49 protein-coding genes (2 of these 49 only partly in view) are annotated in these 56,901 nt (G+C 69.0%); 27 read left to right on the top strand and 22 right to left on the bottom strand.

The annotated features are described in order from the left end of the window. From ACH34W_RS28525 to purS, 5 genes are all read right to left on the bottom strand, one after another. Nucleotides 1-197: the 5' end (the start) of a hypothetical protein gene (locus ACH34W_RS28525; protein WP_395964172.1), read on the bottom strand. Its footprint begins 667 nt before the window's first position; 197 of the gene's 864 nt are visible here — the first part of the coding sequence; it begins with the start codon at nucleotides 195-197; the stop codon falls past the left edge of the window. 164 nt (nucleotides 198-361) lie between these two features. Further along, nucleotides 362-2,641 (bottom strand): phosphoribosylformylglycinamidine synthase subunit PurL, encoded by a 2,280-nt coding sequence (gene purL, locus ACH34W_RS28530; RefSeq protein WP_395964255.1) that lies wholly within the window; start codon nucleotides 2,639-2,641, stop codon nucleotides 362-364. A gap of 850 nt (nucleotides 2,642-3,491) precedes the next feature. Next, nucleotides 3,492-4,172: a phosphoribosylformylglycinamidine synthase subunit PurQ gene (purQ, locus tag ACH34W_RS28535; RefSeq protein ID WP_395964173.1), complete on the bottom strand. Its 681-nt coding sequence runs from the start codon at nucleotides 4,170-4,172 to the stop codon at nucleotides 3,492-3,494. 122 nt (nucleotides 4,173-4,294) lie between these two features. Continuing rightward, nucleotides 4,295-4,741, bottom strand: coding sequence for an ATP-binding protein (locus ACH34W_RS28540; RefSeq protein ID WP_395964174.1), 447 nt, complete (start codon nucleotides 4,739-4,741; stop codon nucleotides 4,295-4,297). Nucleotides 4,742-5,069: 328 nt separating this feature from the next. Continuing rightward, nucleotides 5,070-5,312 carry a phosphoribosylformylglycinamidine synthase subunit PurS gene (purS, locus tag ACH34W_RS28545; protein ID WP_151561117.1) on the bottom strand — a complete coding sequence of 81 codons (243 nt, stop codon included), beginning with the start codon at nucleotides 5,310-5,312 and terminating at the stop codon, nucleotides 5,070-5,072. 150 nt (nucleotides 5,313-5,462) lie between these two features. Here purS and ACH34W_RS28550 point away from each other — a divergent pair, with 150 nt between their 5' ends. The 5 genes from ACH34W_RS28550 to ACH34W_RS28570 all read left to right on the top strand — a co-directional run bounded on the left by ACH34W_RS28550 (nucleotide 5,463) and on the right by ACH34W_RS28570 (nucleotide 11,905). Next, entirely contained in the window at nucleotides 5,463-7,082 is a 1,620-nt protein-coding gene (locus ACH34W_RS28550; RefSeq protein ID WP_395964175.1) for a hypothetical protein, read from the top strand. Nucleotides 7,083-7,348: 266 nt separating this feature from the next. Next, the gene (pdhA, locus tag ACH34W_RS28555; protein WP_395964176.1) at nucleotides 7,349-8,494 is read left to right on the top strand and encodes a pyruvate dehydrogenase (acetyl-transferring) E1 component subunit alpha; all 1,146 of its coding nucleotides are present in this window, start codon (nucleotides 7,349-7,351) and stop codon (nucleotides 8,492-8,494) included. A gap of 38 nt (nucleotides 8,495-8,532) precedes the next feature. Then, nucleotides 8,533-9,501 carry an alpha-ketoacid dehydrogenase subunit beta gene (locus ACH34W_RS28560; protein ID WP_395964256.1) on the top strand — a complete coding sequence of 323 codons (969 nt, stop codon included), beginning with the start codon at nucleotides 8,533-8,535 and terminating at the stop codon, nucleotides 9,499-9,501. Between the two features lie 5 nt (nucleotides 9,502-9,506). Then, nucleotides 9,507-10,946, top strand: a complete 1,440-nt coding sequence (locus ACH34W_RS28565) for a dihydrolipoamide acetyltransferase family protein (protein ID WP_395964177.1) — start codon at nucleotides 9,507-9,509, stop codon at nucleotides 10,944-10,946. A gap of 158 nt (nucleotides 10,947-11,104) precedes the next feature. Next, nucleotides 11,105-11,905, top strand: coding sequence for a hypothetical protein (locus tag ACH34W_RS28570; RefSeq protein ID WP_395964178.1), 801 nt, complete (start codon nucleotides 11,105-11,107; stop codon nucleotides 11,903-11,905). Nucleotides 11,906-12,051: 146 nt separating this feature from the next. Here the strand turns inward: ACH34W_RS28570 and ACH34W_RS28575 are convergent, their stop codons facing one another. The 3 genes from ACH34W_RS28575 to ACH34W_RS28585 form a co-directional block, all read right to left on the bottom strand. Further along, nucleotides 12,052-12,294, bottom strand: a complete 243-nt coding sequence (locus ACH34W_RS28575; protein WP_395964179.1) for a DUF6458 family protein — start codon at nucleotides 12,292-12,294, stop codon at nucleotides 12,052-12,054. Between the two features lie 91 nt (nucleotides 12,295-12,385). Next, nucleotides 12,386-13,855: an OmpA family protein gene (locus ACH34W_RS28580; protein ID WP_395964180.1), complete on the bottom strand. Its 1,470-nt coding sequence runs from the start codon at nucleotides 13,853-13,855 to the stop codon at nucleotides 12,386-12,388. Between the two features lie 116 nt (nucleotides 13,856-13,971). After that, nucleotides 13,972-15,807: an acyl-CoA dehydrogenase gene (locus ACH34W_RS28585; RefSeq protein ID WP_395964181.1), complete on the bottom strand. Its 1,836-nt coding sequence runs from the start codon at nucleotides 15,805-15,807 to the stop codon at nucleotides 13,972-13,974. A gap of 543 nt (nucleotides 15,808-16,350) precedes the next feature. On the opposite strand from ACH34W_RS28585, the gene ACH34W_RS28590 reads away from it, so the two are divergent. The 8 genes from ACH34W_RS28590 to ACH34W_RS28625 all read left to right on the top strand — a co-directional run bounded on the left by ACH34W_RS28590 (nucleotide 16,351) and on the right by ACH34W_RS28625 (nucleotide 27,571). Beyond that, nucleotides 16,351-17,619, top strand: coding sequence for a glycosyltransferase family 2 protein (locus tag ACH34W_RS28590; RefSeq protein ID WP_395964182.1), 1,269 nt, complete (start codon nucleotides 16,351-16,353; stop codon nucleotides 17,617-17,619). Between the two features lies 1 nt (nucleotide 17,620). After that, nucleotides 17,621-19,756 (top strand): right-handed parallel beta-helix repeat-containing protein, encoded by a 2,136-nt coding sequence (locus ACH34W_RS28595; protein WP_395964183.1) that lies wholly within the window; start codon nucleotides 17,621-17,623, stop codon nucleotides 19,754-19,756. After that, on the top strand, nucleotides 19,756-21,723 hold the full coding sequence (locus ACH34W_RS28600) for a right-handed parallel beta-helix repeat-containing protein (protein WP_395964184.1): 1,968 nt from the start codon (nucleotides 19,756-19,758) through the stop codon (nucleotides 21,721-21,723). The genes ACH34W_RS28595 and ACH34W_RS28600 overlap by 1 nt, the downstream gene beginning before the upstream one ends. Next, on the top strand, nucleotides 21,720-22,895 hold the full coding sequence (locus ACH34W_RS28605) for a nitrous oxide reductase family maturation protein NosD (RefSeq protein WP_395964185.1): 1,176 nt from the start codon (nucleotides 21,720-21,722) through the stop codon (nucleotides 22,893-22,895). The genes ACH34W_RS28600 and ACH34W_RS28605 overlap by 4 nt, the downstream gene beginning before the upstream one ends. Beyond that, the gene (locus ACH34W_RS28610; RefSeq protein ID WP_395964186.1) at nucleotides 22,892-24,235 is read left to right on the top strand and encodes a UDP-glucose dehydrogenase family protein; all 1,344 of its coding nucleotides are present in this window, start codon (nucleotides 22,892-22,894) and stop codon (nucleotides 24,233-24,235) included. The genes ACH34W_RS28605 and ACH34W_RS28610 overlap by 4 nt, the downstream gene beginning before the upstream one ends. Before the next feature lie 186 nt (nucleotides 24,236-24,421). Continuing rightward, a complete protein-coding gene (locus ACH34W_RS28615; protein WP_395964187.1) occupies nucleotides 24,422-25,207 on the top strand; it encodes a sporulation protein in 786 nt (261 codons plus the stop codon). A gap of 102 nt (nucleotides 25,208-25,309) precedes the next feature. Then, complete coding sequence (locus ACH34W_RS28620; RefSeq protein WP_395964188.1) at nucleotides 25,310-26,767, top strand: hypothetical protein; 1,458 nt, start codon at nucleotides 25,310-25,312, stop codon at nucleotides 26,765-26,767. A 36-nt stretch (nucleotides 26,768-26,803) separates the two neighbouring features. Beyond that, complete coding sequence (locus ACH34W_RS28625) at nucleotides 26,804-27,571, top strand: SDR family oxidoreductase (RefSeq protein ID WP_395964189.1); 768 nt, start codon at nucleotides 26,804-26,806, stop codon at nucleotides 27,569-27,571. Nucleotides 27,572-27,588: 17 nt separating this feature from the next. Here the strand turns inward: ACH34W_RS28625 and ACH34W_RS28630 are convergent, their stop codons facing one another. After that, the gene (locus tag ACH34W_RS28630; protein WP_395964190.1) at nucleotides 27,589-28,197 is read right to left on the bottom strand and encodes a rhomboid family intramembrane serine protease; all 609 of its coding nucleotides are present in this window, start codon (nucleotides 28,195-28,197) and stop codon (nucleotides 27,589-27,591) included. Between the two features lie 133 nt (nucleotides 28,198-28,330). Here ACH34W_RS28630 and ACH34W_RS28635 point away from each other — a divergent pair, with 133 nt between their 5' ends. Both ACH34W_RS28635 and ACH34W_RS28640 read left to right on the top strand, forming a co-directional pair. Further along, nucleotides 28,331-29,293 carry an NADPH:quinone oxidoreductase family protein gene (locus tag ACH34W_RS28635; protein ID WP_395964191.1) on the top strand — a complete coding sequence of 321 codons (963 nt, stop codon included), beginning with the start codon at nucleotides 28,331-28,333 and terminating at the stop codon, nucleotides 29,291-29,293. An 80-nt stretch (nucleotides 29,294-29,373) separates the two neighbouring features. Next, complete coding sequence (locus ACH34W_RS28640) at nucleotides 29,374-30,513, top strand: hypothetical protein (protein WP_395964192.1); 1,140 nt, start codon at nucleotides 29,374-29,376, stop codon at nucleotides 30,511-30,513. A gap of 15 nt (nucleotides 30,514-30,528) precedes the next feature. Here the strand turns inward: ACH34W_RS28640 and ACH34W_RS28645 are convergent, their stop codons facing one another. Next, nucleotides 30,529-30,849 carry a WhiB family transcriptional regulator gene (locus ACH34W_RS28645; RefSeq protein ID WP_395964193.1) on the bottom strand — a complete coding sequence of 107 codons (321 nt, stop codon included), beginning with the start codon at nucleotides 30,847-30,849 and terminating at the stop codon, nucleotides 30,529-30,531. 123 nt (nucleotides 30,850-30,972) lie between these two features. Here ACH34W_RS28645 and ACH34W_RS28650 point away from each other — a divergent pair, with 123 nt between their 5' ends. From ACH34W_RS28650 to ACH34W_RS28660, 3 genes are all read left to right on the top strand, one after another. After that, a complete protein-coding gene (locus ACH34W_RS28650; protein ID WP_395964257.1) occupies nucleotides 30,973-31,428 on the top strand; it encodes a GNAT family N-acetyltransferase in 456 nt (151 codons plus the stop codon). A gap of 185 nt (nucleotides 31,429-31,613) precedes the next feature. Further along, nucleotides 31,614-32,102 carry a SigE family RNA polymerase sigma factor gene (locus ACH34W_RS28655; RefSeq protein ID WP_395964194.1) on the top strand — a complete coding sequence of 163 codons (489 nt, stop codon included), beginning with the start codon at nucleotides 31,614-31,616 and terminating at the stop codon, nucleotides 32,100-32,102. Beyond that, nucleotides 32,099-33,289, top strand: coding sequence for a hypothetical protein (locus ACH34W_RS28660; protein WP_395964195.1), 1,191 nt, complete (start codon nucleotides 32,099-32,101; stop codon nucleotides 33,287-33,289). The genes ACH34W_RS28655 and ACH34W_RS28660 overlap by 4 nt, the downstream gene beginning before the upstream one ends. Nucleotides 33,290-33,419: 130 nt before the next feature. Here the strand turns inward: ACH34W_RS28660 and ACH34W_RS28665 are convergent, their stop codons facing one another. From ACH34W_RS28665 to ACH34W_RS28675, 3 genes are all read right to left on the bottom strand, one after another. Then, on the bottom strand, nucleotides 33,420-34,550 hold the full coding sequence (locus ACH34W_RS28665) for an NAD(P)-dependent alcohol dehydrogenase (protein ID WP_395964196.1): 1,131 nt from the start codon (nucleotides 34,548-34,550) through the stop codon (nucleotides 33,420-33,422). Next, on the bottom strand, nucleotides 34,547-36,034 hold the full coding sequence (locus ACH34W_RS28670; protein ID WP_395964197.1) for an aldehyde dehydrogenase family protein: 1,488 nt from the start codon (nucleotides 36,032-36,034) through the stop codon (nucleotides 34,547-34,549). The genes ACH34W_RS28665 and ACH34W_RS28670 overlap by 4 nt, the downstream gene beginning before the upstream one ends. A gap of 172 nt (nucleotides 36,035-36,206) precedes the next feature. Next, nucleotides 36,207-38,555, bottom strand: a complete 2,349-nt coding sequence (locus tag ACH34W_RS28675; protein WP_395964198.1) for an ATP-binding protein — start codon at nucleotides 38,553-38,555, stop codon at nucleotides 36,207-36,209. A 232-nt stretch (nucleotides 38,556-38,787) separates the two neighbouring features. Between ACH34W_RS28675 and ACH34W_RS28680 the strand changes: the two genes are divergently transcribed. Both ACH34W_RS28680 and ACH34W_RS28685 read left to right on the top strand, forming a co-directional pair. Next, nucleotides 38,788-39,123 (top strand): hypothetical protein, encoded by a 336-nt coding sequence (locus ACH34W_RS28680; RefSeq protein ID WP_395964199.1) that lies wholly within the window; start codon nucleotides 38,788-38,790, stop codon nucleotides 39,121-39,123. A gap of 69 nt (nucleotides 39,124-39,192) precedes the next feature. Continuing rightward, entirely contained in the window at nucleotides 39,193-40,659 is a 1,467-nt protein-coding gene (locus ACH34W_RS28685; RefSeq protein WP_395964200.1) for a CHAD domain-containing protein, read from the top strand. A gap of 4 nt (nucleotides 40,660-40,663) precedes the next feature. Here ACH34W_RS28685 and ACH34W_RS28690 read toward each other — a convergent pair whose 3' ends face one another. Further along, a complete protein-coding gene (locus ACH34W_RS28690) occupies nucleotides 40,664-41,653 on the bottom strand; it encodes an NUDIX domain-containing protein (protein WP_395964201.1) in 990 nt (329 codons plus the stop codon). Further along, nucleotides 41,640-43,730, bottom strand: coding sequence for an RNA degradosome polyphosphate kinase (locus tag ACH34W_RS28695; protein ID WP_395964202.1), 2,091 nt, complete (start codon nucleotides 43,728-43,730; stop codon nucleotides 41,640-41,642). The genes ACH34W_RS28690 and ACH34W_RS28695 overlap by 14 nt, the downstream gene beginning before the upstream one ends. A gap of 338 nt (nucleotides 43,731-44,068) precedes the next feature. Here ACH34W_RS28695 and ACH34W_RS28700 point away from each other — a divergent pair, with 338 nt between their 5' ends. The 4 genes from ACH34W_RS28700 (at nucleotide 44,069) to ACH34W_RS28715 (ending at nucleotide 46,913) form a co-directional block, all read left to right on the top strand. Further along, nucleotides 44,069-44,479, top strand: coding sequence for a phage holin family protein (locus ACH34W_RS28700; protein WP_395964203.1), 411 nt, complete (start codon nucleotides 44,069-44,071; stop codon nucleotides 44,477-44,479). Further along, nucleotides 44,476-45,000 (top strand): DUF3618 domain-containing protein, encoded by a 525-nt coding sequence (locus ACH34W_RS28705; RefSeq protein ID WP_395964204.1) that lies wholly within the window; start codon nucleotides 44,476-44,478, stop codon nucleotides 44,998-45,000. The genes ACH34W_RS28700 and ACH34W_RS28705 overlap by 4 nt, the downstream gene beginning before the upstream one ends. 151 nt (nucleotides 45,001-45,151) lie before the next feature. After that, entirely contained in the window at nucleotides 45,152-45,556 is a 405-nt protein-coding gene (locus ACH34W_RS28710; RefSeq protein ID WP_395964205.1) for a gamma-glutamylcyclotransferase family protein, read from the top strand. 127 nt (nucleotides 45,557-45,683) lie between these two features. After that, complete coding sequence (locus tag ACH34W_RS28715; protein ID WP_395964206.1) at nucleotides 45,684-46,913, top strand: PucR family transcriptional regulator; 1,230 nt, start codon at nucleotides 45,684-45,686, stop codon at nucleotides 46,911-46,913. A gap of 67 nt (nucleotides 46,914-46,980) precedes the next feature. Here ACH34W_RS28715 and ACH34W_RS28720 read toward each other — a convergent pair whose 3' ends face one another. From ACH34W_RS28720 to ACH34W_RS28745, 6 genes are all read right to left on the bottom strand, one after another. Beyond that, a complete protein-coding gene (locus ACH34W_RS28720) occupies nucleotides 46,981-47,808 on the bottom strand; it encodes an NAD(P)H-binding protein (protein ID WP_395964207.1) in 828 nt (275 codons plus the stop codon). Nucleotides 47,809-48,344: 536 nt separating this feature from the next. After that, a complete protein-coding gene (locus ACH34W_RS28725) occupies nucleotides 48,345-49,775 on the bottom strand; it encodes a sensor histidine kinase (protein ID WP_395964208.1) in 1,431 nt (476 codons plus the stop codon). After that, on the bottom strand, nucleotides 49,772-50,476 hold the full coding sequence (locus ACH34W_RS28730) for a response regulator transcription factor (RefSeq protein ID WP_395964209.1): 705 nt from the start codon (nucleotides 50,474-50,476) through the stop codon (nucleotides 49,772-49,774). The genes ACH34W_RS28725 and ACH34W_RS28730 overlap by 4 nt, the downstream gene beginning before the upstream one ends. Before the next feature lie 102 nt (nucleotides 50,477-50,578). After that, nucleotides 50,579-51,067, bottom strand: coding sequence for a DUF5666 domain-containing protein (locus ACH34W_RS28735; RefSeq protein WP_395964210.1), 489 nt, complete (start codon nucleotides 51,065-51,067; stop codon nucleotides 50,579-50,581). A 76-nt stretch (nucleotides 51,068-51,143) separates the two neighbouring features. Then, the gene (locus ACH34W_RS28740) at nucleotides 51,144-51,653 is read right to left on the bottom strand and encodes a hypothetical protein (RefSeq protein WP_395964211.1); all 510 of its coding nucleotides are present in this window, start codon (nucleotides 51,651-51,653) and stop codon (nucleotides 51,144-51,146) included. A 153-nt stretch (nucleotides 51,654-51,806) separates the two neighbouring features. Then, nucleotides 51,807-52,859: an EamA family transporter gene (locus ACH34W_RS28745; RefSeq protein WP_395964212.1), complete on the bottom strand. Its 1,053-nt coding sequence runs from the start codon at nucleotides 52,857-52,859 to the stop codon at nucleotides 51,807-51,809. 107 nt (nucleotides 52,860-52,966) lie between these two features. On the opposite strand from ACH34W_RS28745, the gene ACH34W_RS28750 reads away from it, so the two are divergent. After that, nucleotides 52,967-53,467 carry a MarR family winged helix-turn-helix transcriptional regulator gene (locus ACH34W_RS28750; protein WP_395964213.1) on the top strand — a complete coding sequence of 167 codons (501 nt, stop codon included), beginning with the start codon at nucleotides 52,967-52,969 and terminating at the stop codon, nucleotides 53,465-53,467. Nucleotides 53,468-53,584: 117 nt separating this feature from the next. Here the strand turns inward: ACH34W_RS28750 and ACH34W_RS28755 are convergent, their stop codons facing one another. Then, a complete protein-coding gene (locus ACH34W_RS28755) occupies nucleotides 53,585-54,463 on the bottom strand; it encodes a DUF3455 domain-containing protein (RefSeq protein WP_395964214.1) in 879 nt (292 codons plus the stop codon). Between the two features lie 225 nt (nucleotides 54,464-54,688). Here ACH34W_RS28755 and ACH34W_RS28760 point away from each other — a divergent pair, with 225 nt between their 5' ends. Then, a complete protein-coding gene (locus tag ACH34W_RS28760) occupies nucleotides 54,689-55,099 on the top strand; it encodes a DUF4259 domain-containing protein (protein ID WP_395964215.1) in 411 nt (136 codons plus the stop codon). Nucleotides 55,100-55,724: 625 nt separating this feature from the next. Next, a protein-coding gene (locus ACH34W_RS28765) for a hypothetical protein (protein WP_395964216.1) crosses the window boundary here: on the top strand, nucleotides 55,725-56,901 show its 5' portion. The gene runs 173 nt beyond the window's last position; only the first 1,177 of its 1,350 coding nucleotides appear in the window; it begins with the start codon at nucleotides 55,725-55,727; the stop codon falls past the right edge of the window.

The following is a 56,901-nucleotide window of genomic DNA, read 5'->3' on the forward strand; positions in this document are numbered from 1 at the left end:
TGCCCCTGGTTCTCGTGCTTCTTGAAGATGGGGTCGCCGTTGTGGTAGCCGCCGTAGCAGACGTAGTCATCTCCGACAGACAGCAGCGAGCCGCCGGCCTGGACGCAGTGCCAGTCGGAGACACCGGTCCCGGCGCTGGCCGGTCCGGCGCCGGGCAGCATGGCGATTGCTACGGCAGCGCAGGTAGCCGTCAGCATGGGGAGACGCTTCACAAAACTCTCCAATTCACTTTCTGTAATCGCATCGCTACTAACCGCAACAATCATGCCCGGGTGCGGCCCCTAAAAACCCTCAGGAACCAGGCAGACGCAAAGAGCGCCCGGCACCTTGTGGTGCCGGGCGCTCGGTTCGTTTGGGCGGGTCAGTCGGCGTAGCTGGGGAGGGTGCGCTCGTGGGCCTCGCGGAGCTCCGCGAGGGGGATGGAGAACAGCTCCTTGGTGTCGCCCGGGGCGGAGAACGTCAGCGAGTCGCCGCCGATGACGCCGAGCTGGGTGACCGGGACGCCGGCCTGCTCGCAGAGGGCCGCGAGGCGGGCCTCGCCGCCGGGGCGGATCGCCACGACGGCGCGGGCCACGGACTCGCTGAACAGGGACACGAACGGGTCAACCGGCAGTGTGATCCGGGCGCCCAGGCCGCCGTGCAGGCAGGACTCGACGAGGGTCTGGGACAGGCCGCCGTCGGAGACGTCGTGCGAGGCTGTCAGGAGCCCCTCGCGGGCGGCGGTGACCAGGACCGAGGCCAGCGCGGCCTCCGCTGCCAGGTCGACCAGGGGCGGCAGGCCGCCCAGGTGGTCATAGACCACGTGCGCCCATTCGGAGCCGCCGAACTCCTCGCGGGTCTCGCCGAGGAGGGCGAGGGTGGCGCCTTCGGAGGTGAACGACATGTTCACGCGGCGACGGATGTCGTCGTGGACTCCGAGAACACCGATGACCGGGGTCGGGTTGATCGGCGTGGTGCCGGTCTGGTTGTAGAACGAGACGTTGCCGCCGGTGACCGGGACGCCGAGGTACTGGCAGGCGTCGGCCAGACCCTCGACCGCGCGGGCGAACTGCCACATGACGCCGGGGTCTTCGGGGGACCCGAAGTTAAGGCAGTTGGTGACCGCCAGCGGACGGGCACCGGTGGAGGCGACGTTGCGATAGGCCTCCGACAGCGCCAGCTGGGCGCCGGCATACGGGTCGAGGCGCGTGTAACGGCCGTTGCCGTCGAGGGAGAGGGCGATGCCCAGGCCGCTCTCGTCGTCGATGCGGACGACACCGGCGTTCTCGGGCATGGCCAGAACCGTGTTGCCGAGGACGTACCGGTCGTACTGCGAGGTCACCCAGGTCTTGCTGGCCAGGTTGGGTGAGCCCGCGAGCCAGAGGACGGTGTTGCGCAGGTCGTCGGCGTTGGCCGGACGGGTCAGGCGGCCGGGCGTGTCGGCCTGGAGGGAGCCGAGGTCGGCGGGCGGCGCGTAAGGCCGCTCGTAGACAGGGCCCTCGTCGGCGGCGGTGCCGGGCGGGATATCGACGATCGTCTCGCCGCGCCAGGTCATCACCAGGCGGCCGGTGTCGGTGACCGCGCCGATCACGGTGGCGGGGATCTCCCACCTGGCGCAGATCTCCATGAAGCGGTCGACCTTGTCTGGCGAGACGACCGCCATCATGCGTTCCTGCGACTCGCTCATGAGGATTTCCTCGGGGAGCAGCGTCGCGTCGCGCAGCGGGACGGTGTCGAGCTCGACGTGCATGCCGCCGGTGCCGGCCGCGGCCAGCTCGGTGGTGGCGCAGGAGACACCCGCGGCGCCGAGGTCCTGGATACCGACCACGAGGTCCTCGCGGAACAGCTCCAGGCAGCACTCGATGAGGAGCTTCTCCATGAACGGGTCGCCGACCTGCACGCTAGGGCGCTTGGCCTGAGACTCCTCATCGAACGTCGCGGAGGCGAGCACGGAGGCGCCGCCGATGCCGTCCGGGCCGGTGCCGGCGCCGAACAGGATCACCCGGTTGCCCGGGCCGGGGGCGACCGCGCGCTTGATCTCATCGTGCTTCAGCACGCCCACGCAAAGCGCGTTGACCAGCGGGTTTTGCGCGTAGCAGGCGTCGAAGACGGTCTCGCCGCCGATGTTGGGCAGGCCGAGCGAGTTGCCGTAGCCGCCCACGCCCGCGACGACGCCGGGCAGCACCCGCTGGGTGTCGGCCGCGTCGGCCGGGCCGAAGCGCAGCGAGTCCATGACGGCGACCGGCCGGGCGCCCATCGACATGATGTCGCGGACGATGCCGCCGACGCCGGTGGCCGCGCCCTGGTAGGGCTCGACGTAGGACGGGTGGTTGTGGGACTCGACCTTGAAGGTCACCGCCCAGCCGTGGCCGACGTCGACGACGCCGGCGTTCTCGCCCATGCCGACCAGCAGCGCGTCGGTCTTGGGCGCCTTGTCACCGAACTGGCGCAGGTGCACCTTGGAGCTCTTGTACGAGCAGTGCTCGCTCCACATGACCGAGTAGATCGCCAGCTCGGCCGAGGTGGGGCGGCGGCCCAGGATGTCACGGACCCGCTGGTATTCCTCATCTTTCATGCCGAGCTCGGCGAAGGGCTGCGGCCGGTCCGGCGTCGCCGCGGCGGTGGCGACGGTGTCGGTCTCGTGCACGACCGGCGGGGTCATCGCCGACGGCGCGCGGACCGCGGGCTGCTCGCCCGTGTCCGAGGCCGGAACGGCGGTCTCCTCGGTCGTCGCGGCGGCGATCAGGGCAGCGTCGGCCTCCGAGATCGCACCCGACTGTGAAGCGGCTGACTCTGAGGCGGCGGACTGCGACGTGGCGAACTCTGAAGCGGTGGACTGCTGCGAATCAGCGGTGGACTGTGAGGCGGCGGGCTTGGGCGGCTCGGCGTTGGCGAGGCCGGTCAGCGCCGCGAGCGCCTCGTCGGCCGCCTTGGGCTCGGCCGGGGCCTCCGGGGCCTGCGCTGCCTCCTCGACGGGCTCTCCTGGCTCCCGGACGACCTCCCCAGGCTCCTGAGCGGGCTCTGCGGGCTCCTGAGCGGCCCACGCGAGGTGTGGAGCGGGCTCTAGGGACTCGGGGGCGTCGTGTTCCTGCTGGGCCTGTGCGGGCTCTGCAGGGCCGGACACGTCACGGCTCTCGGCCTGGGACGCCGGGGTGGCATGGACGGCCTGGGTGGCTTGGGTGGCTTGGGAGAACACTGCGGCGGCCTCGGCGGTGAGCTCCACGGTTTGCCCGGCCGACGGGATCGGGATCCCCCCGGCGGCGGGTACGGCCGGGATCGGGCCGGTGCCGGTCGCGGCCTCCGCCTCGGCCTCGTCCGCGAGGGCCTCGAAGGCCTGGGTGACCGAGGGGTCGACGGGCTGCAACTCCGGATCGTCGGCGTCCGACTTGAGGTCGGCGAGCCACTCGAGGCTCGGCTCGTCCTCCCGCGAGCGGGGATGTCCCTGCGGGGCACCGGGCGTGCTTGGCGGCTGCTCGCTCATGCTCTGCTTTCCGTTCGCTTCCGCGGCTCGCTCATGCGTCGACCAGTTTCTTGACGATCGAAGTGAAGAAGCCGAGCCCGTCGGTGGACGGGCCGGTCAGGGACTCCACGGCGTGCTCGGGATGGGGCATGAGGCCGACGACGTTGCCGGCCTCGTTGCGGATGCCTGCGATGTCGTTGAGCGAGCCGTTGGGGTTGACGTCGAGGTAGCGGGCCACGATCCTGCCGCTCTCCTCCAGTTCGTGGATGGTGGAGGGGTCGGCGGTGAAGCGGCCGTCCCGGTTTTTGATGGGGATGACGAGCTCTTGGCCCTCACGGTATTCGGAGGTCCAGGAGGTCTCCGCGTCCTCCACCCGGAGTCGCTGGTCGCGGCAGACGAAGTGCAGTCCGGCGTTGGGCAGCAGCGCCCCCGGCAGCAGGTGCGACTCGCACAGCACCTGGAAGCCGTTGCAGATGCCGAGCACGGGCAGGCCGTCGCCCGCGGCGGCCACCAGCTCGGTCATGATCGGCGCGAACCGCGAGATCGCGCCCGCCCGCAGGTAGTCCCCATAGGAGAACCCGCCGGGCAGGACGACGGCGTCCACACCCTGCAGGTCGTGGTCGGCGTGCCAGAGTGCCACCGGCTCGGCGCCGGCAAGTCGTACGGCGCGTGCGGCGTCCCGGTCGTCAAGCGAACCAGGGAAGGTGATGACCCCTACCCGGGCAGCGTCCATCTCTTCTGTTCCTCCGAAAAGAGGGCGCCGGGACAGGCGGCATTGCCCGCCGGTTCCAGCCCCCTGGCGGGGTGCCGCCCCGCCTCGCGATGCGCGCCTGGATCCCCCGCGCGCGTACCAATCTACCCGGCGCTGTGCATGAGCTGGCGCTCGAGGCGGCGGATCAGTGCTTCATCGCGCCAGGTCAGGCGCTTCTGCAGGTGAACGACCGTGCCCGCGTCCGGAACGGACTCGATGTTGAGGTCGTCCACCAGCGCCCGCATGATCTTAATCCCGCGTCCGGATTCGCTCAATATCCCGCGATCCTCGTCGGACTCGGCCTTTCGGAGCCCCCGGCCCCAATCCATGATCTTCAGGACGCAGGCGTCGTCGTCGACACAGCCGATCACTTCGTAATTGCCGCTGGCGCGCGCGTGCTGGATCACATTCGTGCACGCTTCCGAAGTGGCGACGAGGATATCCGCGACACAGTCGTCGGAAACGCCGAGGCCGCGCAGCGCGTCACCGAGGACGCGCCGAATCACCGGGATGCTGAGCGCCTCGCGGGGTAGCGCGAGGGAGAACTTCATGTCCACCGGCCACCTCGTGTCATTTCCAGGCACTCCCCTGGCCGACCCCGTGTGCGGGTCGCTATGGACGACTCGACGCAGCTAACACTTCCCCGGCGATTACTTCCGTAATCGTTACAGTGACGGGTCTTTCCTATGAACCACGGATGTCCACACTGGCGAACGCCGTGATTGCGGGTTTTCTGCTTAGGGTCTAGACCTTTGGACCGCGCCAACTGTGTCAATCATCACACTCTTGCCGCTTCGCCAATTTCGCGGTCATTCGCGGATTGACTCCTGTCGCGTGCACGCGCGGTAACGCCTCTACCCGACTCTGTGAACGCCGGCCTCAGAGAACGCGCACTTCGTAACTCTCGATGACCGGATTGGCCAGGAGAGTTTCAGCGATCTTGTTCGCCTGCTCGAGCGCGGCCTCGTCCGCGGGCCCGTCGAGTTCGAGTTCGAACCGCTTGCCCTGCCGGACGCCCACGACCCCGTCGAACCCCATCTGCGGGAGCTTCCTGGCGATCGCCTGGCCCTGCGGATCGAGGATTTCCGGCTTGAGCATGACGTCGACGACGACACGCGCCACGACCGCCCCCTCACTGATCTGCTCTTTTCCGTACGGCTGAAGCGTACGGCACCATTACCTCTTGCAACCCATCGCCCTGGCTCGTTAGCCATACCCTCGTCACCGCACCCAGATCCCAGTCCCACCCGCCTTCTCAACGGAGCCGTCCCGATGAACATCGAGGAGCTGTCACCGCAGGAGCGCCGTCTCTGGGAGGCGTTCCCGCGCGGCGAGTCCGTCGATCTGTCCAGCCCCGATCCGGCGCAGAACGATCCCGCCTTCTCCGAGCACTGGGGGCAGGACCGGCTGGTACGCGCCGAGGTGCTGGTCGCGCTGCTGGCCGGAGCCATCGACGCGGAGCCCGGCCAGGTCGCGGCCGTACGGCTGACGGGTGCCCGGATCATCGGGGCGCTCAACCTGGGACACGCCGAGGTGACCGTTCCGCTGGCCCTGACCGGCTGCTCCTTCGACGAGCCCCCGCACCTCTACTGGGCGAACATGAACAGCGTCCACATGATGCGCTGCCGCCTGCCCGGACTGGTCGCCTCCGGTACGCGGATCGACGGCCACCTGTGGCTGGAGGGCAGCCGCGTCTCCAACGGGCTGTGGCTGGACGGGGCGCACATCACCGGCATCCTCAACATGTCGGGCGTCCACCTGATCAACCCGGGTGGGGACGCGCTGCTGGCCGACCGGCTCACCGTCGACGCGAACGTCTACTGCGACCGGGACTTCATGGCGAACGGCGAGGTGCGCCTCCCGGGCGCCCATGTCGGGGGCCAGCTGATCTTCCGGCAGGCCCGGCTGCACAACCCGTCCGGGGCCGCGCTGTACGCGAGCCGCCTCGACGTGGCGGCCAACGTGTTCTGCGACGGGGGCTTCTCCGCCCAGGGCGAGATCCGCCTGCGCGGCGCCCGCGTCGGCGGCTACCTGTCGTTCGTCGGCGCCGAGCTCTCGCATCCGGAACGGACCGCGCTGAACGCCGACGATCTCTCGGTGGAGACCGACGTCTACTGCTCCGACGCGTTCTCCGCCGACGGCACGGTGAGCTTCGCCGGCGCCCACATCAGCGGCCAGCTCAGCCTGCGAGGCGCAAAGCTCAAGAACCCCAGCGGGACGGCTCTGAGCCTCCAGCGGTTGCAGGCCGAGGAGGTCCTCCTCACCCCGGCGGAGCCGATCGAGGGCACCGCGGACATGTCGTACGCCAAGATCGGCCTGCTGCGCGACGACAAGAAGACCTGGGCGGCCCGCCTCCAGCTGGACGGCCTGCAGTACGAGACGCTCGACCCGCCGATGACCGCCCGCGAACGGCTGGACTGGCTGCGACGCGACACCGACGGCTACGCGCCCCAGCCGTACGAACGGCTCGCCCACGCCTACCGGACGCTCGGCCTGGACGCCGACGGCCGCTCCGTCCTGCTGGCCAAGGCCCGCGACCGCCGCCAGACCCAGGGCCTGTCCCGCAAGGTCGTCGGCTGGGGCCAGGATCTGTTGATCGGCTACGGCTACCGGCCGTTCCGCGCCGCGAGCTGGCTGGTCGGGCTGCTCGCGTTCGGCACGATCGTCTTCTCCCTGCACAAGCCGGCGATCCTGAACGCCGATGACACTCCGCACTTCAACGCGTTCTTCTACACCCTCGACCTGCTGTTGCCGATCGGCGACCTGGGCCAGGAACGGCTGTTCTCCCCCGAGGGCGTCTACCAGTGGATCGCCAACTTCCTGGTGATCTCGGGCTTCATCCTCGGCCTGACCGTCGCCGCAGGCGCCACCCGGGCCCTGTCCCGCGAGTGACCGGCCGCCGGCAACCGACTTGCCCGCGTTCGCGACAAGCTGACTCGGCGCGCCCGGGGGCCCAGCGACCCAAGCCACACGCGGAATCCGGTGGGTCACGCCATCGGCTGGGTAGGAGAGCCGTAATCGGGGGCTTGCGTCCCTGGGTGTGATGTCTGCCACGATGACCTAAGCGGCATTCGTCCCTTTACCTGGGGACCGATGTCACTGACACCGGCCGGACCGCGGCGATCCCGCGTACCGGCCCCGAACGAGGAGTGTCATCGATGACGATTGACTCCGTGCGCGGCGCGCCCGACACCCCCGAGCTCGCCCAGCCGGACAGAGACGGGACCGAGCTCATCCAGCTGCTCACCCCCGAGGGCGAGCGCGTCGGGCACCCGGACTACCCCCTTGACCTGACCCCCGACGAGATCCGCGGCCTGTACCGCGATCTGGTGATCACCCGTCGCATCGACCTGGAGGCGGTGGCGCTCACCCGCCAAGGCGAGCTCGGCATCTGGGCCTCGCTGCTGGGCCAGGAGGCCGCCCAGATCGGCTCCGGGCGGGCCCTCACGGCCAACGACATGGTCTTCCCGACCTATCGCGAGCACGGCGTCGCCTGGTGCCGCGAGGTCGAGCCCCTCAACCTGCTGGGCCTGTTCCGCGGCGTGAACCACGGCGGCTGGGATCCGGCCGAGCACGGTTTCCACCTCTACACGATCGTGATCGGCAGCCAGACGCTCCATGCCACCGGCTACGCGATGGGCATCCAGCGCGACGGCGTGCTCGGCACCGACAAGGCCGGCGCCACCATCGCCTACTTCGGCGACGGCGCGACGTCCCAGGGCGATGTGAACGAGTCGTTCGTCTTCGCCTCGGTGTTCAACGCCCCAGTGGTGTTCTTCTGCCAGAACAACCAGTGGGCCATCTCCGAGCCCCTGGAGAAGCAGTCCCGGATCCCGCTCTACAAGCGCGCGCAGGGCTACGGATTCCCCGGGCTCCGGGTGGATGGCAACGACGTGTTCGCCTGCCTCGCGGTGACCCGCAAGGCGCTGGAAGCCGCCCGTACGGGACAGGGCCCGACGCTCGTCGAGGCCTACACCTACCGGATGGGCGCCCACACCACGACCGACGACCCCACGCGCTACCGGCTCAAGGCCGAGGAAGAGTCGTGGAAGCTCAAGGACCCGATCGAGCGCGTCAAGGCGTATCTGGTCCGCAACGACCTGGCCGACACCTCGTTCTTCGACGACCTCGACGCCGAGGCCAAGAAGTTCGCCACCGAGCTGCGCAAGGCCTGCCTGGCGCTGCCCGACCCGCAGCCGCTGGCCATGTTCGAGAACGTGTACGCCGACAAGCACCCGCTGATGACCGAGGAACAAGAGCAGTTCGCCGCCTACCTGGAGTCCTTTGAGGGGGTGTCTTCGTGACGCAGTCGACGGAGACCAAGTCGGCCAGCAACCTGCCTATGGCCAAGGCCCTCAACGAGGGCATGCGCAAGGCCATGGAGAACGACCCCAAGGTCCTCGTCATGGGCGAGGACGTGGGCAAGCTCGGCGGCGTGTTCCGGGTGACGGACGGGCTGCAGAAGGACTTCGGCGAAGAGCGGGTCATCGACACCCCGCTGGCCGAGTCGGGCATCGTCGGCACCGCGATCGGCCTCGCCCTGCGCGGCTACCGTCCGGTCGTGGAGATCCAGTTCGACGGCTTCGTCTTCCCGGCCGCCGACCAGATCATCACGCAGCTCGCCAAGATGCACATGCGGTCACTGGGCGCCCTGCAGCTGCCCGTCGTGATCCGCATCCCGTGCGGCGGCGGCATCGGCGCGGTCGAGCACCACTCCGAGTCGCCGGAGAACTACTTCACCCACACCGCCGGGCTCCGCGTGGTGGCGTGCTCCAACTCCTCCGACGCGTACACGATGATCCAGCAGGCGATCACCTCGCCGGACCCGGTGATCTTCTTCGAGCCCAAGCGCCGCTACTGGGACAAGGCCCCGGTGGACGTCGAGGCCGCCCCCGCCGACTGGCGCCCGCTGCACGACGCGCACGTGGTCAACCCGGGCGAGCACGTGACCGTGCTGGCGTACGGGCCTGCGGTGAAGACCTGCCTGGAGGCCGCCGCGGCCGCCGCCGAGGAGGGGCGTTCGCTGGAGGTCATCGACCTGCGTTCGCTCAACCCGCTCGACATCGACACCGTCACCGAGTCGGTCAACCGGACCGGCCGTTGCGTGGTCGTGCACGAGGCACCGGTCTTCTCCGGCTACGGCGCCGAGCTGGCCGCGCGCATCACCGAACGGTGCTTCTACCGGCTGGAGTCGCCGGTGCTGCGGGTCGGCGGGTTCTCGACCCCGTACCCGCCGTCCCGCCTTGAGGACCACTACCTGCCCGACCTCGACCGCATCCTGGACGCGGTCGACCGGACCTTCGCCTGGTGACCCCGATGACCGACCGTAAGCAGTTCAAGCTGCCCGACGTGGGCGAGGGCCTGACCGAGGCTGAGATCGTCAAGTGGCACGTGCAGCCCGGCGACCAGGTCGAGGTCAACCAGACCATCGTCGAGATCGAGACCGCCAAGGCGATCGTGGAGCTGCCCTGCCCGTTCGAGGGCGTGGTGGCAGAGCTCATGGTCACCGAGGGCGACACGGTGGACGTAGGCGTGCCGATCATTTCGGTGGACGTGGCCACGGAAGGTGAGGAGCCCCCGTCCGCAGCCGTCGCGACGCCCGTGTCCGAGCCTCCGGCCCAGCCCGCGGCCCTGCAGCAGGACATGGTGCCCCGGGTCGAGGAGCCGGGGATGGTCGCGCCGGACAAGCCCAAACGCCAGCCGGTGCTGGTGGGGTACGGGGTCAAGCCCGGCGCCACCAAGCGCCGTCCGCGCAAGTCCGAGCACACCCCGGCCGATACCTCGGCCGCTGCCCCGGCCGCCACCGCGGCTCCAACAGCACCTCCACAGCCCGTACGGGAGGAGCCGGCCAGTCATCCACAGCCTGTGGATAAACGAACCCTGGCCAAGCCGCCCGTACGCAAGATGGCCAAGGACCTCGGGGTCGACCTGACCACCCTCATCGGATCGGGGCCGCGCGGCTCCATCACCCGTGAGGACGTCCAGGCCGCCCTCACCGCCGCTCCCACCGAAGCCGCCCCGGCAGCGGCCACAGCCGCGGCTCCGGGTGTGCGCGAGGAGCGGATCCCGGTCAAGGGCGTGCGCAAGGCCACCGCCACGGCCATGGTCGGCTCGGCGTTCACCGCCCCGCACGTCACCGAGTTCGTGCAGGTCGACGTGACCCGCACGATGGAGACCGTACGGCGGCTCCGTGATCTTCCCGAGTTCGCGGAGGTCAAGGTCTCGCCGCTGCTGCTCGCCGCGAAGGCGGTGCTCACCGCCCTCCGCCGCAACCCGGGCGCCAACGCGTCCTGGGCCGAGGGCGACTCCGGTGCAGAGATCGTGGTCAAGAACTACGTGAACCTCGGCATCGCGGCCGCCACCCCGCGCGGGCTCCTGGTCCCCAACCTCAAGGAGGCGCAGGACCTGTCGCTGCCCGAGCTCGCCAAGGCGCTGAACGCGCTGATCGAGACGGCGCGGGCGGGCAAGGCGTCCCCTGCCGACCTCTCCGGCGGCACGTTCACGATCACCAACATCGGCGTCTTCGGCATCGACACCGGCACCCCGATCATCACCCCGGGCGAGGCGGCCATCCTCGCGTTCGGGCAGATCCGGGACATGCCGTGGGTGTACGAGGGTGAGCTGGCGATCCGCAAGGTCTCCACGCTCGCGCTGTCGTTCGACCACCGCATCATCGACGGCGAGCTCGGCTCGCGGGTGCTGCGCGACATCGGCGACATGCTCGAAGACCCGATGCGCATGCTCGCCTGGAGCTGATCGCTCACCGGCAAGAGACACGCCCAAGGGCCGTCCCGGATTCCACCGGGGCGGTCCTTGTCACATTCCGCAGTGGAACCCAATTGATCGTTCCGGCATCTGATGTGACGTCCAGAACGGACGATTTCGTTGTTTCGAGTGAGACAAGGGAGACCTTCGTGAAGAAACTGCGCCTCGCCGCGGTGGCCATGGCCACGGGCGCCGTCGTCGCACCGTTAGTGGCCGGCACCGCCGCACAGGCCGAGACGACTGCGGCCCCCGCCGCCCAGGCGACCTCCGCCGCTCAGGCGACCCGCGCGGTCGGGGACCTGCTCAAGCCCGGCCAGATCCTCAAGCCCGGCCAATACCGCAAGTCCCGGAACGGCAAGTACCGCCTGATCCAGCAGAAGGACGGCAACCTCGTCCTCTACAAGGGCCGCAAGGCGCTCTGGAGCACCCTCACGGGCGGGCGCAAGGGCGCCTCCACCGTCATGCAGAAGGACGGCAACCTCGTCGTCTACAAGGGCCGTAAGGCGCTCTGGGCGGCCAACCCCGGCCGCTACCCCGGCGCGTTCCTGGCCGTGCAGAACGACGGCAACCTTGTGCTCTACAAGGGGCGCAAGGCGATCTGGTGGCGCAACATCTACATCGGCACGCTCGTGTCGCCGCAGCGCCTCAACCCCGGGCAGGCCGTCCTCTCGCCCAACCGCAAGTACACGTTCATACAGCAGACCGACGGCAACCTGGTCCTCCACAAGGGCCGCAAGGTTCTCTGGGCGACCAACCCGGGCCGCCAGCCCGGCGCGTTCACGATCATGCAGTCGGACGGCAACCTCGTGACCTACAAGGGCCGTAAGCCGATCTGGGCGATCAACCCGGGCCACCACCCCGGCGCGTTCCTGGCGGTGCAGAACGACGGCAACGTCGTGCTCTACAAGGGCCGCAAGCCGCTCTGGTGGACCGGCACCACCGGCCGGTGAGCTGACCGCTTCGCCTGATTTCCCCCTGATTCCCCTCATTCCCTCTGAAGACCGGGCCTGACCCGGTCATGAGGGCTTGGACACCCTCGGCCGTCGCGCGCGGGCGGCCGGGGGCGTCCGGGACGGTGAACATCCGCACAGGACGATCAGACCGGCGGCGGGTTGTCCCCGTTGTAGAGGCGGTCTCGGTTGCTCTCGGGATTGTGCGCGCTCCGCTGCTGCATCCGCACCATCATGAGCAGCTGCAGCGCGAACGAGACACCGCCGACGATGATCAGGATGACCCCGATCACATGGATGTCGACCGGATCCTTCATCGCATCCGCGCGGATCGCGAACTTGAGGATCAACCCGAGCGTGATCGTGAAAACACTGACGCCGACACCCATGTGACCTCCGCCAGACGATCCGTTGTCGTGCTCTTTAATTATCCGTTCGGCTCGTACATCACACCCGGTTTGATCGCCGCATCCGAAGGAACTACTGGACGGGCACGTTGTTGACCTTGCCGAAGGGGCCGCCGTCGAAGACGACAGTGGTGAGGTTGCCGGGCGGGGCGGGGATGTAGACGAACGCGCGGCTCGGCTGGTTCTGCCCGGTGCGGTACGTGGAACGGCCAGGATCCACGTACACGGTGGCCTCACCGGCCGACTGGCCCACGCGCACCGCACGGTAGATGTCCTTGCCGTTCGGGCCGACGATGGAGAACGACGTGAACGCACCGCCCGCATAGTCCTTGTGCGGGTAGGCGGCGTTCGCCGGTGTCGTTCCCGGCCCCTCGCTCACCAGGTCGAACACCGCGACGATGTACGCGCCGTCCCGGTAGAACGGCTTCACGTCGAGCCGCCGCTTCTCCGCCCCGAAGCGCCCGTAGCGACTGGCCACGGTCTTGCCGTCCTGGGCCCGGAAGGTCGCGGGCTGCACGGTGCCGCCGCGGTTGCCGGCGGGTGCCGTCGTGGTCGCTGTCGTGCCCTGGGTCTGCTGCCGGACGACATAGGAGATCTCCACGCGGCGGTTGCGGGCACGGGCCTGCGCGTCGTCCTTGTCGCCCTCCTTGGCGATCAGGGCGGTCTCGCCCTTCCCCTCGGTCGAGTACCGGTAGCTCTCGCCTAGCCGGGTCTTCAGTTCCTTGGCGACGGCTTCGGCGCGTTCGCGGGAGAGCTTGAGGTTGTGGTCGTCGGCGCCCTTGCTGTCGGTGTGGCCGGTGACGGTGAGCGGCTGCTTCGCGGAATCGGCCTTCGCCTTGATCTCCTGCGCGGCCTGGTCGAGCACCGCCTTGGCACGGCCGGACAGCTTGGCCGAGTCGACCGCGAAGAGCACGTCGGTGCGCAGGTTGACCGTCACGTCCGAACCGCTGGACGTGACGTCCCTGATCTCGCCCTCGGTGATGTCGTAGAGGTCGACCGGATTGGCCGCGTCGGGCTGGGCGTCCGAGGCGGGCGACGACGCGACGCCGGTGACCGGGACGCCGGTGTACTCCCCCGCGGTGCCCGGGGTGAGGGCGGTGACCCTCGTGACGGCCTGCGGGATCGCCGGGTATTCGGAGATGAGCTCGCGGGCCACGTTCGGCTGGAACTGGACGGCCGTGTTGGGGCTGACCGGGCGGTACAGCTTGCGGCCGACCGGGTCGATCAGCGGAACGGGGAACGCCATCGACTTGGCGGCGCTGTCCAGCGAGGTGACGGTGAGCTTCAGCACGGACTTGGCGCCCTGCCGTTCGACCTCTCTGATCTCGACCTTGGCGTGCAGCGCGTCACCGCCGCCGAACCAGCCTTCCTTGATGAGACCCGTACCGGTCTGCGGCTGTGTCGGGGCGGACGAGGCCCCGGGCTTGGCCTGCGGCGGCTCCACCTCCTGCGGTGGCCTCGAATCCGTACTACAGGCCGCGGCTAGGAGGACCACCACGGCGAGCGGAAGAACGAGGGGAGCAGAGAGCCTGCGGGCCGACATCGAGTTCTCCGTCCGGTGGGGGCTCGCCGACGGTACCGCCCAACCTTAGCGAGCGGCCCCCGCCACCACGGGGGTGACGGGGGCGGCTCATCCAGTCCGCGGGAGACGGATGGGGACTAGAACGCCTCTTCCGGCAGGTCCATCACGTCGAGCGTGGTGCCCTCGGTGATGGCGCGCTCGGCGGCGATCCTCGGCAGGACGGTCTGTGCGAAGAACTGCGCGGCGGCCACCTTGCCGGTGTAGAAGTTCGTGTCGCCGTCGGAGATGTCGCCGCCGGACAGCTTGCCGAGGGCGATCTCGGCCTGGCGCAGCAGCAGCCAGCCCACGACCAGGTCGCCGAGCGCGAGCAGGAAGCGGCTGCTGTTGAGGCCGACCTTGTAGAGCTCCTTCGGGTTCTCCATCGAACCGAGGGCCCAGCCGATCATCGGGTTGAGGATGCCCTGCACGTCCTCCAGCGCCTTGCCCAGCAGCGCCCGCTCGTTCTTGAGGCGGCCGTTGCCGGCGTCGCTCGCCGCGAACGCCTGGATCTCACCGGTCAGGTGCTTGAGGGCCTCGCCGTTGTCCCGGAGGACCTTCCGGAAGAACAGGTCCATGCCCTGGATGGCCGTGGTGCCCTCGTACAGGGTGTCGATCTTGGAGTCCCGGATGTACTGCTCGATCGGGTACTCCTGCAGGAAGCCCGATCCGCCCAGGGTCTGCAGCGACTCGGCGCCCAGCAGCGCGTACGCCCGCTCGGAGCCGAAGCCCTTCACGATCGGCAGCAGCAGGTCGTTGATCTTCTCGGCGAGCTCGTCCTTGCGCCCCTCGTGCTCGGCGATCTGCACCGCGTCCTGGTAGGAGGCGGTCAGCAGGACCAGCGCCCGCATGCCCTCGGCGTAGGCCTTCTGGGTCAGCAGGCTGCGCCGTACGTCCGGGTGGTGGGTGATCGTCACCCGCGGCGCGGTCTTGTCGGTCATCTGGGTGAGGTCGGCGCCCTGCACCCGCTCCTTGGCGTACTCCAGCGCGTTGAGGTAACCGGTGGAGAGGGTGGCGATGGCCTTGGTGCCCACCATCATCCGGGCGTACTCGATCACCATGAACATCTGCTTGATGCCCTCGTGCACGTCGCCCACGAGGTAGCCGATGGCCGGTTGCTTCTCACCGAAGGTCAGCTCGCAGGTCGTGGAGACCTTGAGGCCCATCTTCTTCTCGACGTTGGTGACGTAGGCGCCGTTGCGCTCGCCCAGCTCACCCGTCTCGACGTTCACCAGGTACTTGGGCACCAGGAACATCGACAGGCCCTTGGTGCCGGGGCCGGCGCCCTCGGGGCGGGCCAGCACCAGGTGGAAGATGTTCTCGGACATGTCGTGCTCGGCCGAGGTGATGAAGCGCTTGACGCCCTCGATGTGCCAGGTGCCGTCGGGCTGCTGGACGGCCTTGGCGCGGCCGGCGCCCACGTCCGAGCCTGCGTCCGGCTCGGTCAGCACCATCGTGGCGCCCCACTGGCGCTCCAGCGCCAGCTCGGCGAACTTCTTCTGCTCGGGGGTCCCGATGTTCCACAGGATGTGGGCGAAGCCGGGGCCCGAGGCGAACATGTAAACGGCCGGGTTGGCTCCCAGCACCTGCTCCGAAATCGCCCAAGTGAGGCTGCGCGGCGCGCCGGTGCCGCCGAACTCCGGCGACAGGTCGATGCGGTACCACTCGGCGTCCATCCACGCCTTGAAGGACTTCTTGAAGCTCTCCGGCATCGCCACGTCGCCGGTCGCCGGGTCGAACTTGGGCGGGTTGCGGTCGGCGTCCTCGAACGAGTCGGCGAGCGGGCCCTCGGCGAGGCGGGTGACCTCGTCCAGGATGCTCCGCACGGTGTCCTCGTCCAGCTCCGCGTAGGGACCGCTGCCGAGCAGGTCCTGGCGGTTGAACACCTCGAAGAGGTTGAACTCCAGGTCCCGGAGGTTGCTCTTGTAGTGCCCCATGGTCGAACACTCCGTCGTCAGATCCTGCGGCGCCGCGCGGACCCCGCTGCACGTACTGGTCAGTAACTCACCATCATGCTACCCGCTGGTAACTGGTGACAACCCATCCCGAACGCCCGATTTCACCCGTGCTGGATCACATCGGGATTCAAGGGCAGGCAAAACGTGACACAACTCACAGCGCGTTCTCGCGGCACTCTCGAACGCGGTTCGATAGGACCTCGATAAACGGACATTCAACTCATTGCGCACCATCAAGGCCAAAACACCCCATTGCCCCACCACGCCAATGTTTCGGCCGCGTGTCAAAGAACAGTCCAGCTGATTGCCAGCACACCACCCGGGGCCCTTTTCGTTAATTACGAAAGTTGATCAGCAACGAATTGGCAACACCTGGGGACTCCGTTCCAAGAGTGGCCAGATGTGGCAATTGTGGATTGACCACGATGCCCTCCACTCTTACGGGGTTGGCTCGGGGCAGCTGGGGGCGCGCAGGGGTGTGCGCACCCCTCCCGACGCCGTGCGACGGGAGAGGGGACGCAGTTGTCAGCTGTCACGGGGTGGCTGGACGACGCCTGGGAGATGATCCAGGACGCCGCAGCCGGGGGTGATTGGCGCAGGTTCATACCGCTCGGGTTCGCGGGCCTGCTGGTGTGGTCGCTCTGGCTCTACAGAGTGATCTTGTCGCGGATGGACAAGCCGGTTGTCAACAATTTCCGCACCACCGTTTCGGTGGTCGTGCCGTCCTATCGCGAGGATCCGGATATCCAGCTGAAATGCCTGGAGACCTGGCTGGCGCAGAATCCGAGCGAGATCATCATGGTCGTCGATGTTGGTGATCATGAAGTGCAGCGGCGGCTCGCGGAGGTCAGCGATCCACGGCTGGAAGTACTGGTCTACGAGCATTCCGGCAAACGTTCCGCGCTGGGCGTGGGCATCCGCGCGGCGCGCAGCGAGCTCATCGTGTTCGCCGACTCCGACACCTGGTGGCAGCCCGGCCTGCTGGACGCGGTCCAGATGCCGTTCGAGGACCCGCAGGTCGGCGGCGTCGGCACGCAGCAGAACGTCTACCAGCGCACCACCAGCATCTGGCGCAGGATCGCCGACTGGCTGGTCAACCTGCGTTACTACGACTACGTGCCCGCCATGGGCAGCAAGGGCGGCGTGGCCTGCCTGTCCGGCCGCACCTCCGCGTACCGCCGCTCGGTGGTCCTGCCGGTCGTGGAGAACCTGGAGAACGAGTTCTTCATGGGCCGCCGCTGTATCGCCGGTGACGACGGCCGCCTTACCTGGCTGACGTTGTCGCAGGGCTACAAGACCGTGCACCAGTCGTCCGCCCGTGCGATCTCGATGTTCCCGGACACGTTCAGCGCCTTCGTCAAGCAGCGCGTGCGGTGGAGCCGCAACTCCTACCGCTGCTACCTGACGGCCCTGTGGAAGGGCTGGCTGTGGAAGACGCCGTTCGTCACCAAGGTCACCGTGCTGCAGATCCTGCTCACCCCGGTCACCATGGGCGTCACGCTGGCCTACCTGGCCTTCAGCCGGATCCTGGACAACCTGCACCCGCTGGGCATCTCGCTGGCGATCGGCTGGGTCATCCTGGGGCGGGGCATCCGGGGCTGGTCGCATCTCAAACGCCATCCCCAGGAGATCCTGCTCCTGCCGCTGACGGCACTCGTGATCATCATGATCTCGCTGCCCATCAAGCTGTACGCGTTCGTGACCATGAACAAGCAGGGCTGGCTGACCCGCTCGTCCGACCAGGTGGGCGGCGCCGGCCAGAACGCCCAGTCGCTGCAGGGAGTTGCGTGACGTGGGCACGCACGACTTGCTGAGCGGCTCCGCGCGCCGCTGGCTGAGGCTGGGCCCGGCGCTGGGACTGGCGTCGGCTCTCGGCGCTGGACTGCTGGCGGGCCCTGCCTCGGCCGACGCGCAGACCGCCCCACAGACCGACTCGCAGATTGACTCGCGGACCAACGCGCCGGCCGACGCGCAGATCGCGCCGCGGAACGACCACGCGAAGCAGGCGGCGCTGGTCGATCAAGAAGACCAGCGGATCATGCAGACCCGGTCCGTCCTCGCGGCGATCCTGCAGATCGGCGGCAACGCGACTGCGCAGTGGAAGCGGCCGCAGCTGTTCGGCTCCGCCCACGGCAAGACCCTGGTCCTTCCGCCGTCCGTCAGCGGCAAGGCCTACACGGTGGCCGATCTGGAGAAATACGGCGGCAAGTACTTCCGGAAGCTGGCAGACGGCTCGTACCTGCTGGGCGTGCACGTCTTCGTCGCCGACGGAGCCGAGTTGCTTCTCCACAATCCCTCGGGGCCTCTTGCCATCCGGATGGGCAGCCTGCCAGGGGCGTTCAGCTCGATCGTCAGCTTCGGCGGCAGCATCAAGGTCGAAGGCACCGCGCGGCAGCCGGTCAAGATCACCAGCTGGAACCCGCGGCTCCGCCGGCCCGACACCGAGGTGTCCGATGGCCGCGCCTACCTCCGTGCGGTCGGCGGTGACTTCAAGATGAAGTACGCCGCGGTGTCGCACCTCGGCTTCTACTCCGGCCGCACCGGAGGCATCGCCCTGACGGGGACAGACCGCCCCGCCAGCGTCGTCAAGCGGCTGAGCAAGGAGCAACGGCACGCGGCCAAGCAACGCCGGCTGCAGAAGAACAAGGAAGGCACGCCGAGTGGCGGCGGACCGGGCGATCTCGAAACCGAGCAGCCCCGCGGCACGGCCACCCACTATCCGGCCGCCGACCTGGTCACCGGGGCCGTCGATCACAGCACCATCAGCGGCAACGCGTTCGGGCTCTTCGTCTCGGGCTCCAACCAGCCACAGATCACCCACAACAAGATCGAGAACAGCCTGGTCGACGGGCTGGTCCTGCACCGGTTCACCAAGAACGCCAACGTCCACAACACCACGGTGACCGGCAGCGGCGGCGACGGCTTCGTGTTGTCGCGCGCCACCGAGAAGATCCGGGTCACCGACTGCACCGCCGAACGCAACACGGGCAACGGCTTCACGGTCAACGGCCAGGCCCTCGCCGACGGGCCCTCGGCCTCGGGCGAGTCGCTGGAGCGCTTCGGCGACAGCTCGATCAACAACAGCCTGGCCAAGGACAACGGCCGCCATGGCGTCGAGCTGCTGGGCGGCGACAAGCTCGCCGTGCAGAACAGCAGGATCATCGGTGGCGCGATGGGCATCGTCGTCCGGGACGGCGCGTTCGGCGTCCAGATCTCCGGCAACCGGCTGCTCAAGCAGAGCGAGCAGGGCATCGCCCTGCGCGACGGCGTCCGCGACGCCAGCCTGGCGGGCAACACCGTGATCGGCGCGCGCACCGGCATCTACCTGCGCAACGCCAGCGGAACGCTCGTGGGCAACGTGGTGCAGGGCGCGAGCGCGCACGGCATCACGCTGGTCGGCGACGCCAAGGGCTCGCAGGTGCGCAACAACACCCTCAGCGGTTCCGGCACCAGCGCCGTGAGCGACTCACGTGCCCACGGCAAGGTGAACCGAGTCGACAACAACACCGAGGGGTGGAACGACACGGCCTCGTTGTGGACCAAGGCCAAGCGTTACGCCAAGCCCATGAACCTCATCTGGTTCGCCGTCTTCGCGCTCGTCGTCCTCTCGATGCTCCGGGCCCGGGGCGGCAGAGGTCTCCACATCCGGCGCACCAGCGCTCACCCGTACGAACTCCAGCGCCCGCTGGAAGAACGGCCGGCGTTCAGGTTGCCCCGCCGCGTCGAGGCCGCCGCCAAGCCCGCACAGGCGGTCTCCCACCGTCTGCACGGCTCCCATCCGCTACCCGGCTCCCATCCGATGCCGGGTTCCCATCCGATGCCCAGCTCCCATCACCACTTGCCCGACATGCTCGGCCTGAACGGATCGGATCTAGTCCGCGCCGCGACACAGCAGAGCGCCCCCCGCCCCGAAGGAGAAGGGGCTTAATGAAAGAGCGCTCGGGGGATCCGGCTCACCCAAAAGCACCGTCGGCACCGGCAGCACCGTCGCTGGACGAGGCGCCACCCAGGAAGCGACGCAAGGGCAAGGTCCTGACGACCGTGCTCGTCCTCGGTCTGGCGGGCGGCGGCACGTACACCTACCAGCAGTACTTCGCCGAGCACACGCCCGACCTGCCCGCGGTCAACGACGTGGCACCCGAGGCGGCGCACCAGCAGGCGACGCTCGTCGACGCCGAGGACATGCGGGTCATGCAGATCCGCGCCAAGCAGGACTCTGACTTGGCGGCGGGCGGTTCACAGGCCGCCCAAGCCCGTCAGCCGAGGATCCTCAGCTCCGCCAATGGGCGGACGCTTGTGCTGCCCCAGCGTCGCCAGCCCTACTACGTCCAGGAGCTGGTGCGGCTGGCAGGGCCAGACTTCCAGCGCCAGAGCGACGGCTCCTACCTGCTGGGGGTCAACATCTTCCTGGCGGGCGGGGGCAAGCTGATCCTGCAGAGCGCCTCCGGGCCGCTGACCATCCGGATGCGCAGCATCCCGGGCTCGTTCGTCTCGATCGTCAGCGCGGGCGGCAGTGTGCGGATCAACGGGTCGGCGCAGAACCCGGTCCGCTTCACCAGTTGGAACAACGGGACCCGCAAGCCCGACACACAGGTCGCCGACGGGCGGGCGTACGTGCGCGCGATCGGCGGCGAGTTCACCATGAAGTACGCCCAGATCTCCGACCTCGGCTTCTGGAGCGGGCGGACCGGCGGCATCGCGCTCACCGGCTCCGACCGGGCCGACACGGCGGCCGAGCAGTTGCCCGGCACAGGCGACGTCCGCAGCGGCATCCGGCTGCCGAACGGGGAGAACGACACCACGACGGGCGGCCGCGAGGAGATCGAGGTCACTCCGGCGGGCGCGGCCAAGGCCCGAGCCACCGGGTTCTACGTGCCCGCGGCCACCCTCGTCACGGGCACGATCGACCACACCACGGTCTCGGGCAACGCGTACGGGATCTTCGTCACCGCCTCCAACCAGGCGCAGATCACCAATGTCTCGATCACCGGCAGCCTGGTGCACGGCGTGTTGCTGCACCGGTTCGCCAAGAACGCGGTCATCGAGAACACCACGGTCACGCGCAGCCGGGGCGACGGCTTCGTGTTGTCGCGCGGCACCGAGGGTGTGCGCGTCACCAACTGCACCTCAAGCGGCAACGGCGGCAACGGGTTCACCCTGAACGGCCAGCCGCTGGCGGACGGCCCCTCCGCCTCCGGCGAGACGATCACGGCGTTCGGCCACAACGTGGTGAGCGGCGCGACGATCAAGAACAACCGGCGGAACGGGGTGGAGATCCTCGGCGGCGACACCGTCCAGGTGCAGAACAGCCGGATCAGCGGCGGCGACATGGGCATCGTGGTCTGGGACCGTGCCGTCCGGGTCCAGCTCATCGGCAACCAGATCGACCGGCCGCAGCGGCAGGGCATCGTGCTGCGCGACGGTGTCAGCGGCGGCTCGGTCTCCGGCAACATCATCAACGGTGCCCAGACCGCCCTGTCCCTGCGGGACGCCGTCGCCACCATCAGCGGCAACACCGTACAGTCGGCGCACCGGCATGGGCTCACGCTCAAGGGGAACGTCGCCGGAACGCGGATCACCGGCAACACACTGAGCGGTTCGGGCCTGAGCGTGATGGACGTGGACCTCGCCAAGGGCGGCTACACCAACGTCAACAACAACGTCGCCGGATGGCACAAGACCGCGGGCTTCTGGACGTGGGTGAAGCGTGTGTTCAAGCCGATGAACGTCATCTGGTTCAGCGTCTTCCTGCTCGTGGGCATTTCGATGTACCGGTCGCGGGCCACCACCGGGCTCCGCATCGGCCGCCGGGGCGTCCACCCCTACGCGCAGCAGACGAAGATCGAGGAACGCCCCGTACGCCGGCTGGAACGCCAAGGAGTGATCCAGAGATGAAGTCCAAGCTCGATCTGAAGTTCATCGTCGGGCTGGTGGTCGGCGCGGCGCTCATGGCCGTTCTCGCGCTCTTCGTGGCCGGCCTGGACGGCGACGACGGGAAGTCCGGCAACGCCGCAGGCAACGGGACGACCGGTACCGGCGGCTCGCCGGGGGCAGCGCCCGAGATCACAAAGGGCGGCGGCGGGGACGGGGACGGCGGGGATGGCGGCGACGGAGACGGTGGCGGTGGCGCGCCGGCCGGTCAACCGTTCACCCTCTCGGCGCCAAGCGGTCCGGACAAGATCGCCTGCCCCGGCCCCACCAAGACCGTCGGCGACGCCAAAGAGTTGCAGCAGGCGTTGAGCTCGGCGCAGCCCGGCGACGTCATCAAGATGAACGCGGGCACCTACGAGGGCAAGTTCGTGGCCCGGACCTCCGGTAACGCGGCCAAGCCCATCTTCCTGTGCGGCGGCCAGGACGCGGTGCTCGACGGCGGCGGGATCAAGAAGGGTTACGCGTTCCACCTCAATCAGGCAAACCACTGGCGGCTGGTCGGGTTCACCGTGCGCAACAGCCAGAAGGGTGTGATGGCCGATACCAGCAACGGGTCGATCATCCAGGGCCTGACCGTCCACGAGATCGGGGACGAGGCGATCCACCTGCGCAACTTCTCCACCGGCAACACGGTCCAGTACAACAAGATCTACAACACCGGCCTGCGCCGCGAGAAGTTCGGCGAGGGCGTCTACCTGGGCACCGCCGAGTCCAACTGGGGGCAGTTCTCCGGCGGCAAGGTCGACAAGAGCGACCGCAACCTGGTCCGCGGCAACGTGATCCGGGCCACCGCCGAGGCGATCGACATCAAAGAGGGCACCACCGGCGGCCGCATCGTCGGCAACGTCTTCGACGGCTCGAAGACCGGCGGCAGCAAGCACAACGACTCGTGGATCGACGTCAAGGGCAACGGCTACGTCATCGAGGGCAACAAGGGCGTCGGCACCCCGATGGACGGCTTCCAGACCCACGAGATCGTCGACGGCTGGGGCACCGGCAACACGTTCCGCAACAACTCGATCGATCTCGCCGGCGGCAAGGGCGTCGGCATCAACGACACCGCGGGCGGCAACAAGATCGCCTGTGACAACGAGGTCCGGGGTGGCCGGCTGACCAAGAAGGGCACGTGCTCATGAACGAAACTCCCCCGCAGAACGAGGCCCCGCGCCTCACCGTGATCGGCACCGGCTATCTCGGTGCCACCCACGCGATCTGCATGGCCGTGCTCGGCTTCAATGTCCTCGGCGTGGACGTGGACGAACGGAAGATCGCCAGACTCGCCTCCGGTGAGGTCCCGTTCTTCGAGCCGGGCCTGCCCGAACTGCTCGCCAAGGCCCTCGAATCGGGACGGCTGCGTTTCACCACCTCGTTCGCCGAGGCCGGTGAGTTCGGCGACGTGCACTTCGTGTGCGTGGGCACCCCGCAGCAGCCCGGCTCGGACGCGGCGGACCTCACGTACGTGGACGCCGCGGTCCGGTCCCTGGCACCGCATCTGAACCGCCGCACCCTCGTCGTCGGCAAGTCCACCGTCCCGGTCGGCACCGCCGCCCGGATGACCGACGTCCTGCAGGAGCTGGCTCCCGCCGGGACGGAGGTGGAGCTCGCCTGGAACCCCGAGTTCCTGCGCGAGGGCTTCGCCGTCGACGACACGATGCGGCCCGACCGGCTGGTCTTCGGCGTCGCCTCCGCATGGGCGGAGGAACGGCTGTACGCCGCGTTCAAGCCGATCCTGGAGCTGGGCACCCCGGTCGTACGGACCGACCTGGCCACCGCGGAGCTGGTCAAGGTGGCGGCCAACTCGTTCCTCGCCACCAAGATCTCCTACATCAACGCGATGGCGGAGGTATGCGAGGCGGTCGGCGCCGACATCAAGGACCTGGCCGACTCGCTCGCGCTGGACGACCGCATCGGCGGCAAGTTCCTCAAGCCCGGCCTCGGTTTCGGCGGTGGCTGCCTGCCCAAGGACATCCGGGCGTTCGCCCACCGCGCCGAGGAGCTCGGCGTGGGCCAGGCGGTCGCGTTCCTGCGCGAGGTCGACGACATCAACCGGCGGCGCCGGGCCCGCACGGTCGACCTGGTGCGCGAGGTGCTCGGCGGGAAGATCTCCGGTGCCCGGATCGCCTGCTGGGGCGCCGCGTTCAAGCCCAACTCCGACGACATCCGCGACGCGCCCGCGCTGGACGTGGCACGCACGATGCACGGGCTGGGCGGGCGCGTGCGCGTCTACGACCCGGCCGCGCTCGACAACGCCCGCCGCGCCTTCCCGGAGCTGCGGTACGGGGCGAGCGCGCTCGACGTCGCCCAGGACGCCGACGTCGTCGTGCTCCTCACCGAATGGGCCGACTTCCGCGAGATCGCCCCCGACGCCCTGGCCATGGTCGTCAAGCACAAGCGCATCGTGGACGGCCGGCACGCGCTGGACGCGACGCAGTGGCGGGAAGCAGGCTGGGAATACCGAGCCCTGGGCCGCGCCTGAGGCCGGATCCACTGAGGCGACTCCAAAGAAGCGCCCCGCCTCGCCCTTGTCCGCTACCGGACCGGGGCAGGCGGGGCGATCCTAATGCGCCGGGCACCTGCGGGAACGTAACCTCCCGTACGGGCGTCTAGTGGACGAGGGCGTGATCACGCCCGTCATCGCGCCCATCACGGGAGGGGAATCCACATGGTCTTCAAGAAGCTCATGCAGGCGGCCGGCGTCGGCGGTCCCGAGATCGAGACCGTCCTGCACAACCCCAACACCACGCCGGGTGGCACCATCACCGGAGAGGTCACCATCCTCGGCGGCAAGCACGACTCCGACATCATCGCGGTCAACCTGGCTCTGAAGACCCGCGTCGAGGTCGAGTCCGGCGACAACGAGTACACCTCCAACCTGGAGTACGCCAAGCTGCCGATCGCGGGCAGCTTCCGGCTGGACGACGGCGCCCGGCACACCGTGCCGTTCCAGTTCCCCATCCCGTGGGAGGCGCCGCTCACGCACTTCTACGGACGCTCGCTGCGCGGCACCACCGTCGGCCTCGCCACCGAGCTCGAAGTGGCGCGGGCGGTCGACGCGACCGACCTGGACCCGATCTCGGTGCACCCGCTGCCCGCGCAGGAGCGCGTCCTGGCGGCGTTCGCCAACCTCGGCTTCCAGTTCCGCAACGCCGACTGCGAGAAGGGCCGCATCTGGGGTGTCCACCAGGAGCTGCCGTTCTACCAGGAGATCGAGTTCTACCCGCCGCAGCAGTACGCGCGCGGCATCAAGCAGCTTGAGGTGACGTTCGTCTCCTACCCCACCTCGATGGAGGTCGTGCTGGAGCTCGACAAGCGCGGCGGCTTCGTCACCGAGAGCCACGACGCGTTCGCCCGCTTCACCGTGGACTACGCCACCGTGGAGCACACCAACTGGGAGCAGCAGCTCGACGGCTTCCTGCAGCAGGCGGGCCGCCGGCGGGGGTTCTTCTAGGCCGATCGCACCGGCGCACTCAACGCGCGACTCCGGCGCACTCGACCGGCACTCGACCCGCGCACTTGATCGCGGAGGGGATCCACCGTAGAAAGTGAGTCCGTGGCCGAACCCCCCGGATTGAGCGCGACCGAACGCCGGCTCTGGCGTGCCTTCCCGACGGGAGCCGAGGTCGTCCTCGGCGACGACACCCCCGCCGGGCCTGACCCTGACCGCATCGTCCGCGCCGAGATCATCACCCAGCTGCTGCTGGGCGCGGCCGAGACGCGTGAGGGTTTCGTGTCGGCGGTGCGGCTGCGCGGCGCGTACGTCATGGGCCGGATCGACGTGTCCGGCGGGACGGTGGAGCACGAGCTGCGGCTGGAGTTCTGCCGGCTGCTGGAGGCGCCGAAGTTCTCCAACTGCACGACCCGCCAGCTGCGGTTCTCGGACTGCCGGATGCCGGGCTTCGACGGCGGCGGGCTGCACGCGGACGGCTACCTCAGCCTGTCCCGGTCGGTGATCGAGGGGCAGGTCAGGCTGCCGCGCGCGCAGCTCACCGGCGGCCTCCGGATGAACGGCACGAAGATCACCGAGACCGATCCGGCGAAGTGGGCGCTGTTCAGCGGCGGGCTGGTGGTCGACGTCGGCTGCTTCGCCCGGGACGCCGAGATCACCGGCGGGGTCCGGCTCGTCGGCGCGCGGATGAGCGGCGGCCTCTTCATGGAGCGCGCGATCCTGCGCAACCCCGGCCGCATCGCCCTCGACGGCCAGAACATGATCGTCGACGACGCCGCCGAGTTCAGCCGCGGGTTCCGCGCCGAGGGCACCATGCGCTTGCGCGGCCTACGGGTGAACGGGACGCTCTCGTTCTCCCGTGGGTTCCTCGACTCGTGTGATCCCGAGCGCATGGCGGTGCACGCCAGCCATATGCATGTGGACGAGTTCATCCTCTGGCCGGAGGAACGCATCAAGGGAACGGTGAGCCTTTCAGACTCCCGCGTCGGCGTGCTGATGGACTCGCCGGACATCTATCCCGAGAAGGTCTGGCTGAACGGCCTGGTCTACGACAGGCTCCAGGGCGGCGAATTCAAGGACCGCCTCAGCTGGGTGGACCGGGACAACCAGTTCCACCTCCAGCCGTACGAGCAGCTCGCCGCCTGGTACCACGCCATAGGCCACGACAACCTCGCCCGCCGCATCCAGCTGGCCAAGTTGCGTGCCCGCCGCCGCGCCCTCAATCCGATCGGCAAGGCGTGGAACTTCCTCCTCGACTGGACGGTGGGCTACGGCTACCGCCCATGGCTGGCGTTCGCCTGGTTCGGCGCCCTGGTGGCGCTCGGCACGACGGTCTTCTCGATCCAGCATCCCCGGGGGATCAAGCAGCCCGCCGAGCAGCCCGCGTTCCACGCGTTCGTCTACACCCTGGACCTGCTGATCCCGATCGACACGTTCGGCCAGCAACAGACGTTCGATCCGGTCGGCTGGTCCCGCTGGGTGGCCTATGCCCTGATCGCGGTCGGCTGGGTGCTGGCCACCGCGCTGATCGCCGGGGTGACCCGCGTTCTGCGCCCGAACTGACCACTGGATCCCCTAGATCCGCGAGAATGGGGCCCTATGGGCACCTATCTGATCACCGGCGCGACCGGCGGCATCGGCAAGTCGGTCGCGGAACTGCTCCGCGACCGGGGCCATGACCTGATCCTGACCGGCCGCTCCCCCGAACGGCTCGGCACGCTCACCAGGGCGCTGGGCAGCGGCGCTCACGCGCACACCCAGGTGATCCTCCGGGACCACAACGGCGCACCGGGCGCGGTCCGCACCTCGACCCCCGAGCGCGCCACGATCCAGACGATCGCCCTCGACCTGAACGAGCCACGGCGCCTGGAGGCCGCCCTGGCCGAGACCGCCATGCCGGGCCGGCTCGACGGCGTCATCCACAGTGCCGGAGTCGTCGATCTCGGGCCGGTGGCAGAACAGGATGCCGACCACTGGATCGACCAGCTCATGGTCAACCTGGTCTCGGCCGCCGAACTGACCCGCATCCTGCTCCCGGCGCTGCGCGCCGCCCAGGGCCACGTCGTCTTCGTCAACTCCACCGCCGGCCTCCAGGCCAACCCGAACTGGTCCGCGTACGCGGCGAGCAAGTTCGGGCTCCGGGCCCTCGCGGACTCGTTGCGTGCCGAGGAGACGGCTCTGCAGGTCACCACGGTCTACCCGGGCCGGACTGCCACCGAGATGCAGCAAAAGGTCCGCGCGCAGGAGGGACAGCCCTACAACGCCTCCGACTTCGCCGACCCCATGTCGGTCGCACGCGGTGTGCTCGCTGCTCTGGAGATGCCGCGCGACGCCGTGGTGTCGGACATCACCATCCGCCCCAGCTGACCTGGCGTTACCGACGGTCAGTCAGAGGCAGAGGATCGGCGGCGGAGGGTCCAGGAGGCCAGGACGCCGCCGATGAGGCCGAAGAGGTGACCCTGCCAGGAGATGCCGGGGTCACTGGGCAGGACTCCGACGATGATGCCGCCGTAGAGCAGGACGACCCCGACGGCGATGGCGATGTCGAGGAGGCGGCGTTCGAAGAGGCCTCGGCCCAGCAGGTAGCCGAAGTAGCCGAAGATCAGGATGCTGGAGCCGAGGGTGTTGGCGGAGCTGGTGAACCAGACACCGAGACCGCCGGCGACGATGATGATCAAGTTGGCGGCCAGGAACTTGCCGATGCCGCGGGCGGCGGCGAGGAAGCCCAGGATGACGAACGGGACGGTGTTGCCGACCAGGTGCTCGAACCCGCCGTGCATGAACGGGGCGGTGAAGATGTCGGGGAGGTCGTCCACGTCGTGGGGCTGGATGCCGTAGGTGTCCAGCGCGCCGTTCGTGGTGTAGTCGGCGATCTCAAGGACCCACATGACCGCGGTCATGGCGCCGACCAGCGCGAGTGCGGAGACGGCCCGGGCGCCGTGGGTCGCCAGGCCTTCGGAGCGGTTGCGTTGGGGGACCGCCGGATAACTCATGTGTGCCGCCCGTGATCGTGACGCTGCCGTCAAGAGTTGAACGTTCGACCATCCCGGTTGGTGCCCAGGGACGTTCCCCTTCATACCTGCTTGGACGTAGCGAACGGCATTCGGTTTCGGCCATATTGGGCCAATGCGTGCTGTGGTGTGTGAAGAGCTCGGTTCGGTGGTCGTATCCGAGACCAAGGCTCTCGAAGCGGGGCCAGGACAGGTCGTCATCGCGGTCGAGGCGGCCGGGGTCAACTACGTGGACGGGCTGTTCGTCCAGGGCAGGTACCAGATCAAGCCGCCGCTTCCGTTCGTACCGGGGTCCGAGGTGGCGGGCACGGTGATGGCTGTCGGACCGGACGTCACCGAGCCCGCTATCGGAACGCGCGTGCTGGCCGGCTGCGGTCTCGGCGGTTTCGCAAGTCAGGTCGTGGTGCCCGCGGCTGCGACGGTGCCGATCCCGGACGAGCTCGATGCTGCACAGGCCGCCACGTTCACCCAGAGCCATTGCACCGCGCTCTTCGCACTCCGTGAGCGAGGAGAGCTGAAGGCGGGCGAGAACGTGCTCGTGCTCGGGGCCGGAGGAGGCGTCGGGCTGGCGGCGGTTCAGGTGGCGAAGGCGCTCGGATCACGTGTGCTGGCCGGGGCCTCGACCGAGGGCAAGCGCGACGCGGCGCTTGCGGCGGGAGCCGACGCGGTGATCGACACGTCCACGGAGGACCTCAAGTCCACCGCGCGGGCATGGTCGGAGGGCGGGGTCGACCTCGTGTACGACCCGGTCGGCGGCGCGCTGGCGGATCCGGCGCTGCGAGCCCTCCGGGAGAACGGCCGCTATCTGGTCATCGGCTTCGCGTCGGGCACCATCCCGTCGCTGCCGCTCAACCAGGTACTGCTGCGCAACCGGACGGTGGTGGGCGTCGACTGGGGTTCGTGGTCGACGACCAAGCCGCTGGAGCAGCGCGCGCTCCTGGAGGAGCTGCTCGGATACGTGCGGAACGGGCGGCTCGACCCGGTGCCACCACGCACCGAGCCACTGGAGGCAGCGGGCAAGGTGCTGGACGACATACTCAGTCGCCGGGTTGTAGGCAAGGTGGCGCTGCTGCCCTGAACCGGCCTTTTCCAGGTCTCCTTTTCAAGATCGTCGAGCCTTACCGTGTGGGCGAGCTCACTTCCACATCGGGAGGCCGCGTGAAGCTCCGTCCCCCTGTTCTCCGCAGACTCGCGTTCGCTGCCGGTGCCGCGATCCTCGCGCTGGCGCCGACAGCAGTTCTTGCCGCCGACGCACCACCGCCGTCCAAGGTCCTGTCCCGCTACGAGACCGCTGCCGCCGGCAATGTCGTCAGCCGCGACTGCGGCTACAGCACCAAGGCGCCCAACACCACGAACCAAGCGCTGTGGATCTTCTGCGACTCGGCGTGGAGCGGGACGTCCTCCGGCTTCTGGCTGGGCGTCACGGCGGCCATCGGCCCGTACACCGCGGGCCAGGTCCCCACCACGCTGACCGAGATCCCGACCCCGACCGCCCCCATCAACGCGCCGAGCAACCGTCCACCCGCCGGCCTGCTGCCCGTGCCGACCGGGCTCGTCCTGCCGAACGGGGCGAACTGCCAGGTGCCGGGCTCGTCCTACCCGGCGTCGTGGGCGTCGGGAGTGGCGGCGCAGCCGTCCGGCAGCGCCAGGGTGCTCATCCCGTACGCCGACGTCTGTGTCCATGGCGGCGGGATCACCGCCGAGCGCTATGGCCTGGTCGAATACAACCCGTCGACCAACACGCTGAGCGGCCAGAAGCAGGTCTTCTCGTCCACGTCGCAGCTGCCGTTCCAGAAGATCCTCGGCTCGCCGATCTTCTCTGGCGGCTTCCTTTACCTCTTCGGCTACAACTGTGACTCGCAGGCGTTCGGTGCCTGCGGGAGCGGCCGTGTCACCCTCGCCCGCGTGAGCGCGACCGCGTCCTCGTGGGGAACGGGGTCCAACTACCGCTACTGGACGGGGTCGGCGTGGTCAGCCGACCACAACGCCGCGACGTCGATCCTCCCCGGCGCCAAGCCCCTGGCGGTCCACGCCGAGAACTTCGGCGCCCTCGGCAAGGGTTTCGTGATCGTCGAGCAGACCGACATCGGCGGGAACTTCCGGGTCTGGCGTTCGAGCTCGCTCACCGGCGGCTGGAGCGTCACCCGTACCGGCACGGCGCCGTGCGGCGACCAGCAGGGCCTCGACCTGTGCCGGGCGTACTTCGGCCACCCGGCACTCAGCACCTCGAGCAATCTTCTGATGTCCTACTACGACCCGGCCAACGACCATGTGAACGTGATGGCGGTGCCCTGGTAAATCAGGCCGCGTAGATCAAGCCGCCTGCTCGTGCTCTTCGACGTCGTCGTGTACGGAGATCACGGGCAGGCGGTGCCGCGCCGGGGCGTCGGCCCGGCGGCGCAGGTGCCGGCGCTCCTCTGGAGTCGTCCCGCCCCAGATCCCGTCCGGCTCCCCGACTCGCAGGGCCCAGGACAGGCAGGCGGCGGTCACCGGGCAGTTGCCACAGATCTCTTTGGCCTGGCGCTGCTGCTCTTGGAGCACTTCGGCCGAGTAGCCGATGGGGAAGAAGAGGTCCGGGTCGGCCCCACGGCAGATGGCGTGGTCCGTCCAGTGTTCCTCGTTGGTGGCTTTCATGACACGCCTCGCGGAGAGTCGGGGTGGTTGTCCACATAACGTAGTACTACAACCCGTAGTACTACAAGCCAAGGTGACGTTTGCTACACAACGTCCGGATAACCTGGTCCCGTGCACCGTGAAGTGACCTTTCGCCCCGCGACCAGGGACGATGTCCCCGAGATCGTGCGCCTGCTCGCCGACGACCCGCTGGGCGCCGCGCGCGAGACCCCCGGCGATCTTCCCGACGCGTACTGGAAGGCCTTCGACGCGATCGAGCACGACCCCAACAACACCCTCATCGTGGCCGTCATCGGCGGCACCATCGCCGGAACGCTGCAGCTGACCTACATCCCCGGCCTCACCTACACCGGCGGCGAGCGCGCCCAGATCGAGGGCGTCCGCGTAGCCTCCGAACAGCGCGGCCACGGCGTCGGCCAGGCCATGATCGGTTGGGCCATCGACCAGGCCCGGGCCCGCGGCTGCCGTGTGGTGCAACTCACCACCGACCGCCAGCGCCCCGACTCGATCCGCTTCTACCAAAAGATCGGCTTCCGCCCCTCACACATGGGCATGAAGTACCACCTGAAAGACGCCTGACTCCTCGCGCTTGCATGCGCTGCGTCCCACCGAGGGCACGCCAGATCTAACGAGTCGACGCAGATCCTCGGTGCCGCCGCGACGAACGCCTGTTGCCCAGCGCAGCCTTCCGACCGCGTATCTGCGTCGCCGTGCAACAGTTCCAGCCCTGACGGCGTCCAGGTCGTGAAGGGAGAGATGCCAACGTGGACGAGGCCTATGAGAATTTCGTGGCCGGCCGCGCGCAGGCGCTTCTGCGCTATGGCTATGTGCTCACCGGTAATCCGCACGACGCCGCGGACTTGGTCCAGGACGCGCTGATCAAGCTCCGTGGCGCCTGGCCGCGGGTGAAGAACCAGGCCAATCCCGAGGGCTATGTGCGGACCACGATGGCCCGCCTGCACATCTCGATGTGGCGCAGGCGCCGCCGCGAGACGCTGACGGAGGCCGTCCCGGAAGGGTCCTACGAAGATCCTGTTCCGCTGGACGACGCCCTCTGGCAGGCCCTCGGCATGCTGCCCCGCAGGCAGCGTGCCGTGATCGTCCTGCGCTACTACGAGGCCCTCAGCGACGCGGAGATCGCCTCATATCTCGGCATCTCCCGCGTAACGGTCCGCTCCCAGGCCTCGCGCGGCCTTGAGAAACTCCGCGCCGCCTGGGATCCCGCCGACGTTCTCGAACGGAGCGAGCGATGAACGACCTCGAAGACGCCCTCGCCGGGGCCCTCGCCCGCCACGCCGAGCGGGCCCCGCGTCCCCCGGACGATCTGTCGCGCCGGGTGGAAGTCAAGCATCGCCGCCGCCGGGTCACCCGGGTGACGGGTGCCGCCACCTCCGTGGCGCTGGCCGTCGCGGCCCTGACCTTCGGCATCCAGGAGTTCGCCCAGGACAACCGAGACCCGTCTCTGACCACCCCCGCCGTCGTCACACCCAAGTCCAAGCCGATCGAGAAGCAGTGGCCAGGCGCGGTCAAGCAGATCCCCGCCAAGCTCTCCAACGGCACCCGCTTCACCCCGCTGGACTATGTCAACGACACGACCCTGCTGATCGCCACCTGGCGGTCCCGCGGCGTCGCATCGGCCCTGTTCACCTACGACCTGACGACTCACGGCGTCCACAAGCTCGCCTTTCCCGTCCAGCCCGCCAAGGTGACCGCGACGCATGACTGGACGGTTGGGTCCGGTCGCGTCGGCTGGCTGAGCAAATCCAAGACCAGCTCGGAGATCTGGACGGCTCCCCTGTCCGGCGGCCCGGCGGCCAGGCTGTACACCGGCCCGGTCTTCCCTGCGGCGGACGTCACCCACCTGACCCTCGCTGGGGATTCCGCCTACTGGAGCCTCACCACGGGCGGGGTCTTCCGCGCCGCCCTCGCTGGAGGTGCCGTGCAGAAGCTCCCCGGTACCGATCGGATGAAGTTGGTGTCGTGGCCATGGGTGGGCGGTCCCGCCTACTCCGACGGCGGCAGTGCACTCGCCGATGACGCCCCCCTTCAGGTGGCCTACAAGGACATCCGCAACCTTGTCACCGGCGAACGCCGCTCCTTCACCCCGGAGGTCAAGAGGCGCTGGACCTGCGCCCTCACCTGGTGCGTCGACGAACGCCAGGCCAGCTCGCGTGACGGCCGCCGTATCGTCCGGCCCTCTTCCGGCCAAATTTTCAACGGAACCGCCTGGGGCCCCGCCCTCGACCGATTCGTCACCATGCATCCTGAGCCAAGCATGAGCGAGACGTCCCAGCAGACTCTGATCGATTTGGAGACCGGCAAGGGCGGCACCGTCAGCCTGCGCAGGGGTGAAAGCGCCTATCTCCTCGACGGTAGCCGTCTCCATTACTACGCCCGCAGCACTTCGTACCTACTCGTCGATCTCTCCAAGATCTCCTGACAGGTGACCAACTCGCGGGCATGACGACGCCCCGGCCCTGGGGAACACAGGGCCGGGGCGTCATCTCCCCCCAACGCTCGGCGGGCCTCCGGAGCGGCGAAAGGCGCCGCCGAGCGTGCCTGGGCGTGTCCTAGAACCGCACCACGGGCTTGATCGTCTGGCCTTGGTGCATGTCGTGGGCGGCCTGGTCCAGGGCCTCCAGCGGGTAGTGCCGGACGAGCTTCTCCAGTGGCAGCCGGCCGCGCCGGTGCAGGTCCACCAGCTGTGGCAGCAGGGTCTCGGGCTCGCCGTCGCCGAGCGTCACGCCGACGACCTTCTTGCCGGTGAGCATGCCCTGGACGTCCAGGGACACCTCGGTGCCGCCGGGCGGGGCGCCGACGATCGCGCAGGTGCCGCGGGCGGCGAGGGTGTCCACGGCGGTGCGCAGGACGCCTGGGTTGCCGGTGGTGTCGATGGTGTAGTCGACGCCGCGCCCGCCGGTGAGCTCCATCAGCGTCTTGGCGGTGTCGACCCAGCCCACGTCGAGGGTGTGGGTGGCGCCCAGCTCGGTGGCCAGGTCCAGCCGGTCGGGCACGCGGTCGATCGCGAAGATGGCCTTGAGCGGCAGCTCGTTCGCCGCCATGATCGCCGCGAGGCCGACCGCGCCGGCGCCGAACACCGCCAGCGTCGAGCCGGGCGCGGGGTTGAGGATGTTCCACACCGTGCCGAAGCCGGTCTGCACGCCGCAGCCGAGCGGCGCGAGGATCTCCAGCGGGGCGTCGTCGTCCACGCGCACGACACTGCGCTCGTCGGCGAGGGCGTGCCGCGCGAACGAGGACTGGCCGAAGAAGTGCCCGCCGACGGGGTCCTCGCCGCGGTACACCGTGGAGCTGCCGTCGTCGCGGGAGCCGTTGATCAGGTTGCTCGGCAGCCAGGTGTCGCAGTACGCGGGATGCCCGTCGCGGCAGGCCCCGCAGTGCCCGCACGAGGTGAAGCTCAGCAGCACCTTGTCGCCCGGCTTGACCTTGGTGACGCCCGCGCCGACCTGCTCGACGACGCCAGCGCCCTCGTGACCGAGGATGCCGGGCAACCGGAACGGGATGCCGCCCGCCCGTACGGTGAGGTCGGTGTGGCAGAGCCCGGCGGCGACCATGCGGACCAGAACCTCGCTGGCGCGCGGTTCCTCAACGGAAACCTCGTGCACGGTGAACGGGGCCCCCGGCTCCTCGACGATCGCGGCCGTGGTGGTGATCATGTCGTTCCCTTCCCTGAAGAGCGTCATGCGAGCGAGACCACGACGGACTTGGTCTGCAAGTACTCATCGAGCCCCTCAGGCCCGTTCTCCCTGCCGTAGCCCGACTGCTTGTAGCCGCCGAACGGCATCGCGACGTCCAGGACGGCCCACGCGTTGACCCAGACGATCCCCGCCCGCAGCGCCGCCGCGACCCGGTGGGCCCGGCCAATGTCGCGGGTCTGCAGGCCCGCGGCCAGGCCGAAGGGGGTGTCGTTGGCCAGCCGGACGGCCTCCTCCTCGGTGTCGAACGGCTGTACCGTCAGCACCGGGCCGAAGATCTCCTCCTGGATGTACGCCGAGGACTGCTCCACGTCGGCCAGCACCGCCGGGGCGACGAAGAAGCCGCCCGAGTCGCCCGGCACCGTCCCGCCCCCGAGGACGCGCACGCCCTCGGCCCGGGCACGATCCAGATAGGACTGGACCTTGGCCAGGTGCTTGGGACCGGCCATCGGCCCGACCACGGTGCCCTCGGCGAAGGGGTCACCGACGGGGATGTGGGCGCACGCCTGGCCGAGCGCCCCGACCACGTCCTCGTAGACGGGCCGTTCCACCAGCAGGCGGCTGCCGGACATGCAGAACTGCCCGGTGTTGAACACGAACGCGGCGACCGCGGTGTTGATCGCGGCCTCCAGGTCGGCGTCCGCGAAGATGATGTTGGCGCCCTTGCCGCCGAGCTCGACGGTGACCTTCTTGAGGCTCTGGGCGGCCTGCTGGGCGACCAGCCGGCCCACGCCGGTCGAGCCGGTGAACGCGACCTTGTCCACCCGGGGGTCGGCCACCAGCGCCTGCCCGGCGGTGGCGTCGCCGGTCACCACGTTGTACACCCCGTCGGGCACGCCCGCGTCGCGCAGCACCTCGGCCAGCCGCAGCGCGGTCAGCGGGGTCTCCTCGGCGGGCTTGTGCACGATCGTGTTCCCGGCCGCCAGGGCGGGGGCGATCTTCGTCGAGGACAGGATGAACGGGAAGTTGAACGGGGTGATCGCCGCGACCACGCCGATCGGCTCACGGCGCGTGTAGGCCAGCGCCGGCACGGTGGTGGGCCGGGCGGCGCCCTCCAGCCCTGCGGCGAGGTTGCCGTAGTACTCGAAGGTCTCGATCACCGTGGGGATGTCGACCGTCCGGGTGAACATGACCGGCTTGCCGACGTCCAGGGACTCGAGCTCGGCGAACTCCGCCGCGCGGGCGGTGAGGATCTCCGAGGCTCGTAGCAGGATCCGCCCGCGTTCCCGGGGATGGAGGTTGGCCCAGCCGCCGTCGTCGAAGGCGGTGCGCGCCGCGGCGGCGGCCCGAGCGGCGTCCTCCGCGCCCGCGTGGGCGACCGTGGTGATGGTCGCGCCGGTCGCGGGGTTGATGATCTCGCGCGTGGCGCCGTCCGCCGCCTCGACCCATTCACCGCCGATGAAGAGCCGTCCCGGTGCCACGTCGACGTCCCGTCCCCTGGGAACGCTCGCCGACGTCTCAGTCGCCGTCATATCGTCCGCCTCCTCCGCCTCCGCGGTCCCTGCCACACCGCCGTCGCGGCGATCAGCCACAATCAGGCGCGATGAGCCGCGATCGGTTCTGAGGGGAGAGTCACACACAGGACATATGAGGGAAATGCGTAGAACTACCCCCGCAGGTACCTGTCCGCAGGGGGACAGGTGGTCACGGAGGGCCTGCGGGCCCAGGGGGCGGCGATTCAGGGCGGGTGCGCTGCTCGGTCACCCAGGCGGCGATCTGCGTCCGGGCGGTGAATCCCAGCTTGGCCAGGATACGTTCGACGTGGCCGTCCACAGTGCGGGTCGACAACACCAGCGACTCCGCGATCGCCCGGTTGCTCCGGCCCTGGGCGACCAGGTCGGCGACCTGCCGCTCGCGCGGGGTCAGCACCATGCCCGGCTCGCCGCCGGAGGCCGCGGGCTGGGGCTCCTCGTTGAGCGCGTGGGCGATCGCCTGGGCGACGGTGAGGTTCTCGGTGCCCGCGACAGCCGCGCGGTACTGGCTGTCGCGCAGCCCCCGCCGAGCCGCCTGCTCGCAGCGGGCGTGGTGCGCTCCCAGATGCGGGCCGAGGGCGTCGATCGTCGTGCCGACCTTCCGCCAGATGGAACGCGCCGCGCCGAGCAGGTGCGCGGCGCGGGTGAACTCCGACTGCGTGGCCGCGAGCCAGGCCAGCAGCTCGATCATCAGCGCGGCCCCGACATGATCGTTGAAGCCGCGCTGGATCGACAGCGCCTCGCGGGTGTGCTCCGTCGCGGCGGCCGGATCACCGCGCTGCCAGGTGCCGAAGCCGAGGACCCACAGGATGTACGAGCGGACCCATCGCTCGCCGCAGTGCTCGCTGATCGCCAGCGCCTGCTCGCAGGTCGCCGCGGCGCGGTCGAGCTCCCCCGCGTGCGCCAGCGAGATCGCCAGCTGGAACATCGACATCAGGGAGCCATGGGTGTTGCCCGACTCCCGCAGGGTCACGACGGACTTCTCGAAGTGCGCGATCGCCTCTGGCAGGTCGCCCTCGAACAGCGCCGCAGTGCCGCGCAGGCTGGTGGCGACCGCCTGCGCGGTCCCGTCGTCCACCTCCTTGGCCAGTGCCTCGCACTCCTCCAGCCGGAACTTGGCGATGTCGTGATCGCCCTGCAGGAGGGAGACCCAGGCGGCCACCCACAGCGCCGTGGCCCGTTCCGCGAGCGGCTGGCCGGGAAGGTCCAGCGCCCGGTCGACCCAGCGCCGTCCCTCGGGGAGGAATCCGTCGGCGTACCAGTGCTGCCGCAGCGCCGCCGTCATCAGCAGCGCGGCCCGCGGGCCGTCCGGATCGGACATGCACAGCTCCAGCGCGGCGCGCAGGTCGCCATGATCGGCGCGCAGCAGCGCCAGGGCCGCCTCCTGGCCGGGACCGCACCATCCGCTGGCCACGCGCTGGGCGCGCGCCAGGTAGAAGTCGCGGTGCCGCCGCCGCAGCGCGGCCTCCTGGCCGGACTCGGCGAGCCGTTCCCGCCCGTACTGCCGGATGGTCTCCAGCAGCCGGAACCGGACGCCCCCGTCACGGTGCTCGCCGATCACAATCGACTGGGCGACCAGCTGATCGACGAGGTCGACGATGGACGCGGGCTCCAGCCCGTCTCCGGAGCAGATGCCCTCCGCCGCGGGAAGGTCGAACCCACCGGAGAACACCGACAGCCGCGTCCAGAGCAGCCGCTCCTGCTCCGAGCACAGGGCGTGGCTCCAGTCGATCAAGGCGCGGAGGGTCTGCTGCCGGGGCAGCGCGACCCGGCTGCCGCTGGTCAGCAACGCGAACCGGTCCTCCAGCCGGTCGACGAGCTCCTCCACCGACAACACGCGCAGGCGGGTCACGGCCAGCTCGATCGCCAGCGGGATGCCGTCCAGGCGGGCGCAGAGCCGGGCCACGGCGGTGTGGTTCCGCTCGGTCACGGCGAAACCAGGATGGATGGCCGCCGCCCGCTCGGCCAGCAGGCTCACGGCGTCGTACTGGCCGAGCGCCTCGGCGTCCACGGCCTGCTCGGGATCGGGCATCGACAGCGGCGGCACCGTGAACAGGTGCTCACCGGTGATCGCCAGCGGTCGCCGGCTCGTGGCCAGGACCCGGACGCCGGGCGCGGCGCGCAGCAACCCGTCGGCGAACGCCGCGCAGTCGTCGAGCAGATGCTCGCAGTTGTCCAGGATGATCAGCGCCTGCCGGCGCAGGAGGAGCTCGGCCACCTTCTCGGCCGGCGGGCGGGTCGACTGGTCCAGGACGCCGACCGTGTTGGCCACGGTCTGGTCCACCTGCGAGCCGTCCTCCAGGGCAGCCAGGTCAACGAGCCACACACCGTCGGGAAAGGACCGGCGGGATTGGGCGGCGGCCTCCAGGGCGAGGCGTGTCTTGCCCACGCCGCCGACACCCGTCAGCGTCACCAGCCGCGAAACCGACATCAGCCGGCGTACCTCGGTGATCTCGCGTCGGCGCCCCACGAAAGTGGTGACGGCGACCGGCAGGTTACCCGTCGGAGCCGGTGCGGTCATGAGACATACATCATACGGACCGCGTCGTGGCGATGGCCATTGAAACACGTTGGTAAACCCAGGTCAGAACAGCGTCAGCCTGGACTCGTGACCGGCCGCCCGATGGAGCACCGGGCCGCCATGGCCGGCCGCACCGACTGGGCGATCAGTTTTCCGGAGTGAGCGGCTCGCGATGGATGGGACGCCGCGGGTGACGCCGACGTGGTTCACATGGACGGGTGATGAACTGGTGATGGCCACGTTCATACACTGCGAGCCGTTGGGGATCCGGCGGCCGGCGGGGCGGGTGCGCGCGTTGCGCGCGCATCCCGAGGTCGCTGTGACCATCGACACCGAGCCTCATCCACCCGATGTGCTGCTGTTGCGGGGCCGGGTGTCGATCACGGAGATCGACGGCATGGTGCCCGAGCAGGCGGAGGCGGCGCGTAGATTTCTCGGAGACGAGGGCGGAGCCGGTTATGCGGCAGGGGCGGCGCACCCCGAGACGAGGATGGCCCGCATCGCGTTGCGCCCCGCCTGGGTGGGGCTGCTGGACTTCCAGACCCGGCTCCCGGGGGTCTTCTGTTAGGGATCTCTACTTTTGCTGTTCATCTCGCCGTGGAATGCTGGTCACCTGGGCGTGAAGGAGCCGCAAAGCATGGCCGTAAAGCACCTCGAGGTCGAACGCAAGTACGATGCCGAGCCGGAGTACGCCGTCCCCGATCTGGCCGGGCTTCCCGGTGTCACAGGAGTCAGCGCGCCGGAGACCCACCATCTGGTCGCCACCTATTTCGACACCGACGATCTGCGCCTCGCGGCGCACGGCATCACGCTTCGGCGGAGACGCGGCGGCGCGGACGCGGGCTGGCATCTGAAGATTCCGGCAGGCCCGGACAGCAAGAACGAGCTACGTGCTCCCCTGGGGCGGGCGCAGGTCGTACCGGCCCGGCTGGCCTCGCTGGTCGCCGCCTACACGCGGGGCAAGGAGCTGGCACCGGTCGCCATGCTGGAGACCTCGCGGACGGTGGTCCGGTTGCTGGGTGAGGACGGCGAGGAACTCGCGGAGATCGCGGACGACGCGGTGACCGGGCGGGTGGTGGCCGACGATGCCGCCGGGCAGTCCTGGCGCGAGATCGAGGTCGAGCTTGCGGCGGGTGACGCCGCGCTGCTGAAGGCGGCGGGCAAGCGGCTCATCAAGGCCGGTGCGCGCAAGGCCGAGTCGTCGTCAAAGCTCGGGCGGGTGCTGAACGGGTCGATCCAGCGGACGGCTCCTGCGGAGTCCAAGGACACGGCTGGCGACGCGGTGGTCGGCTATCTGCGCGAGCAGGTGACAGCCATTCTGAAATGGGATCCCAAGGTGCGGCTGGCCGAGGACGACGCGGTGCACCAGATGCGCGTGGCGACGCGCCGGATCCGGAGCGCCTTGCAGAGCTATCGGGCGATCCTTGACCGCCGGCACACCGATGCGCTCAGGGTGGAGCTCAAGTGGCTCGCGGACGAGCTGGGCGAGGTCCGCGACCTTGAGGTCCTCCGGATGCGGTTCACGGAGCGGCTGGAGGAGATCGGCGAGAATCCGTCGCAGAGTTGGCTGACGGAGATCGGACGCCAGGAGGCGGCGGCCTACCGGCGGCTGAACGTGACGCTGAAGCAGCCTCGCTACTTCGCACTCCTGGACTCGCTTGAGGCTCTCGTCACCGATCCCCCGCTGACCGATCGGGCCGGGCGCAAGGCCACCAAGGAGCTGCCCGGCCTGGTCATGCGGATGTGGAAGAAGCTCGCCAGGGCGTACGACGAGATCGTGAGCAGCGACGATCCCGAAATCGCGCGACACGAGATGCGCAAGGCGGGAAAGCGGGCCAGGTACGCGGCGGATCTGGCCAGGCCGGTGCTCGGCAAGCCCGCCATGGAGACCTCTAAGCGCGCCAAACAGGTGCAGGAGGTGCTTGGCGGCTACCAGGACGGCGTCATCGCCATGGAACACCTCAAGGCCGCCCTGTCACGGACGAGCGACACATCGGAGGCCTTCACTCTCGGTGTCCTCTATGGCGTTGAGCAGTGTGAGGCGAAGGCCACGATCGCCACGCTTGCGGAGACCTGGAAGAACACCCCCAAACCGTCCTTCTAGTCACCTATGGCCTTGGTGACAGGGCTCGTCGCGGAACCCCATCGCCGGCTCGGCCGGCGGTAGGGGCGTGGCGTTCCAGGGCGGCGATGGTGGGTTCGCCAGCGCTGTCCGAGGCGATGTGCGCGACCCAGAAGGACCCCTTGCGCAGGCTCGGATCGTCGGGGACCTTCTCGCCGAGGCGCTTGCACAGCCCGGTGATGAGATCGGACACGACCTCGCCGTGCGTGCACACGATGGCCGGGGCACCGTCGGCCACCAGCTCGAGCAGCCGTTCGCACGCCTGCTCGGCACTGGTGGCGCCGACCGTGAAGGCCTCCTCGGTGACGACCTTCGCACCCTCCCGCCGGACGTACGGCAGGAGCGTCTCCAGGCATCGCGCCGTCGCCGAGCTGATCGGCCGGGCCTGCCCGTACGAGCGCAGCAGTCCCGCAAGCAGGGACGCCTCAGCGCGCCCGCGCTCGTCCAAGGGACGGAGCTCGTCAGGCCCCTTCCACTCGCGCTTTTCCCCCGCCGACCCGTGCCGCAGGATCACCAGCGGCCACGTGTCCGGCGGGCCCGCCTCGAACTCCCGCAGCAGATCGACATCGTGCGAGTAGCTGAGCCGCTCATAGGCGTCCACGATCGGCAGCCATTCCAGCCGGTCGACCTCGTCGTTCGGCTCGAACGGCCCGGCCAACGCGGCACGGGCGGTCCAGTAGTCGACGCGCTTGGTCTTGCCGTCCTTGGGATAGGAACTGGTCGGCAGGCGGCGGCCGAGCCGGGGCACGACGCCCGTTTCCTCTTCCACCTCGCGCACCGCGGCGCGCAGAATGTGTTCGCCGTGCTTGAGCTTCCCCTTGGGGAACGACCAGTCGTCGTACTTGGGCCGATGGATCAACGCGACTTCGGGACCTTCCGGACAGTCTCGCCACAACAGGGCGCCGGCCGCTCGGATCACGTCGTCGCCCTCCCCCACGTCGTCCTCCTCGATGTCCGACGGATCAAGAGGTTGCATCCACGGTCCTCCAGCGGCGGCTCTTCACCAGATGGCTCTGGATGTCCAGGAGCTTCTCGTCGGTCATCGCCGAACGCCGCGTCCACGTGCCGTCACCGTCCAGCCACCATGCCTGGGTGCCGTCGTCCATCGCCTGGTCGAGCAGCCCGACCAGTTTGGCCCGCTGCGTCCGTTCGGTCACCCGGACCAGGGCCTCCACGCGCCGGTCGAGATTGCGGTGCATGAGGTCGGCGCTGCCGAACCACACCTCCTGCTCACCGCCGTTCTCGAACGCGAACACCCGCGAGTGCTCCAGGAAACGCCCCAGGACACTGCGCACCCGGATGGTCTCGGAGAGGCCCGCGACGCCCGGCCGCAGCGCGCAGATGCCGCGTACCCAGATGTCGACCGGGACACCGGCCTGGGAGGCGCGGTAGAGCGCGTCGATGACCACCTCGTCGACCAGCGAGTTGCACTTCATGCGCACCCGCGCGGCCCGCCCGGCCCGGTGGTTCTCGATCTCCCGCTCGATGCGCAGCACCAAGCCGGACCGCAGGCTGTGCGGCGCGACGAGCAGGCGGCCGTAGGAGTTCTGCCGCGAGTATCCGGTCAGGTGGTTGAAGAGGACGCTGACGTCCTCGCCGATCTCGGGCTCGGCGGTGAGGAGGCCGAAGTCCTCGTACAGGCGGGCGGTCTTGGGGTGGTAGTTGCCGGTGCCGATGTGGCAGTAGCGGCGCAGCGTGCCGTCCCGTTCCTGCCGTACGACCAAGGCGAGCTTGCAGTGCGTCTTCAGCCCGACGAACCCGTACACCACGTGGCAGCCGGCCTTCTCCAGCTCGCGCGCCCAGGCGATGTTGGCGCGCTCGTCGAAGCGGGCCTTGAGCTCCACCACGACCACGACCTGCTTGCCGGCTTCGGAGGCGCTGATCAGCGCCTGGACGATCGGGGAGTCGCCGCTGGTGCGGTAGAGCGTCTGCTTGATCGCCAGAACGCGCGGGTCGGCCGCGGCGTCCTCGATGAAGCGCTGGACGCTCGTGGTGAACGAGTCGTACGGGTGGTGCAGGAGGATGTCACGTTCCCGGATCGCCGCGAAGATGCCGGCGTCCTCCGGGATCGCCTCCTTCGACGGCACGAAAGGGGGGTACTTCAACTCAGGCCGGTCCAGGTCCGCGATCGCGGCCAGGCCGGCCAGGTCGAGGGGGCCGTCCACTTTGTAGACCTGGCCCTCGTCGACGGGGAGCTCCTCGGTGAGGAACTCCAGCACGGCATCGGAGATCGAGTCCTCGACCTCCAGCCGGACGACCGGCCCGAAGCGGCGGCGCAGCAACTCGCGTTCGAGCGCCTGGAGGAGCCCCTCGCTGATGTCGTCGTCGATCTCCAGGTCCTGGTTGCGGGTGACCCGGAACGCGTGGTGCTCGACGACCTCCATGCCCACGAACAGCTGGCCCAGATGCGCCGCGATGACGTCTTCGAGCGGCGTGAAGCGGTTGGGCGAGGCCTCGATGAAGCGGGGCAGCACCGGCGGCACCTTGACCCGCGCGAACATCCTGGCCTCGGTCTCCGGGTCACGCACGATCACCGCGAGGTTGAGCGAGAGGCCGGAGATGTAGGGGAACGGGTGGGCGGAGTCGACGACCAGCGGGGTCAGCACCGGATAGATGCGGTCGCGGAAGAGCCGACGCAGCCGTTCCTGCTCGGTCTCGGCGAGGTCGGCCCACCGGAGGATCTCGATGCCCTCCTTGGAGAGCGCCGGGCGCAGATCGTCGCGGAAGCACGTGGCGTTCCGGAGCATCAGCTCATGGGCCAGAGTGGCGGTGCGTTCCAGCACCTCGCGGGGCTGCCGGCCGCTGGCGGACTGGACCGCGAGCCCGGTGGCCATGCGGCGGGCCAGGCCGGCGACCCGCACCATGAAGAACTCGTCGAGATTGCTGGCGAAGATCGACAGGAAGCGCAGCCGTTCCAGGAGCGGCAGCTGCGGGTCCTCGGCGAGCTCCAGGACACGCTGGTTGAAGCGGAGCCAGCTCTCCTCACGGTCCAAGAACCGGTCGTCGGGTAGTGACTCCTCGTCGAAGGGGAAATGTCCTGGATTGACGCTCATGTTCTTAATGTTCCCTGGCCAAGATGAACAACAGTCGAACGGACGAGTTTCGCTATTGGTCAGATACGTCGATCATGCCCCCGGTTCCCGATGATCACTCGGCCATCGGGGCACCGGCCGCCATCGGCCCGTTCAACCACGAACGGCGGCCAGGCCCGCACCGCGGGCACCTCCCCCAGCCATTGTCCCCTACCGGGCCATAGTACGCACTCCGCCAAATAAGGGGCCTGCCGCCGCCAGGCCCGTGACCTGCGCCTTCCCGGGCCCGCCGAAACCGGCGGACCTGTTAGGACTCCGACACAGCGGGTATCCGAGAGGACTGATCGAGGAGGAAACCGATGAGCGATATGACAAGCATGCCGACGTCGGGTGCGCCGACGTCGGAACTGGTCAAGCAGCTGAGCGAGCAGAGTGCCCAGCTGGTACGCGAGGAGCTGCGCCTAGCCCAGCTTGAGCTACGGCAGAAGGGGAAGAGCGCGGCCAAGGGCGCCAAGATGTACGGCGGCGCCGGCATCACTGCTCTCTACGGCGTCGGTGCGCTGATCGCCGGAGTCATCGCGCTGCTGGCGCTGGCCCTGCCCACCTGGGCGGCCGCCGCGATCGTGGCCGCCGTCCTGTTCGTCGTGGCGGCCGTGCTCGCGCAGCGGGGCAAGAAGGAAATGGCCATGGCCACGCCGCCGAAGCCCGAGCAGACCGCCGAAAGCGTCCGGGCCGACGTTCAGGAGATCAAGAACAGGGGCCACCGATGACCGAGCGTGACCAGGAACTCCGAGCGCAGCGTGAACGCACCGAACAGGCCCGCAATGACCTTGGCGCGACGGTGGGCGAACTCGCCTCGCGCACGGACGTCAAGGCACGGGCACAGCAGAAGGCCGGAGAACTGAAGGAACGTGCCCGCGAAGCGACACCTGAGGCCGCCACCAAGGCCGCCGAGCAGGTACGCAAGCGCCCGAGGCCCGTGGCCGCCGGCGCCGCCGCCGCAGCCGTCGCCCTGATCGTCGTCCGCCGCGCCCTGCGCAACCGCCGCACCACGCACAGCCGCCGCACCCTGCGCGGCCACCGCACATCAGGAAACCGACGCATCGTGGGCAACCTTCGCACCTTCGGCAACCGCCACATCTTCAGGAGCCGCCGCACTTTCTGGAGCCGCCACATCCCGGGCGGCCGCCGCATGCTCGGCAGTCGCCGCATCCTGAGCGGCCGCCCTGCTTCACACGCTGCCGCCAAGGCCAAGCAGAAGGGCATCACCCGCCCATTCCGCAGGAAGTAGACCGATCGCGGGTCTCCGCGCGATGGCGGTCGGTCCACCACATGACGACGGCCCGGGCGGTGGCCCGGCCGCGCGTTCACCGGCATGCTGAGCCGCTCGCCGGGGCTTCCGGCGTGCCGAAGATCTACTTCTCCGCGTACGCTGCGAGGGCATGACCGCTGGACTCTTCGTATACGGGACCCTGCGGTTCCCGGCCGTGCTGGAGGTCCTCCTCGGCCGGGTGCCGGACCTGTCCCCGGCGACCGCGACCGGCTGGCGCGTTCGGGCGCTTCCCGGCGTCGTTTATCCCGGCCTCATCGCAGACCCCGAGGGCGTCGCCGAAGGTCTGCTGATGACCGGGCTGACGCCTGCGGAACAGAGTCTGCTGGACGACTACGAGAGCGATCTCTACGAACTGGTGCCGCTTTCTCTCGATGACGGCCGGGCATCGTGGGCGTACGCCTGGAAGAACGCGACCGAGCCGTATGACTGGGACCTCGCTCACTTCACCGACCACGACCTGGCCACCTATACCGAAGGTTGCAGATTGTGGCGGCGAGCACACGACACGACGTGACGTAATTGTTAAAAATGTGACAATTCAGACTCCCCAAACTCGTCTGTGAGCCACTTCTGACTCGGGTTGAGTCAGATGATCCTGGACCGTCAGAGGAATCTGGCACCGCGCTCCCAGGGAGGTCCACATGGGCGAGGCGCCCCCCGCGGCCGATTGCCGTCCGCTCACCGAGATCTCGGCCGAGCTCGCCGAGCCACTCCGCCCCCACCTAGAAGCCGCCGCCGAAGAGATGGTCCGGGAGATCAAGGCACTCGTACCGGAGTACGCCCGGCCGACCGAGAGCCCGTACGGACAGCGAATGCAGTGGGCGGTCACCGAGAGCGTCCGGCAGTTCGTGGAGGCCTTCGGCAACAAGGACATCTCCTGGGTCGCCGTGACCGACATCTTCGTCGGCATCGGCGCGTACGAGGCGCGCAAGGGACGCAGCCTGGACGGCCTGCAGAGCGCGATCAGGGTGAGCGGCCAGGTGGCCTGCCGCCGTTTCATCAAGGAGGCCCAGCGCCTGAGCTGGTCGCTCCAGACGCTCGGCGAGATCACCGAGTCGCTGTTCGTGTTCCTGGAGAAGATCGCCGGAGCGGCGGCCCGCGGCTACGCGGAGGCGCAGGAAGTGCTGGCCACCGAGCGGGAGCGGTTCCGCTGGCGGCTGCGGGACCTGCTCATCGTCGACCCGCCCGCCAGCCGCGAGGCCATCACCGAACTCGCCAGGCCGGCGCGCTGGGACCTGCCGCGCACACTGGCCGTCATCGCCGTGCGTCCGCCGGAGGGCTATACCGCGCCCGTGCTGCCGCCGGCGGTCCTTGCCGATTGGCACGGTCCGGCCCCGTACCTGATCGTGCCCGATCCTGACGGCCCCGGGCAGGAGCGGCTGATCGCGTCCCTCGTCCGCGGTTGCCAGGCCGCCGTGGGACCGACCGTCCCGATGACGCGCGGCGCGCTGTCGCTGCGCTGGGCGAGCCAGGCGCTGCGGCTCATCGAACGCGGCGTGCTGCCTGCCAAGGAACCGGTCCGCTGCCTGGACCACGTCCCCACCCTGGTGACGGCGATGAGCCAGGAGCTGATCGACGTCGCGCTCCGGACCCGGCTCGCACCCCTGATGGACCTCCCTGTCCATCGGCGCGAGCCGCTCGCCCGGACGTTGCTGACCTACATGGAGTGCCACGACAACGCGGTGGCGGCGGCCGAACGGCTGCTGGTCCACGAGCAGACCGTCCGCTACCGGATCCGGCGTCTTGAGGAGATGTTCGGTGACGATCTCTACGAGCCGGACAGGCGGGTCGAGCTCCTCCTGCTGCTGCACACCTGGATCCGCGTCCGCTCACCCGAGGAGGCCGCTGCCGCCCCGGCCGAATCCGCGTGACAACCGCGGGGCTCAATGCCTGGGGCTCATGAGGCTCAAGGACCCAGGGGCTTAAGGCCTCAGGGGCTCAGCGGAATGCGTCGGCGTGCGCGATTGCCCACTGGGCGAACGTCCGCGGTGCGTTCCCCGTGACCTCGCGTACGGTCGGCAGGACGTGGGACTCGTCGAGCTTGCCGTCGGCGTAGAAGGAGAAGAAGGCATCCACGTACTCGACCGGCATGGTGCCGATCATGTCTTCCCGCGCCTGGGCTTTGGTCTGCCCCTCGAAGCGCAGCTCACGCCCCAGCACCTCGCCGAGGATGCGGACGCGGTCGGCGGGCAGCAGGGAGTCCGGGCCGGTCGGGTTGTAGACGTTCCCCTCGTGGCCGTCTCTCAGCAGTGCCTCGGCCGCCACCGCGGCGATGTCGTACGGATCGACCATCGCGATCCGCACCTGTGGGAAGGGCGCCCGCACCACGTCGCCGCCTGCGCGGATCTGCGGGGCCCATTGCAGGGTGTTGGACATGAATCCGCTCGGGCGCAGGAAGGTCCAGGGCACGCCGGATTCCCGTACGGCGCGTTCGGACTCGTTCATGTAGCGGGAGATGACGTTCCTGGTGTCGGAGGCCAGCACCGCGCCGCCCGAGAGGAGCACGACCCTGCCAACCCCGGCCCGGTTGATCTCCTCCAGCAGCCCCGGCATGTCCGCGTACCCGCTCAGCAGGAAGACGCCCTCCACTCCCTTGAGCGCACCCGCGAGCGACTCTGGATGATCGAGGTCCCCGCTCACCGGCTCGGTGCCGGCCGGTGCCTTCCCCGGATCCCGCACCAGCGCCCTGACCGCCACCCCGGCCTCGGCCAGCCGCCGCGCCAACTCCCCGCCGACGTTACCGGTCGCACCCGACACCAAGATCACAAGGATGTCCCTCCATTGGAACCACGATCATCCTGAACGTTCCACAGGACCCCGGCCGCGGTCGAGCCCTTTGATCATCTTTTCGACACTGGAAACTCTTCCGGCAGTTAAGGTGCCGTTCAGGCGGCCCCTGGGCTCAAATGTCAGACCTACGGGTAATGATCCGTGGTATGAGCAGAGACTCCCAACCGGGGTTGCGGTGCCCGCATTGCCAAACGGCTCTCACGCTCGTCCCCGCCGCGGGGAGCCAAACGACCCTTCCGTCCGCCACACCTTTCGCACTCGTCCGCGAAGAGGCCTCTCCGCCGCCCATCGCCGAGGTCCTGGCCCCTTATGCGGGCCGGGTAAAAGACTCCACCACGGCCTTGCGAGGCGCAGCCAAGGTCCGCGCCAGCCTCGACCGGGCACGCCAAGCCGGATCGCAACGCCGGACCACGCAACAGGCAGCCCGCCGAGCCTTCCGCAGCGCCTGACATCGGCAGATAAGCGCCTGACATCGGCCGATGGACGCCTGACACCGGCGATACAGGAACGAGTCAGCGCTGCGTGATCGGCTTGTCGACGGGGGTTTCGGGCGCCGACTGGATCGCGATGCCGCCGGGCGGGTGTGGCGCGCGTCCGCGGGGGATCGTCACCCGGACGGTCGTACCCGCGCCAGGCTCGGAGAGCAGGTCCGCCCGGCCACCGTGGGCGGCCGCGATCGCGGCGACGATCGGGAGGCCGAGGCCCGCTCCGCTGGAGTGATGCTCGGCGCGGTGAAAACGTTCGAACGCGCGGGCGGCATCCTCGGCGCTCATGCCCGGCCCCCGGTCGGCGACCTCCAGCAGGATTCCATGGGGCGTACGGGCCGCACGCACGGTCACCGGCGTGTCGTCAGGCGTGTGCACTCGCACGTTCGCCAGCAGGTTTGCCAGCACCTGGCGGATACGGGCCTCGTCCACGAAGGCGGTCAGGGATTTCGGCGCGTCCACCTCGTACGAACGATCCGGCGCGACGGCGGACGCGTCCGCGACCGCGTCCCGGACCAGGGTGGCCAGGTCGGTCTCGGCGGGCTGCAACGACTGCCCGCGGTCGAGGCGGGCCAGCTCCAGCAGGTCACCGACGATCCGGCTCATCCGCTGCGCCTCCTCCTCGATGCGGCGCATCGCGTCCGGCAACTGGTCGGGGTCGAGCGCGCCGTGCCGGTAGAGCTCCGCGTACCCCTGGATCGTCGTGAGCGGCGTCCGCAGCTCGTGTGAGGCGTCGGCGGCGAACTCCCGCACGCGGGCCTCGGACCGGCCGCGCGCCCAGAACGCCTGCTCGATGCGTTCCAGCATCACGTTGATCGACGCGGCCAGCCGGCCGACCTCGGTGCGCGAATCCGCGACCGGCATGCGGGCCCGCAGGTCACCGCCGGTCGCGATCCCGTGCGCGGTCTCGGCCATCCGCCCCAGCGGCAGCAGCCCGCGCGCGATCAGGTGCCGCCCCAGCAGCGCCAGCAGCCCCACCAGTGCCGTGGCCGAGGCCAGCTCGGCGATCACCAGGTTGCGCACCTCGGAGTTGATCTCCTCCAGCGGCGTCGCGACCACGATCAGATTGCCGTTGCGGGGGGCTGGCCGGGCGACGGCGCGCATGTCCGCGAGCGAGAACGGGTCGAGCGTGCGCGAGCGGTCATTGACCCCGGCGAACCCCAGGCGCTGGACCTCCGCGACGGCAGGCGCGGGATCAGGTTCCTGGTCGCTGAGCACGCGGATCTGGTTCTCCGGCGTCACCGACAGCACGATGAAGGGAGCCGGCGCGACCCCCTCGCCGGGCAGCCCAGGCCGGATAAGCCGTGCCACCGCCCTGTCACGCGCGGACCTCAACTGATCGTCCACCCGGTCCATGAGGTAGCCGTGCAGGAAGAACGCGCTGACGAACCCCGTGATCAACAGCCCGGCCAGCGTCACCGCGAGCAGCCCGGCCGTGAGCCGCGCGTTCAACGTCATGGCCGGAGCGCGTAACCCACCCCGCGCCGAGTGTGGATGAGCGGCGGGCCGAGCGGATCGAGCTTGCGCCGCAGATAGCTGATGTAGGTCTCCACGACCTGGCCGTTGCCGTGGTGTTCCCAGCCCCAGACGGCCTCCAGCAGCTGGGCGCGGGTCAGTACCCGGCCCACGTTGTGCATCAGGTGCGCGAGCAGCCGGAACTCGGTGGGCGACAGTTCCACCTCCACGCCCGCCCGCCGTACGGTCCAACGCACCTCGTCGAGCTCCAGATCACTGACGCGCAGCACCCCGTCCGCGCCCGGCGCACCGTCGGGGACCGGCTTGGGCGCCGTCCGGCGCAGGACGGCGCGCACCCGGGCCACCAGGGCGTCGATGGAGAACGGCTTGGTCACGTAGTCGTCGCCGCCGAGCGTGAGGCCGGTGACGGTGTCCGAGGGGGTGTCCCTGGCGGTCAGGAAGATCACCGGCACCTCGTCGCCGTCGGCCCGGAGCCGCCGGCAGACCTCGAAGCCGTCGAGGTCGGGCAACATCACGTCCAGCAGGATGAGGTCCGGCGGCCGGTCACGGGCCTCGCGCAGCGCGGCGGCGCCGCTGCCCGCAGTCGTGGGCTGGAAGCCGTGAAAGCGCAGCGCCACCTCGATCAGGTCGCGAATGTTGGCCTCATCGTCCACGACGAGAACGCGCTGCCGGTCCTCGCTCATGGGCTCCCCGCCGCGTCCGTACGCTGAATCCTCCCGCCCCCCGGATCTCGACGTTACTGCAGCCAGCCAACGAGGAGAACCCGGCACCAGGTCGGTTGGTGGCTAGTTCGGGGTTGTTCGTGGCCGGTCCTTCTTATCCGGCACCCGGACGATTTTGGCGGTGCGGGTCGTTCCGTTCTGGTCGCCCCACACCATCACCCGGTCGCCGTTGGCCACGTCGTTGAGGGCGGCCTTGGCCCGGTTCTTGCGCACCTTGGTGTCGGCGGTCGTGTTCCATGTCCAGCTCACGCCGTCGTCACTGCGCACGGTCAGGCTCGATCCGGTGCGCGCCGTGACTTGACCTCGCTGCCAGGCCATCTCCACGAACTTGCCGTCCCGGCGCACCGTCATCTCGCCGTGCACGCCGCGCGCGGCACGTGCCGCATGCAGGCGTGGATGCTTGTGTTTGTGGCGGTCCGGGGCAGCCGAGGACGAAGCCGTGGGAGTGGGCGACGGTTTGGCCGCAGCCGCCGGAACGGCGAGGTACAAGCCCAGACCGAGTAGTCCCGCCGCGCCGATCGCCGCCACGCCGGTCTTCCTGTCGATTCTCATGACGTCAGCCAAGCGGCGGCTGCTGCTAAACCACCTGGAGTTGACTGGGAAAACCCTGGGAAACCGGAAGCGGGGGTCACCCGTCCAGCGCGCCCAGTCCGGTGAGGAGCCGCGCGACGTCGAGGCCGGAGGTGAGGTAGTCGACGAAGAGCGGGTTGTTCAGCGCCCACTTGGAACGCCGGTAGCGAACGAGGAAGATCGCGTCTTCGGTCGAGTAGCCGAGGTTGATCAGGGTCTGCACGATGACGACTCCGGAGCGGTTGTAGCCCGAATGGCATCGCACCAGCACCCGGCGTCCGTTACCTACAGCCGCGGCAGCGATGTCGGCCAGCCCGCAGACCGCCTCGATCTGCTCTGGGACCAGAGGCCCGTCCGGAACCTCGACGCAGTGGTGCTCGACTCCGGCGTCAGGTCCGTGACCGTCCAGCCGGTAGAGGCTGAGCACGAGGTCGAACTCCGCCGTGACCACCGCGCGCATCCGTACGCCGGCGGCGTCGCGGTACACATGGCCGCCCATCCACAGGCCGGGAATGATCTCATGCCACGGCGCGTCCGCGTCGGGCGTGCCCTTGCCCTTGATCCGCATGCCATCGCCCCCTGCGGCGAGAACCAACGTAGATCAACCGGGCTCCACCGTATTCGGTGCACGGGCCTTTTGGACAACTTTCGAATAAGACGGCCCGGACCGGGATCATTCCGGTCCGGGCCGTGCTGCGCGGTGTGCCGTAGATCCGGCGCGTCAGCTCTGACGGAGAGCCTGGCCACGCGCCTGCCCACGCGCCTGGCGGAGGGCTTGGGCACGCGCCTGCCCGCGCGCCTCGCCACGCGCCTGCCCGCGCGCCTCGCCACGCGCCTGCCCGCGCGCCTCGCCACGCGCTTGCCCGCGCGCCTGGCCGCGCGATTGCCCGCGGGCCTGGCCACGCGTCTGGCCGGCGACGAGCGCCCCGAGGGCGATCGCGAGGCCGAGGGTCTGCCACTGGTTGAGGGTCTGGCTGAGGAAGACGATCCCGGCGAGGGTGGCGACGAGCGGGTTGACCAGGCCGAGGAGGGAGACGGAGGTGGGTGTCAGGTTGCCGATCCCGCGGTTCCAGAAGGCGTAGGCGATGGCCGTGCCGATCACACCGAGGTAGGTGAAGCCGACGAGGTTCTCCGCGGTGAGCGTGCTGGGCAGTCCCTCACTGACGAGGGTGAACGGCGCGATCATGAGACCGCCGAACGTGAGCTGCCAGCCGGTGACGGCCAGGAGCGGGGCGTCAGGCCGTCCCCAGCGCTTGGTGAGGACGACGGCAAGCCCCATCAGCGAGGTCGCGATGAGCATGACCCCGATGCCGAGCGGATCGATCCGTGCCGCGGAGGTCAGGGTCAGCAACGCCACACCGCTCGTTCCGACGAGCGCCGAAGCCAGGACTCTGCGCGTCGGCTGGAGACGCAGGATCGCCAGCGAGAGCAGCGCGACGATCAGCGGCTGCACCGACCCGATGGTGGCGGCGACGCCGCCGGGCAGGCGGTAGGCCGCGAAGAAGAGCAGCGGGAAGAACGCACCGAAGTTGAGCAGGCCCAGGACCGCCGACTTCCACCACCAGGAGCCGAACGGAAGGCGCCGGGTCACTGCCAGCAGGATCAACCCGGCGGGGAGGGCCCTCAATGTCGCGGCAAGAAGCGGCCGGTCGGGAGGCAACATCGTGGTCGTGACCACGTATGTGGTGCCCCACGTCGCGGGTGCGTAGGCGGTGAGCGCGAGGTCCTTGAGGTGCGGGAAGGACGCGGCGTGCGGGGCGGCGATGCTGGCCATCTGGATCACTCCTCATTGATAATCTCAACGTTGAGATATCATCACGGGTACTGCCTCAACGTCAAGTAGATGAACGTTGAGATTATTTCCGTTGAGAGGAGTGGACGATGTCCGACGCAGTGGACGAGATCCGTGCGCAGTGGGGCCGGGAGCGCCCTGACCTGGACACCTGGCCGATGGGCATCGTCGGCCGGATCAGCCGGCTGTCGCGCCTGCTGGACCGGGAGCTCAAGGAGTTCTTCGCGGGTTACGGCCTGGAGTTCTGGGAGTTCGACGTGCTCGCCACCCTCCGCCGCGCCGGTGGGACGAAGGGCCTCACGGCGGGCGACCTCAACAAGGCCGCGATGGTGACCTCCGGTGCCATCACCAACCGCATCGACCGCCTCGCCACCAAGGGCCTGGTCGAACGTGTCCCCGATCCCCAGGATCGCCGGTCCATCCGCGTCCGCCTCACCGACCAGGGCCGCGCCATGGTCGACGAGATCGTGGGACCGCACGTGGAGAACGAGGCGCGCCTGCTCGCGAGCCTCGGGTCCGAAGAGCGCGACCAACTGGAGAACACCCTGCGCAGCGTCCTTGAATCGCTAGGAGACAAGTCCCTGGAGTAGCCGCCCGACGAGGAGAATCATGCGAAAGGCGGCGGCAAGCGGCAGTCCCTGATTCGCCGCATCCGGACACAGACAGGCGGTGCGCCCCGCTTATGGACGCACCGCCTGGTCCCCGCGTCAACTCACAGCGTCGATGAAGACGTAGTCGGCGCGATACGGAACTTCTGCCTTGCTGCCCGGCTCGCAGGACCCGGCCGGTGCGACCCCACCCACTGTGTTGAGCCGCAGGATCTCGTTGATCCCAGACAGCAGTCCCTCAGGTTCGCCCGCCTGGGTCGCGGCCAGGTCGAGCTCCGCGATGTTGCCACTCCCGTTCGGCGTCCGGGAGATCACGCTGCCGGTCACCGCAGAGCCGTCCTTGGCCAGCCACTTCGGCGGGCCGGCCGGTCCGGGATTGACGAAGAAGTGCGAGATCTTCCGCTGCAGCGACGCACGTACGTTGTCCTGGGTGAACGCGAACGTGCCGTTGGCCTGCTGCGTACATGCGTAGATCTGAACCCCCTTGAGCACCGAGGCCTTGAAGTTCTGCCGGAGTGCGCGCTTCATGTCGATGGCGCTGGTCAGCTTGTGGACCTGCCCGCGGACGGCCCCGCCGGTGAACTGCCGGTTGTGCAGGTCGATGTAGAAGCTCCCCGGATCGTTCCGGAGCTGATCCAGGAGCTTCTGGTCGGAGACCCGCACGGTCCCGCTCACCGACCCCAGCCCGCTCGGCCGTGTGAAGAACGAGATCTTCGCGTCCCCATTGGTGCCCTTCGCGCCCTGGTGTAGCTCACCGCTCGTCGGAACCCCGATGTCGCGGGACTCGATGGCGAACGACACCTGGTCGCCCTTGACCCCCAGGTACGCGACCGCGCTCCCGTCCTTGTCACCGCCCGACACGACGTTGGCCCCGTTGAGACTGGTGGCGAAGAACGCACCCGTGTCACCAGCGGCCGGCGCCGCCATGCACGCCAGTCCAGCGACCGCTACGGCCGTGATGGTGATGCTGCGATTCATGGAGCACCCTCTCCTCGAGGGTCCAGCTCCCCTAGCCAGACCCTTCAGGCCAATACACGGCAGTCCGGGCAGCTCACGTTCAACTTCCCAAAGAGACCTGAATCACAACCCGTATCTTGAACGCTCCCCGCTGTCCACCCCGTACTACCTGGGTTAACCGCGAAGCGAATCTCCATCCCTTGCCGGTATCTTGTTCGCACTCCGGGCATGGAATGAGGGATATACATGGGTGCATGGGGCCACGGACCCTTTGAGAACGATGGCGCATACGACTATCTGGCCAGCCTCAGGGACATAGGCACTGCGGCGGCGCCTGATGCGCTGCGCCAGACCCTCACGGCATTCTTGGCCCCTTCGCAGATGGTCAGTTCCAAGAGCGCAGATCAAGCGGTCGCGGCGGCCGCCCTGATAGCGCTACGAGCAGGAGCTGACGCCTCAGTCTCGGGCACTGTCGAAGACTTCCTGGACTCACACCCGTTCGCCTGGGACGAAGAAATGCGAACGCTGGCTGCCAAGGCGTTTACTCATGCCCTGGAAGCCGAGAACAACGAGTGGCTCGAAGTGTGGGAAGACCAAGCCCACAAGGTGGCCGCAGCGCTGGAGCCATTCCGGCAAGCGGTAGCCGACCCGACTTGAGAAGGCGCTACGTTCATCTGTAGTACAGCCAGGAGGGCTACGAAGGAGCAGAGGGGTTCGGCCGGGATGGCGGATGGGGAGTCTCTGACCGCAGGCACATGTGTCGTGTGCAAGCAGACCTTTGAGTTCGATCCTCGGAGCGTTCCGACGATTCTCATAGATCCTGAGACCGGTCTGCCGCCGGGGATGACGGTGCTGGGCTCGTTGCGACCGGCCACGCCGGAGGCTGTCGCCAGATCGACCGACGAGCCGATCTGCCCGCAATGTGTGAGTAGGGCGCGGCAGTTCCAGGCGGCCAGCGAGTCGACTCCCGTGTGGGGCACGTGGCCGTGAACGGACCGGTGCTCGGCGCCGTGGCTTGATGATCATTTCGGCGTGCTTTGTCGTATCGACCCGATATCGTGCGTGCGGTCAGTAGGGGACGAGTCACGGCGGGACACCACATGACGGATCCTGGAGCTCACCCTCGCAGGGGGGATCTGGAGGCATGGGTGCGGTTGCTCCAGCCACTGAGGGTGCTTCGATGAGCCTTGGGGCGGGGGATCATCATCCGGTTGGGGGCGGGCGCGTTCGCCCGGACCGGCAGCGCCGAACTGGGGCCCCTCTGTCGGATCTGCGGCGGCTGTTGGAAGAAGAGCCGGCCGACCCGGAGGTGGTGGAGGAGGCGCGGCGGCGCAAGGAGGCCGCACTGCTGGACTTCGGTGTCGGGCAGAGCGTGGTCGCGTCCTGGTTGTACGCCAAGTGCCATCACCACATTCCGACCACCGCGATCCCCACCGCCGCGGTGATGGCCACCGGCGACGGCAGTTGCGCCCTGCTCTACAACCCGTATTTCTTCCTGGAGCTGGACCTCGAAGGGGTCAAGTTCGTTCTGTTTCATGAGGCGCGGCATCTGATGCACCGGCACCTGTACGTGGAGGAGGAGCTGCGTACCGATCCTGCGTTCACGCTGGCCGCCGAGGTAGCCATCAATCACGTCGCACTGCAACGGCTGCGGCGGTCCAGCCTGCCCACGATTCCTGGCTCGCAGGAGCCGGTCGGAGTCGACCCAAGGCTGGTCTACCAGGCGTATGAGGAAGATTTGCGGCAGCAGAAGCTCACGCCGCTGCCGTATGAGGAGTTCGTCTACACCGATCTCACGGTGTACGGCGAGCTGCGACGGATGAAGACGCTCGGCGAAGTCGGGTGGGGATATTGCCTTCATCAGGGTGACCTCGCCGAGGACGTTCCCATGGATGCCGAGACCGTGGAGCAACTGGGTGACGAGGTGCTGCGCCAAGTGATCCAGGCCGCGCTACGGAGCAATCCGGCAGCGCGCGACGAGGTGCTCGATCTGGCCGACCGCACGGCCGACGGTGGAGAACGGCTGGATCAGCTTTGGGGCAGCCTGGGCTTGGACAAGCTTCGCGGCACCACCCCGAAGACCCGCCGCGTCGACTGGTGGCAGCGCTGGTTGGTCGACGTGCTCGCCTCGAAGCTGGACGAGAGCGAACGCCTCGTCTACCCGAAGAAGCACGGCGCGATCCTGCTGGCCCTGGGCCACGACCCGATGTTGACCCGGCGCGGACCGCAGCGGAAAAAGGTGGTGCTCATCGCGTTCGACACCTCGGGATCGATGCCCGACTCCGTGGTCGACTGGCTGACCACGCTGGTCGGGCAGACCGACGGGGTGGAGAGCCACTGGCTCAGCTTCGACGGCGTGGTGATGCCGTTCGTCCCTGGGGAGCGGGTTTCGGGTGGTGGCGGCACGGACTTCCAGAACGTCGTCGACTACGCCGAGGGCCGGCTCAAGGTGAACGGCA

It is taken from the genome of Actinomadura sp. 6N118 (genome assembly GCF_044326415.1).
Lineage (GTDB): Bacteria > Actinomycetota > Actinomycetes > Streptosporangiales > Streptosporangiaceae > Spirillospora.

Excerpts from the sequence above, each read along its gene's own strand:
- purL (WP_395964255.1), bottom strand. The coding sequence starts at position 2,641 with ATGACCCCGCCGGTCGTGCACGAGACCGACACCGTCGCCACCGCCGCG.
- purQ (WP_395964173.1), bottom strand. The coding sequence starts at position 4,172 with ATGGACGCTGCCCGGGTAGGGGTCATCACCTTCCCTGGTTCGCTTGAC.
- ACH34W_RS28540 (WP_395964174.1), bottom strand. The coding sequence starts at position 4,741 with ATGAAGTTCTCCCTCGCGCTACCCCGCGAGGCGCTCAGCATCCCGGTG.
- ACH34W_RS28550 (WP_395964175.1), top strand. The coding sequence starts at position 5,463 with ATGAACATCGAGGAGCTGTCACCGCAGGAGCGCCGTCTCTGGGAGGCG.
- pdhA (WP_395964176.1), top strand. The coding sequence starts at position 7,349 with ATGACGATTGACTCCGTGCGCGGCGCGCCCGACACCCCCGAGCTCGCC.
- ACH34W_RS28560 (WP_395964256.1), top strand. The coding sequence starts at position 8,533 with ATGGCCAAGGCCCTCAACGAGGGCATGCGCAAGGCCATGGAGAACGAC.
- ACH34W_RS28565 (WP_395964177.1), top strand. The coding sequence starts at position 9,507 with ATGACCGACCGTAAGCAGTTCAAGCTGCCCGACGTGGGCGAGGGCCTG.
- ACH34W_RS28575 (WP_395964179.1), bottom strand. The coding sequence starts at position 12,294 with ATGGGTGTCGGCGTCAGTGTTTTCACGATCACGCTCGGGTTGATCCTC.
- ACH34W_RS28580 (WP_395964180.1), bottom strand. The coding sequence starts at position 13,855 with ATGTCGGCCCGCAGGCTCTCTGCTCCCCTCGTTCTTCCGCTCGCCGTG.
- ACH34W_RS28585 (WP_395964181.1), bottom strand. The coding sequence starts at position 15,807 with ATGGGGCACTACAAGAGCAACCTCCGGGACCTGGAGTTCAACCTCTTC.
- ACH34W_RS28600 (WP_395964184.1), top strand. The coding sequence starts at position 19,756 with ATGAAAGAGCGCTCGGGGGATCCGGCTCACCCAAAAGCACCGTCGGCA.
- ACH34W_RS28605 (WP_395964185.1), top strand. The coding sequence starts at position 21,720 with ATGAAGTCCAAGCTCGATCTGAAGTTCATCGTCGGGCTGGTGGTCGGC.
- ACH34W_RS28610 (WP_395964186.1), top strand. The coding sequence starts at position 22,892 with ATGAACGAAACTCCCCCGCAGAACGAGGCCCCGCGCCTCACCGTGATC.
- ACH34W_RS28615 (WP_395964187.1), top strand. The coding sequence starts at position 24,422 with ATGGTCTTCAAGAAGCTCATGCAGGCGGCCGGCGTCGGCGGTCCCGAG.
- ACH34W_RS28625 (WP_395964189.1), top strand. The coding sequence starts at position 26,804 with ATGGGCACCTATCTGATCACCGGCGCGACCGGCGGCATCGGCAAGTCG.
- ACH34W_RS28630 (WP_395964190.1), bottom strand. The coding sequence starts at position 28,197 with ATGAGTTATCCGGCGGTCCCCCAACGCAACCGCTCCGAAGGCCTGGCG.
- ACH34W_RS28635 (WP_395964191.1), top strand. The coding sequence starts at position 28,331 with ATGCGTGCTGTGGTGTGTGAAGAGCTCGGTTCGGTGGTCGTATCCGAG.
- ACH34W_RS28645 (WP_395964193.1), bottom strand. The coding sequence starts at position 30,849 with ATGAAAGCCACCAACGAGGAACACTGGACGGACCACGCCATCTGCCGT.
- ACH34W_RS28660 (WP_395964195.1), top strand. The coding sequence starts at position 32,099 with ATGAACGACCTCGAAGACGCCCTCGCCGGGGCCCTCGCCCGCCACGCC.
- ACH34W_RS28665 (WP_395964196.1), bottom strand. The coding sequence starts at position 34,550 with ATGACGCTCTTCAGGGAAGGGAACGACATGATCACCACCACGGCCGCG.
- ACH34W_RS28670 (WP_395964197.1), bottom strand. The coding sequence starts at position 36,034 with ATGACGGCGACTGAGACGTCGGCGAGCGTTCCCAGGGGACGGGACGTC.
- ACH34W_RS28675 (WP_395964198.1), bottom strand. The coding sequence starts at position 38,555 with ATGACCGCACCGGCTCCGACGGGTAACCTGCCGGTCGCCGTCACCACT.
- ACH34W_RS28680 (WP_395964199.1), top strand. The coding sequence starts at position 38,788 with ATGGCCACGTTCATACACTGCGAGCCGTTGGGGATCCGGCGGCCGGCG.
- ACH34W_RS28685 (WP_395964200.1), top strand. The coding sequence starts at position 39,193 with ATGGCCGTAAAGCACCTCGAGGTCGAACGCAAGTACGATGCCGAGCCG.
- ACH34W_RS28690 (WP_395964201.1), bottom strand. The coding sequence starts at position 41,653 with ATGCAACCTCTTGATCCGTCGGACATCGAGGAGGACGACGTGGGGGAG.
- ACH34W_RS28695 (WP_395964202.1), bottom strand. The coding sequence starts at position 43,730 with ATGAGCGTCAATCCAGGACATTTCCCCTTCGACGAGGAGTCACTACCC.
- ACH34W_RS28700 (WP_395964203.1), top strand. The coding sequence starts at position 44,069 with ATGAGCGATATGACAAGCATGCCGACGTCGGGTGCGCCGACGTCGGAA.
- ACH34W_RS28705 (WP_395964204.1), top strand. The coding sequence starts at position 44,476 with ATGACCGAGCGTGACCAGGAACTCCGAGCGCAGCGTGAACGCACCGAA.
- ACH34W_RS28710 (WP_395964205.1), top strand. The coding sequence starts at position 45,152 with ATGACCGCTGGACTCTTCGTATACGGGACCCTGCGGTTCCCGGCCGTG.
- ACH34W_RS28715 (WP_395964206.1), top strand. The coding sequence starts at position 45,684 with ATGGGCGAGGCGCCCCCCGCGGCCGATTGCCGTCCGCTCACCGAGATC.
- ACH34W_RS28725 (WP_395964208.1), bottom strand. The coding sequence starts at position 49,775 with ATGACGTTGAACGCGCGGCTCACGGCCGGGCTGCTCGCGGTGACGCTG.
- ACH34W_RS28730 (WP_395964209.1), bottom strand. The coding sequence starts at position 50,476 with ATGAGCGAGGACCGGCAGCGCGTTCTCGTCGTGGACGATGAGGCCAAC.
- ACH34W_RS28735 (WP_395964210.1), bottom strand. The coding sequence starts at position 51,067 with ATGAGAATCGACAGGAAGACCGGCGTGGCGGCGATCGGCGCGGCGGGA.
- ACH34W_RS28740 (WP_395964211.1), bottom strand. The coding sequence starts at position 51,653 with ATGCGGATCAAGGGCAAGGGCACGCCCGACGCGGACGCGCCGTGGCAT.
- ACH34W_RS28745 (WP_395964212.1), bottom strand. The coding sequence starts at position 52,859 with ATGGCCAGCATCGCCGCCCCGCACGCCGCGTCCTTCCCGCACCTCAAG.
- ACH34W_RS28750 (WP_395964213.1), top strand. The coding sequence starts at position 52,967 with ATGTCCGACGCAGTGGACGAGATCCGTGCGCAGTGGGGCCGGGAGCGC.
- ACH34W_RS28755 (WP_395964214.1), bottom strand. The coding sequence starts at position 54,463 with ATGAATCGCAGCATCACCATCACGGCCGTAGCGGTCGCTGGACTGGCG.
- ACH34W_RS28760 (WP_395964215.1), top strand. The coding sequence starts at position 54,689 with ATGGGTGCATGGGGCCACGGACCCTTTGAGAACGATGGCGCATACGAC.